This window comes from Synechococcus sp. 60AY4M2 (assembly GCF_002760375.1).
Lineage (GTDB): Bacteria > Cyanobacteriota > Cyanobacteriia > Thermostichales > Thermostichaceae > Thermostichus.
In genome coordinates this window covers 1568832-1626181 of sequence record NZ_AUMZ01000001.1, presented here as the reverse complement: position 1 = coordinate 1626181, position 57350 = coordinate 1568832, and the positions used below count along the sequence as shown (strand labels likewise).

General features: G+C 60.7%; 44 protein-coding genes, 1 tRNA gene, 1 pseudogene and 1 riboswitch (1 of these 47 only partly in view). Of the genes and pseudogenes, 16 read left to right on the top strand and 30 right to left on the bottom strand.

Annotated features, from left to right (window positions below; translation table 11 throughout):
• A protein-coding gene (locus tag SYN60AY4M2_RS07050; protein ID WP_099812602.1) for an alpha/beta fold hydrolase crosses the window boundary here: on the bottom strand, positions 1–398 show its 5' end (the start). The gene continues 529 nt to the left of window position 1, outside the view; only the first 398 of its 927 coding nucleotides appear in the window; its start codon is at positions 396–398; its stop codon lies off the left edge, out of view.
• Positions 399–487: 89 nt separating this feature from the next.
• Here SYN60AY4M2_RS07050 and SYN60AY4M2_RS07045 point away from each other — a divergent pair, with 89 nt between their 5' ends.
• Complete coding sequence (locus tag SYN60AY4M2_RS07045; RefSeq protein WP_011429066.1) at positions 488–1219, top strand: WecB/TagA/CpsF family glycosyltransferase; 732 nt, start codon at positions 488–490, stop codon at positions 1217–1219.
• A 38-nt stretch (positions 1220–1257) separates the two neighbouring features.
• On the opposite strand, the pseudogene SYN60AY4M2_RS14750 reads toward SYN60AY4M2_RS07045, so the two are convergent.
• Positions 1258–1465, bottom strand: a pseudogene (locus SYN60AY4M2_RS14750) (hypothetical protein); the annotation flags it as partial.
• 105 nt (positions 1466–1570) lie between these two features.
• Between SYN60AY4M2_RS14750 and SYN60AY4M2_RS07035 the strand changes: the two are divergent.
• From SYN60AY4M2_RS07035 to SYN60AY4M2_RS07025, 3 genes are all read left to right on the top strand, one after another.
• A complete protein-coding gene (locus SYN60AY4M2_RS07035) occupies positions 1571–2416 on the top strand; it encodes an ATP-binding cassette domain-containing protein (RefSeq protein WP_240527761.1) in 846 nt (281 codons plus the stop codon).
• Between the two features lie 92 nt (positions 2417–2508).
• On the top strand, positions 2509–3426 hold the full coding sequence (locus SYN60AY4M2_RS07030) for a permease-like cell division protein FtsX (protein WP_011429074.1): 918 nt from the start codon (positions 2509–2511) through the stop codon (positions 3424–3426).
• A 93-nt stretch (positions 3427–3519) separates the two neighbouring features.
• Entirely contained in the window at positions 3520–3759 is a 240-nt protein-coding gene (locus SYN60AY4M2_RS07025) for a DNA-directed RNA polymerase subunit omega (protein WP_011429075.1), read from the top strand.
• Positions 3760–3791: 32 nt separating this feature from the next.
• Here SYN60AY4M2_RS07025 and SYN60AY4M2_RS07020 read toward each other — a convergent pair whose 3' ends face one another.
• The 4 genes from SYN60AY4M2_RS07020 to coaBC form a co-directional block, all read right to left on the bottom strand.
• Positions 3792–4595, bottom strand: a complete 804-nt coding sequence (locus tag SYN60AY4M2_RS07020) for a mechanosensitive ion channel family protein (protein ID WP_099812601.1) — start codon at positions 4593–4595, stop codon at positions 3792–3794.
• A 39-nt stretch (positions 4596–4634) separates the two neighbouring features.
• Entirely contained in the window at positions 4635–5753 is a 1119-nt protein-coding gene (gene cax, locus SYN60AY4M2_RS07015) for a calcium/proton exchanger (RefSeq protein ID WP_011429079.1), read from the bottom strand.
• A gap of 187 nt (positions 5754–5940) precedes the next feature.
• On the bottom strand, positions 5941–6699 hold the full coding sequence (locus tag SYN60AY4M2_RS07010) for a hypothetical protein (RefSeq protein ID WP_099812600.1): 759 nt from the start codon (positions 6697–6699) through the stop codon (positions 5941–5943).
• A gap of 54 nt (positions 6700–6753) precedes the next feature.
• Positions 6754–7977 carry a bifunctional phosphopantothenoylcysteine decarboxylase/phosphopantothenate--cysteine ligase CoaBC gene (gene coaBC / locus SYN60AY4M2_RS07005; RefSeq protein WP_099812599.1) on the bottom strand — a complete coding sequence of 408 codons (1224 nt, stop codon included), beginning with the start codon at positions 7975–7977 and terminating at the stop codon, positions 6754–6756.
• Between the two features lie 412 nt (positions 7978–8389).
• Between coaBC and SYN60AY4M2_RS07000 the strand changes: the two genes are divergently transcribed.
• The 3 genes from SYN60AY4M2_RS07000 to SYN60AY4M2_RS06990 all read left to right on the top strand — a co-directional run bounded on the left by SYN60AY4M2_RS07000 (position 8390) and on the right by SYN60AY4M2_RS06990 (position 11469).
• A complete protein-coding gene (locus SYN60AY4M2_RS07000) occupies positions 8390–8695 on the top strand; it encodes an AbrB family transcriptional regulator (protein ID WP_346426048.1) in 306 nt (101 codons plus the stop codon).
• A gap of 259 nt (positions 8696–8954) precedes the next feature.
• The gene (locus SYN60AY4M2_RS06995; RefSeq protein WP_011429083.1) at positions 8955–9743 is read left to right on the top strand and encodes an Ig-like domain-containing protein; all 789 of its coding nucleotides are present in this window, start codon (positions 8955–8957) and stop codon (positions 9741–9743) included.
• 10 nt (positions 9744–9753) lie between these two features.
• On the top strand, positions 9754–11469 hold the full coding sequence (locus SYN60AY4M2_RS06990) for an ATP-binding protein (protein ID WP_099812598.1): 1716 nt from the start codon (positions 9754–9756) through the stop codon (positions 11467–11469).
• Here the strand turns inward: SYN60AY4M2_RS06990 and SYN60AY4M2_RS06985 are convergent.
• The 11 genes from SYN60AY4M2_RS06985 to SYN60AY4M2_RS06935 form a co-directional block, all read right to left on the bottom strand.
• Positions 11439–12683: an FAD-dependent hydroxylase gene (locus SYN60AY4M2_RS06985; RefSeq protein WP_099812597.1), complete on the bottom strand. Its 1245-nt coding sequence runs from the start codon at positions 12681–12683 to the stop codon at positions 11439–11441. The two genes, SYN60AY4M2_RS06990 and SYN60AY4M2_RS06985, sit on opposite strands and share 31 nt — an antisense overlap.
• Before the next feature lie 2 nt (positions 12684–12685).
• The gene (locus SYN60AY4M2_RS06980) at positions 12686–13678 is read right to left on the bottom strand and encodes a methyltransferase domain-containing protein (RefSeq protein ID WP_011429086.1); all 993 of its coding nucleotides are present in this window, start codon (positions 13676–13678) and stop codon (positions 12686–12688) included.
• Positions 13679–13892: 214 nt separating this feature from the next.
• Complete coding sequence (metE, locus tag SYN60AY4M2_RS06975; RefSeq protein ID WP_099812596.1) at positions 13893–16136, bottom strand: 5-methyltetrahydropteroyltriglutamate--homocysteine S-methyltransferase; 2244 nt, start codon at positions 16134–16136, stop codon at positions 13893–13895.
• A gap of 405 nt (positions 16137–16541) precedes the next feature.
• Positions 16542–16747: riboswitch (cobalamin riboswitch) on the bottom strand.
• Positions 16748–16761: 14 nt separating this feature from the next.
• Positions 16762–16836, bottom strand: a tRNA-Arg gene (locus SYN60AY4M2_RS06970).
• 33 nt (positions 16837–16869) lie between these two features.
• Entirely contained in the window at positions 16870–17355 is a 486-nt protein-coding gene (locus SYN60AY4M2_RS06965; protein ID WP_011429088.1) for a molybdenum cofactor biosynthesis protein MoaE, read from the bottom strand.
• Positions 17356–17619 (bottom strand): MoaD/ThiS family protein, encoded by a 264-nt coding sequence (locus tag SYN60AY4M2_RS06960; protein ID WP_011429089.1) that lies wholly within the window; start codon positions 17617–17619, stop codon positions 17356–17358.
• A complete protein-coding gene (gene moaC, locus SYN60AY4M2_RS06955) occupies positions 17594–18688 on the bottom strand; it encodes a cyclic pyranopterin monophosphate synthase MoaC (RefSeq protein WP_099812595.1) in 1095 nt (364 codons plus the stop codon). The genes SYN60AY4M2_RS06960 and moaC overlap by 26 nt, the downstream gene beginning before the upstream one ends.
• A 4-nt stretch (positions 18689–18692) precedes the next feature.
• The gene (gene moaA, locus SYN60AY4M2_RS06950) at positions 18693–19631 is read right to left on the bottom strand and encodes a GTP 3',8-cyclase MoaA (RefSeq protein ID WP_011429091.1); all 939 of its coding nucleotides are present in this window, start codon (positions 19629–19631) and stop codon (positions 18693–18695) included.
• A gap of 1 nt (position 19632) precedes the next feature.
• On the bottom strand, positions 19633–20796 hold the full coding sequence (locus tag SYN60AY4M2_RS06945) for a molybdopterin molybdotransferase MoeA (RefSeq protein ID WP_099812594.1): 1164 nt from the start codon (positions 20794–20796) through the stop codon (positions 19633–19635).
• Complete coding sequence (locus tag SYN60AY4M2_RS06940; protein WP_011429093.1) at positions 20774–21247, bottom strand: nitrate reductase associated protein; 474 nt, start codon at positions 21245–21247, stop codon at positions 20774–20776. The genes SYN60AY4M2_RS06945 and SYN60AY4M2_RS06940 overlap by 23 nt, the downstream gene beginning before the upstream one ends.
• Entirely contained in the window at positions 21244–23346 is a 2103-nt protein-coding gene (locus tag SYN60AY4M2_RS06935; protein ID WP_099812593.1) for a nitrate reductase, read from the bottom strand. The genes SYN60AY4M2_RS06940 and SYN60AY4M2_RS06935 overlap by 4 nt, the downstream gene beginning before the upstream one ends.
• A gap of 508 nt (positions 23347–23854) precedes the next feature.
• On the opposite strand from SYN60AY4M2_RS06935, the gene SYN60AY4M2_RS06930 reads away from it, so the two are divergent.
• The 3 genes from SYN60AY4M2_RS06930 (at position 23855) to SYN60AY4M2_RS06920 (ending at position 26403) form a co-directional block, all read left to right on the top strand.
• Positions 23855–24289 (top strand): hypothetical protein, encoded by a 435-nt coding sequence (locus tag SYN60AY4M2_RS06930; protein WP_099812592.1) that lies wholly within the window; start codon positions 23855–23857, stop codon positions 24287–24289.
• Between the two features lie 121 nt (positions 24290–24410).
• Entirely contained in the window at positions 24411–25733 is a 1323-nt protein-coding gene (locus tag SYN60AY4M2_RS06925) for a dihydroorotase (RefSeq protein ID WP_099812591.1), read from the top strand.
• A 268-nt stretch (positions 25734–26001) separates the two neighbouring features.
• A complete protein-coding gene (locus tag SYN60AY4M2_RS06920) occupies positions 26002–26403 on the top strand; it encodes a SaoD/DsrE family protein (protein WP_099812590.1) in 402 nt (133 codons plus the stop codon).
• Between the two features lie 9 nt (positions 26404–26412).
• Here SYN60AY4M2_RS06920 and clpB read toward each other — a convergent pair whose 3' ends face one another.
• From clpB to phoU, 3 genes are all read right to left on the bottom strand, one after another.
• On the bottom strand, positions 26413–29055 hold the full coding sequence (gene clpB / locus SYN60AY4M2_RS06915) for an ATP-dependent chaperone ClpB (protein ID WP_011429097.1): 2643 nt from the start codon (positions 29053–29055) through the stop codon (positions 26413–26415).
• A 192-nt stretch (positions 29056–29247) separates the two neighbouring features.
• Complete coding sequence (locus SYN60AY4M2_RS06910; RefSeq protein WP_099812589.1) at positions 29248–31533, bottom strand: ribonuclease R family protein; 2286 nt, start codon at positions 31531–31533, stop codon at positions 29248–29250.
• 57 nt (positions 31534–31590) lie between these two features.
• Positions 31591–32232: a phosphate signaling complex protein PhoU gene (gene phoU, locus SYN60AY4M2_RS06905; protein WP_099812588.1), complete on the bottom strand. Its 642-nt coding sequence runs from the start codon at positions 32230–32232 to the stop codon at positions 31591–31593.
• A gap of 207 nt (positions 32233–32439) precedes the next feature.
• Between phoU and SYN60AY4M2_RS06900 the strand changes: the two genes are divergently transcribed.
• Entirely contained in the window at positions 32440–33768 is a 1329-nt protein-coding gene (locus tag SYN60AY4M2_RS06900) for a four-carbon acid sugar kinase family protein (RefSeq protein ID WP_099812587.1), read from the top strand.
• A 16-nt stretch (positions 33769–33784) separates the two neighbouring features.
• The gene (locus SYN60AY4M2_RS06895; protein ID WP_099812586.1) at positions 33785–35299 is read left to right on the top strand and encodes an FAD-dependent oxidoreductase; all 1515 of its coding nucleotides are present in this window, start codon (positions 33785–33787) and stop codon (positions 35297–35299) included.
• Here the strand turns inward: SYN60AY4M2_RS06895 and treZ are convergent.
• Positions 35296–37134 (bottom strand): malto-oligosyltrehalose trehalohydrolase, encoded by a 1839-nt coding sequence (treZ, locus tag SYN60AY4M2_RS06890; RefSeq protein WP_240527760.1) that lies wholly within the window; start codon positions 37132–37134, stop codon positions 35296–35298. The genes SYN60AY4M2_RS06895 and treZ overlap by 4 nt on opposite strands.
• A gap of 453 nt (positions 37135–37587) precedes the next feature.
• On the opposite strand from treZ, the gene SYN60AY4M2_RS14640 reads away from it, so the two are divergent.
• Positions 37588–37722, top strand: coding sequence for a hypothetical protein (locus tag SYN60AY4M2_RS14640; RefSeq protein ID WP_276307362.1), 135 nt, complete (start codon positions 37588–37590; stop codon positions 37720–37722).
• Between the two features lie 62 nt (positions 37723–37784).
• Here SYN60AY4M2_RS14640 and rpsU read toward each other — a convergent pair whose 3' ends face one another.
• Together rpsU and SYN60AY4M2_RS06875 are read right to left on the bottom strand one after the other, a co-directional pair.
• On the bottom strand, positions 37785–37970 hold the full coding sequence (gene rpsU / locus SYN60AY4M2_RS06880) for a 30S ribosomal protein S21 (protein ID WP_011429105.1): 186 nt from the start codon (positions 37968–37970) through the stop codon (positions 37785–37787).
• 86 nt (positions 37971–38056) lie between these two features.
• The gene (locus tag SYN60AY4M2_RS06875; protein WP_099813281.1) at positions 38057–39337 is read right to left on the bottom strand and encodes a trypsin-like serine protease; all 1281 of its coding nucleotides are present in this window, start codon (positions 39335–39337) and stop codon (positions 38057–38059) included.
• Positions 39338–39519: 182 nt separating this feature from the next.
• Here SYN60AY4M2_RS06875 and SYN60AY4M2_RS06870 point away from each other — a divergent pair, with 182 nt between their 5' ends.
• The 3 genes from SYN60AY4M2_RS06870 (at position 39520) to SYN60AY4M2_RS06860 (ending at position 44204) form a co-directional block, all read left to right on the top strand.
• Positions 39520–40698: a 1-deoxy-D-xylulose-5-phosphate reductoisomerase gene (locus tag SYN60AY4M2_RS06870; RefSeq protein ID WP_099812584.1), complete on the top strand. Its 1179-nt coding sequence runs from the start codon at positions 39520–39522 to the stop codon at positions 40696–40698.
• A gap of 59 nt (positions 40699–40757) precedes the next feature.
• Positions 40758–42524 (top strand): ABC transporter ATP-binding protein, encoded by a 1767-nt coding sequence (locus tag SYN60AY4M2_RS06865; RefSeq protein ID WP_099812583.1) that lies wholly within the window; start codon positions 40758–40760, stop codon positions 42522–42524.
• Positions 42525–42614: 90 nt separating this feature from the next.
• Positions 42615–44204 carry a UDP-N-acetylmuramoyl-L-alanyl-D-glutamate--2,6-diaminopimelate ligase gene (locus SYN60AY4M2_RS06860; protein WP_011429110.1) on the top strand — a complete coding sequence of 530 codons (1590 nt, stop codon included), beginning with the start codon at positions 42615–42617 and terminating at the stop codon, positions 44202–44204.
• Here SYN60AY4M2_RS06860 and carA read toward each other — a convergent pair.
• The 7 genes from carA to SYN60AY4M2_RS06825 all read right to left on the bottom strand — a co-directional run bounded on the left by carA (position 44201) and on the right by SYN60AY4M2_RS06825 (position 57037).
• The gene (gene carA / locus SYN60AY4M2_RS06855) at positions 44201–45388 is read right to left on the bottom strand and encodes a glutamine-hydrolyzing carbamoyl-phosphate synthase small subunit (RefSeq protein WP_099812582.1); all 1188 of its coding nucleotides are present in this window, start codon (positions 45386–45388) and stop codon (positions 44201–44203) included. The two genes, SYN60AY4M2_RS06860 and carA, sit on opposite strands and share 4 nt — an antisense overlap.
• A 96-nt stretch (positions 45389–45484) precedes the next feature.
• Positions 45485–46045 (bottom strand): type II secretion system protein, encoded by a 561-nt coding sequence (locus tag SYN60AY4M2_RS06850; protein WP_099812581.1) that lies wholly within the window; start codon positions 46043–46045, stop codon positions 45485–45487.
• Positions 46046–46050: 5 nt separating this feature from the next.
• The gene (locus tag SYN60AY4M2_RS06845; protein ID WP_099812580.1) at positions 46051–47190 is read right to left on the bottom strand and encodes a prepilin-type N-terminal cleavage/methylation domain-containing protein; all 1140 of its coding nucleotides are present in this window, start codon (positions 47188–47190) and stop codon (positions 46051–46053) included.
• Positions 47191–47244: 54 nt separating this feature from the next.
• Positions 47245–48009, bottom strand: coding sequence for a prepilin-type N-terminal cleavage/methylation domain-containing protein (locus tag SYN60AY4M2_RS06840; RefSeq protein WP_099812579.1), 765 nt, complete (start codon positions 48007–48009; stop codon positions 47245–47247).
• A 57-nt stretch (positions 48010–48066) separates the two neighbouring features.
• The gene (gene hpsA, locus SYN60AY4M2_RS06835) at positions 48067–55632 is read right to left on the bottom strand and encodes a hormogonium polysaccharide biosynthesis protein HpsA (protein WP_099812578.1); all 7566 of its coding nucleotides are present in this window, start codon (positions 55630–55632) and stop codon (positions 48067–48069) included.
• Positions 55633–55752: 120 nt separating this feature from the next.
• Positions 55753–56349, bottom strand: coding sequence for a response regulator transcription factor (locus tag SYN60AY4M2_RS06830; protein WP_099812577.1), 597 nt, complete (start codon positions 56347–56349; stop codon positions 55753–55755).
• 97 nt (positions 56350–56446) lie between these two features.
• Positions 56447–57037, bottom strand: a complete 591-nt coding sequence (locus SYN60AY4M2_RS06825; RefSeq protein ID WP_099812576.1) for a pentapeptide repeat-containing protein — start codon at positions 57035–57037, stop codon at positions 56447–56449.
• Between the last annotated feature and the right edge of the window lie 313 nt (positions 57038–57350).

The window sequence follows — 57350 nt, the reverse complement described above, 5'->3', positions numbered from 1 at the left end:
GCCACCCCCAAGGCCTGGCCTGGCTCGAAAACAGCCGCCTGCAAGGCCACAATGCAACCAATGGAGTTGCCCACCAGATAAGCTGGCTCCCCCACCACCTCCCGCCCAAAATCGGCCACCTGGGCGCCCCAGGTTTCAAAGGTGTAGGGGAAAGGGGATCCCGGCAAGGGCTTGGCGGATCCCCCAAATCCCAGGAGGTCAAGGGCGTACACGCGGCAGTGCCGCCCCAGCTCCGGCAAATTTTTCCGCCAGTGGTCGCTGCTGGCCCCAAAACCGTGGATAAGCACCACCGCCGGGCCGGCGGATCCCGCCTGTTGGTAGCGGATGGACTGGCCCTGCCAGAGCCAGCGCCCCTCGCGGGGGGCCAAGACGCTTGTAGAAGGCTGTTCAGAGAGCATGGAATCCCTATCTCACCCCGAAGGATAGCGCTCTTTTTTGTTGGCACAATCTGGATTGGGAAGCAAGTTCTCTCCCTAGGCCCGTGGCAATGTCGTTGGTAACCTACTCCCTTTTGGGCGTCAACCTGCACCTTACCCTGCCGGAAACCCATCTGCAGAGCTATACCGCCTGGATTGAAGCCCGCATCAGCCAGGGCCTGGGTGCTCAGGTAGTCACCTGCAATCCGGAGATGATCATGCAGGCGCAGCGGGATCCGGCCTTTGCCCAAGTGCTGCAGGAGGCTGAGCTGGTGATCCCAGATGGGGCGGGGGTGGTGTGGGCTTTGCGGCGGCAGGGGATCCGTGTCCAGCGGGTGCCGGGGATCGAGCTGGCCGAAGCTTTGATCTCGCGGGCAGCAGAACGGGGGTGGCGCTTGGCCTTGGTGGGAGGAAGGCCGGCAGTCAACCGGGCAGCGGTTCAGCAGTGGCAAGCTCACTTTCCCTCTCTGTCCATTTGGGGCCATCACGGCTACTTCTCTGGCGCCGAAGAGGAAAAACTTCTGCAAGCTCTCCAGAAAATCCAACCCCAACTGGTGTGGGTGGGGCTGGGATCCCCGCGCCAGGAGCTGTGGATCCAGAGATGGCGCAGCCTCTTGCCCCAGGCCATCTGGATGGGGGTGGGGGGCAGCTTCGACATTTGGGCCGGCCAAAAACGGCGAGCCCCCCGCTGGTGGCGTGACCATCACCTGGAATGGTTGTATCGTCTCTATCAGGAACCTTGGCGCTGGCGACGCATGTTGGCTTTGCCCAGGTTTGCCTGGCGGGTGCTGTGGGATCGCTGATACATTTACGCTGAACACTGCTGAACATCACTGTTCAACTATGCAGCGATAGCATTCTGCTTGTTTCCATTCGCGTTAGCGGGACGGAGTCCAAACAGAATGGCGGTATCCCGCAAAGCTTTGAGTAGAATACCCTAAGCGCAGTTTCCGTGTCGTCTTACTACCAATTTTCTGCTTTGCTTTGGCTACCATGTTGGCAGACTCGAAAGTAAACAGAAAGATCAACTGGTAGTAATCCGTACTGAACATATTATACATTATTTTCAGTATAGTTGAGCTTATTATTGACTAGAGTCATGCTCCTAGCCTGGCAGCTCCACTCGTTCCCTTCTCTCTAGGCGCTTTACCACGATGCTTGGTCAGCACATCGGCTACGCTCCCCGCCTTCACCCTTGGGCTGGTACAGCCCCAAACCCCTCCCTCCTCGTCCCAACCGACCCAGAAACCACCTTGGGCCTCTACCGCAAGCCCCAGACCGGATCCCTGCCAGCCCTAGGTAGCGCTGAGAGCATGGTGTCGCTGCGGGGGGTGAGCAAGGTCTTTCCCAACGGCAACTGGGTTTTCCGAGATGTGAACTTGGAGGTGCGCCGCGGCGAGTTTGTGTTCGTAACCGGGGTGTCGGGGGCGGGCAAGTCCACCCTGCTACGGCTGCTCTACGGGGCCGAACAGGCCACCGAGGGCACGGTGATAGTGGATGGGGTGTGTCTGTTTTCTTCGGAAGGTCGGCGGCGGCCCTACCGCATCCCGCCCCGCCCCCTAGCCATGTTGCGGCGGCGCTTGGGGGTGGTTTTTCAAGACTATCGCCTCTTGGCCAATCGCACCCTGGCGGAAAATGTGGCCTTTGTGCTGCGCGCCCAGGGACTTTCCCCAGCAGAGATTCGCCGCCGCCTGGGGCCGACTTTGAAGATGGTGGGGCTGACCGAGAAGCGGGATTGCTTCCCGGACGAGCTTTCGGGAGGGGAGCAACAGCGCCTCAGCTTGGCCCGCGCCATTGTCAACATGCCCGTCTTGTTGCTGGCCGACGAGCCGACGGGAAATCTGGATCGGGAAAACTCCCTATTGGTGCTCCAAATCCTGGAGCGGCTCAATTCTTTTGGCGTGACGATCCTCATGACTAGCCACGACCCCTATCTGGTGGAGCGGGCGGGTCACCGGGTGGTGCGCCTGGAGGGAGGACATCTGTACGATATGCGCTGAGGGGCTCCCGCCAGAGCGGCGCAGCCCCATCTTCCTCTCCACAACTGCGACGCTAAAGCTTAGAGCGGGCAAACTCTTGGACGGTAGGCAGCATGCACTCTCTCTCCCGATTTCTCAACAAAATCCGCTACCTCCTGCAGGAAACTTTTTTGGGGTTGCGGCGAGGAGGCTGGCTGAACTGGGCTGCTATCAGCACCCTGTTGGTGTTGCTGTTTCTGGTGGGGATCGGCGTGGAGCTGTCTCGGGGGGTGGATGCAACGGTCCAGTCGCTGGGGGGGCAACTGGAGATCTCCGTCTATCTGGAGCCGGAACGCCGGGGGGTGGATTTGCAGCCCCAAGTGGCCCAACTGCCTCATGTGGCGGAGGTGAGGGTGATCACCAAAGAGCAAGCTTGGCGCGACCTTTTGCTGGAGATGGGGATCCAGGATGAGGCGGCCCTGGAGACCCAGTTGGGGGATAACCCTTTGGTGGATGCCCTGCGAGTCAAGGCCGATTCTGCCGAGATCCTAGGTCAAGTGGCCGAGCAGATCCGCCAACTGGAGGGGGTAGACGAGGTGTACTACGGCGACCGCATTGTGGAGCAACTGGCCCAAATCCAGGAGGTGCTACGTCTGGGATCCCTGAGCATCACCGGGGTGTTGGCCCTGACGGCAGTGGCGGTGATCACTACCACCATTCGCCTGGTTGTCATGGCGCGGCGGCGGGAGATTGAGGTGATGCAACTGGTGGGTGCGACGGCGACCTGGATTTACTTGCCCTTTATTTTGCAGGGCTGCCTGTTCGGGGTAGTCAGTGCGCTGGGGGCTTGGGGCTTGGTTCTGGGATCCCAACAGTTACTGCAGGAGGCGCTGGAGCAGTTGATTGCGCTGCCCTTCCTCAAGGTGATGCAGGCCGATCCCGGCCAGGCGGAGTTTTGGTTTCTGCCGCTGCTGTTGCTGGGGATGGGGGTTTTTCTGGGCACCAGCAGCAGCTTGATTGCAGTGCGCAAGTCGGCGGGGCGTTGGTTTTGATCGGGGATCCCTCGCCCTGGGCCGGGCTGACGCCCTTATGAGCTGCGAGAGGTTTGCTAAGATAAAAGGCTACCTGGTAACAAGACGCCGACCATGACCTTGCGTAACCCTCACTTGGGCATCGACAACGACGAGCTGATGCGTCGGGTAGAGGCGTTAATTAACGCTTCCAAAAACCGCTATCGCATCACAGTGCAGGTGGCCAATCGGGCCAAGCGTCGCCGCTACGATGACCCCAACGATGTGGAAGAGGGCTGGATGAAGCCCATTCGCCGCGCCATCATCGAAATGTCCGATGAGCTGACCGAGCCGGAAATCATCGGCGACGAGTAGCCGCCTGGCCCCCTTGGAGCTGCGATGGCCAGCTAGGGAGGAAGTTGGCCGGCTCGCTCCTCAGAAATGGGATCGGGGTTGCTCAGCCGTGACTCCATTGGGTGCAAAAGGCGGTGGGTTTCTTCCGGGCTGAGGCCCTGGATGCGCATCTCCAGTGGGCTGCGGAACCAGAGGGCTTGTTGCGGAAACGGGATCTGGATCCCGGCTTGGTCGAAGGCATGCTTGAGGCGACGGCGGTATTCCCGCGTCACCCGCCACTGCTGCAGCGGTTGCACCTTGATCCAGATGCGCAATGTAATCCCCCGCTCCCCCAGGTCATCGACGCCGTGCATCTCGGGGGGCTCGCGGATCTTGTCCCGCCAGGCCGGCTCCCGATACATCTGTAGAGCCACCTGCTCGGTAATGCGGATGGCCTGTTCCAGGTCGTTTTCGTAGGCGATCACGATCCCCAGATCCACCCGCGACCAGCCGTTGGAGAGGTTCTCCACCACCCGAATGGCGCTGTTGGGAATGGAGCGGGCCCGCTGCGACACCGGCGGCAGGCTGCCGGGATCCCCCTGTGGCGCGGCGACCAAGAACAGCCGCCGCCCATCCAGTGTCACGGCCTCCGTTTGGATGGAAGCGGTGGGCAGGCTGAGCGCTTGCCGCAGCTCTTCCAGAGCATCCAAGCGGCTGAGCAAAGGCACGTTGGAGGCGGTGCCGTGGTTTTGAGAAGTTTCCTGCCCCCAGGCAGGCTCGATGGCCGGAGATAGGGCGAGGGACGCGCCGAAAAGGAGCGGCCACAGCAGGGATCCCATTTTCCCCGACTTATCTACCGGTCGCAGCTGGCGCAACATGAATCGTTTGCGTCCGCGGTGTGGAGTACTTGAACAACCTCACTCCAAAAAGAAAAAAGCAATGCCGAGAATGGCATAGGTGGCCAAGAGCAACAGCCCCTCCAGCCAGTTGGAGCGACCGTCGCTGCTGACGGAGTTGACCAGCAACACCGAGACGGCAATGGCCACCAGCTCCACTGTGCCGAAGTTAAAGTTCATCGGCTGGCCCAGCACGTTCCCGGCCAGCACCAACAGAGGCGCCACGAACAGGGCAATTTGCATCGTCGAGCCCAGAGATACTGAGAAGGAGAGATCCATCTTGTCTTTCATGGCCACCGTGATTGCCGTCGCATGTTCGGCCGCATTGCCGATGATCGGCAGCAAAATCACCCCCATGAACAGCGAGGTAATGTGCAAGTGCTCCAGAGTATGCTCCAGGGTGCTCACCAACAGTTCCGACTCCAGCGCCACCAACACCGTCAACCCCAAGAGGGCCAACAGCCAAAACCCCAAACCGGCCCGCTCGGGCGGGGCCGTCAACACTTGGGGAATGGATCCCTCTGCCTGCAAAACCGGATTGGGGGCGAGACGGGCAGCGGCTTCATGTTCTGCCGCCTCTGCCTCGTGAATGGTGTAAAGGTAGCTGTGGGTTTTGAGGGAAAACAGCAAGGTAAGGCCATAAACCCCGATCAGCACCAAAGCCACCGCTGTAGAGAGCTCTTGGATGGAGAGCGCGCCCAAGTTGGCGTCGGCATAGGTGACCACGCTGGGCAAGATCAGGGCCACCACCGCCAGGTTCATTACCGAGGCGTTCATACGCGCCACTTCGGGCCGAAAGCTCTGCTCGCGAAACTTAATGCCGCCCAAAAACATGGCCAGCCCGGCCACCAGCAGCAGGTTGCTGATGATCGAGCCGGTGATGGAGGCTTTCACCACCTCCACCAGTCCCGCCTGCAGCGCCACCAGGCCAATGATTAGCTCGGTGGCGTTGCCAAAGGTGGCGTTGATCAGTCCCCCGATCGTCGGCCCGGTCAAGGCAGCGATCTCCTCGGTGGCTTGACCCATAAACTTCGCCAAGGCCACCACCGCCAAGGCCGCACAAAGGAAGACCAGATTGGGATCCCAGCCCTGCAAGTGGCCTGTCCACGAGAGGGGAACCCCCAGCAGCAGCAGGAACATCAAGCCGTTCAGCGCTCTCTGCCAGCCTGCTGCAGGGCGAACTGAGGAAACCAGAGAATTTGCATCGGCCAGAGTCATAGTTCCGGGGAATAGAGGCTGATAGATAGTTTCAGAAGTGTGGCGGCGGCAGCAGCGGCCTTCCAAAGCAGTCTAGCTGCTGCCAGGGAGGCTTGAGTAGGTACTGCCATTAGAGGGAGATGACTCGATGGCGCTGCAGCAGGCGGAGGAGCTCGGCTCCCAGTTGATCCACCAGGTGGTGCGGATCGCCGATTTTCAAAAAGCTGCTGCCTTCCACCTCAAAGGGAAAGGATCCCTCGATGCCGTGGCGGGGCAGTTGCACCAGCAGCAGTTGCTCGGGGCGCTTCGATTGCAGGGCATAGCCCAGCTCCAGACAGACCTGTGGGCTGGGCAGAGGCCGCCCCCGGCCATTGACCTGCACAGGGGTGACATCGGCCACCACCAGCAACGCCTGCTTGAGCTTGCGAATCAGCGCTGCGTCGATGAGGGGTGTCTCTGGGGATCCCTGCAGTTGTAGCGGAAGAACCGGCTGATGATGGCGGTTAATGGCCTCCACCACCGTCTGCAACGCCTGGTACAGCGTGGCGCTGGAGTCGGGGTAATCTGATTGGCCACAGAAGTAGATGGCCGGCTCCGTGATGCTTAGGGCAGCCCGCTTATTGAAGTAGATCTCGCGGCTGATTAAATCGAGGTTGGAGATGCTGTAGGCGCCGCTGCCCTCGATGTAAAACTCCACCAGCTCCCCTTCCAAGTAGCGCTGCCACCAGACAGAGGCCTTCACCTGCTCCACATCGTCGAGGAAATCGGCTCGCATCGCCGTTTTCAGGAGGCCGGTACGGCTTAGGCGCAAGTCAGGGGCTCGCTGTTGCACTTGGGAGGCAGACAACACCGAATCCAAATACCAGGCTCTCAAGACAATGATCGCCATCGGATCCCTCTGCGCTTAGCCTCAAAGGTACCTGATTTTGGCCGGCTATCCAAGTCAGCCTAGGCGCAGGGCCAGATCCAGCAGCCGGTGAGCCAGGGTCGATTTGGTGGCCAACGGGAGCAGTTCCGGGTTGCCCTGCCGCGGGATCCAGTAGCCTTGGTTGTGGCTGCTGCCAAAGCCGCTCTCCGGCTGGTCGATGGGGTTGGCCACAATGGCGTCCAGCCCTTTCTGCTGCAGCTTCTCCTTGGCCGGGGGGAGAGGATCCCCGCTCTGGGCAGCAAAGCCGATAAGAAGCTGGCCGGGACGTCGGTGACGGGCTAGGGCTGCCACCAAATCGGGGACAGGCTCCAAGGGCAGCAGCAGGGGCAGCTCGGCCTTGGCCAGCTTGCCCGCATAGGTCTGCGTGGGCCGCACATCCCCCACTGCCGCTGCCATCCAGAGCACGTCCACCTGGGGAAACTCCGCCCGCAAAACCTGCTCCAGTTGGGCTGCTGTCTCCACCGGGATGGCCCGAATGGCGAAGGGTGCTGGATCAAAGGGGATCCCCAGCGGCCCATGCACCAGCGTGACTTCGGCCCCCCGACAGGCGGCGGCCACCGCCAGCGCCACCCCCATCCGCCCACTGGCCGGGTTGCCGATAAAGCGCACCGCGTCGATGGGCTCGCGGGTGCCTCCTGCCGTCACCAACACCCGCTTCCCTTGCCAGTCTTTTTGCCCCCCTGTCCAGAGCAGAGCCCGCACATACTCCTGCAGCGCCTCTGGCTCCAGCAGGCGCCCTTCCCCCACCGCATCGCAGGCCAGGCGGCCCCTGGCCGTGGGCAAGGCCCAGAAGCGGGGATCCCGTTGCAGCCGCTGCCAATTCTCGGCCACTGCTTCAGCCTTCCACATGTGGGTATTCATGGCCGGCGCCAAGGCCACCGGACAGTGGGAGGCCAAAACCACGTTGGTGAGCAAATTGTCCGCCAGCCCCTGGGCCAGCTTGCCCAAGGTGTTGGCCGAAAGCGGCGCAATCAGGAGAGCCTCGGCCCATTCCCCCAGCTCGATGTGCAGCGGCCGTCCCCGCGCAGCTTGCCAGAACTCGGCATCTGTAAAAGCCGGCTGACGGGACACAGTGGCAAACGTCAGCGGGGAGATAAACTGTTGTGCAGCTTGCGTCAAAACCACCCTCACCTCTGCCCCCTGCTGGGCCAGAGCAGACACCAAAACCGCAGTTTTGTAGGCAGCAATTCCCCCGCTCACCCCAACCAGCAGACGCCGCCCCGACCAAAAGGGATCCATATCAGCGAATACTCAAACAGCCCTGTTTCCAGTTTCCCTGCCTTTGCCAGCAACACAACAGGAATCCCTCGCCCAAAGTGCTAGGGCTCAGGCCGCCGATCCCGCCGAGAACAGCACTTGCGAGCCTAGGGCTTGCCTGGGGAGAACCCCTCTTTCGCAAGTCCGACCTCGACTCTACAGGTTCTGTCCCGCAGGGGGAATTCGCTACTGCTGTTTTGCGCACTCGCCTCTTCAGATCCCATTCCGCTTGCCGAACTTGTCTCCTCTAATAAGAAAGAGTTGAAGGCAACTTATTGCAATCGCTATTTGTTTTTGGCTACACTAACTGTTGTCCTTGAGCCATCTTGATATGACTACGACCGGTAAACCAAAACCACTCACTGGCCAAGAGCTCCTCGACAAGGTAACTTCGATGGGAAATGCGGATCGCAAGGAAAAAGCTCGCGCCTGTGGCTACGTCACCTATACCAAGAATGGTCAGGAGCGAGTGAATCTGATGCAGTTCAACAATGCCTTGCTGAAGGCAGTCGGTGTGGATCTCGATGCTAGTGATGAGAACGGTTCCCGCGGTCGGGCTCCGACTTACCGGGTTTCGGTTCACAAGAATGGCAACCTCCTCATCGGAGCTGCCTACACCAAGAAGATGGGCCTCAAGCCGGGGGATCAGTTCGAGATCAAGTTGGGCCACCACAACATCAAGCTAGAGCGCATCGACTGATTTCCTGTCGCCTGCCTTGTCGAGGTTCTCTCTGCTGATAACAGCGTTTCAGCTTGGGTAAAGCCCTCGATGGTTAGGGAAGAGCGAGATGCTTCTTTCCCTCCATCGTCACCCTGTTTTTAGGCGGACAAGGGATCCTCGTATTCGTTGAGGATCCCTATCTGTCTGTATCATCTGTATCAATAGGTATCAATTGATGGCTGAAGCGCAGAGGGCTTCGTTATTCTGACAAAAGTTAAAGTTCATGAGGGCGGCGGCAATGTACACTCCAACTGCACAGAACCTGGCCCGTCGGTGGCGACGCTGGCGAATTTGGGTGGGGCTGGTGGTGTTGGCAGTGGTGTTCTGGGCCGTTCAGCCTCATCTGCAGGTTGAGTCGCAATCGAATGCGCCGCTGCAGTGGGTCTCCTCTCAGCCAGCCCCCGAGCAGCAGGATGTTTTTGTGGACGGGGTTCTACGGCTGCAATTCGATCGGCCGCTGGATCCCAATCTACAACGGCTGGCGGTTCAGTTGGAGCCGCCGGCAGCGGTCATTTTCGACGTGCAGGGAGACGAGTTGTTGCTTAAACCTCGGGATCCCTTGCGCTTTAGCACCGACTACACCCTCACGATCGCGCCGCAGGAGGGGCTGCCGCTGGAGCAGACCATCCAACTGCGCTTTCGCACCGAGCCGCAGTTTACCTACGAGCGGGACATCAAGCCGTTGCTGGAGGCCAGTTGTGTCGGCTGCCACCAGCCGGCAGGGCGACAGCGCACCCAGTTGCTGGACAGCTACGAGGCGGTTCTGGCCTACGTCAAGCCAGGGGATCCCAACAGCGAGTTGATCGATCCCCGCTGGACGCGCCGCCACGCCACCATCCTCAACGCCAACAACCCCAACCGCCCTCAGGCCCGCGGCGGATCCCCGGAGATCGCCTACCTCCAGGCCCGCGGGCTGCCCCTCTCTCGTCTGGGCTTTTGGACGCCGGAGGAGGTGGAGATCGTCCGCACTTGGATCGTCCAAGATGGGGCCCCCCGCAGCAGCGCCCGCGCTCAGGCGGGCAACTAGTCTCACCGCCATGACCGCTCCCCAACCGCTAGCCACCGTCATCCAGGGATCCCTGAGTCGGGGCTTGGAAGCTCGCCTCAACCCCGGTGTCTCGGTAGAAGACCTGCGGGTGGGCAAGTTTGTGGTGATCCAGGGGGAGCGCCACCGCTTCTTCGGCCTGCTCACCGACGTTACCTTAGCAACCAGCAACCCGCAGATCTTGGTCAATCCCCCCCGCCCGGAAGAGACCCTGCTGCAGGAGGTGCTGGCGGGTACCGGCACCTACGGGGTTATCGCCCTCACGCCCATGCTGATGCTGGTGCCGCGGCAGACGGAAGCAGAGAGGCTGTATCCCCTCATCGATCCCAAGCGGCCAGACGACTGCGGCTCAGCCCCTCCTGCTGCCGAGGCGATGGAGCTGTTGCCGGTGAAAACGGTGCCGGCCCACTTTTCCCAGGTGTACGAGGCGCGGGAGCTGGACTTTCGCACCGTCTTCGGCTGGGAAGACGACCCCACTCGGCGCAACTTCGCCATCGGCCAACCCTTGGACATGGCGGTGCCCATTTGTCTGGATCTGGATCGCTGGGTGGAGCGCAGCAACGGCATCTTCGGCAAGTCCGGTACCGGCAAATCCTTTTTGGCCCGCCTGATCCTGGCGGGCATCATCCGCAAACGGGCGGCGGTAAACCTGGTTTTTGATATGCACTCTGAGTATGGCTGGGAGGCGGCCAGCGAGGATAGGCAGGCCACCACCGTCAAGGGGCTGCGGCAGCTCTTCCCCGGCCAGGTGCAAATCTATACCTTGGATCCCGATTCCACGCGGCGGCGAGGGGTGCGGGATGCCCGCGAGCTGTTTATTGCCTACAACCAGATCGAGGTGGAGGATCTGGCGCTGTTGGCAGAGGAGCTCAACCTCTCCGAGGCCAGTCTGGAAAACGCCATTATCCTGCGCAACGAGTTTGGCCGCGACTGGATCAGCCGTCTTTTGAGCCTTTCCAACGCCGAGATTCAGGAGTTTTGCGAGCAAAAAATGGGCAACAAGGCCTCGATCCTGGCCCTGCAGCGCAAGCTCACCCGTCTCGACGACCTCAAGTACATCCGCAACAGCCTGCCCCACAACTACATCGGCGAGATCCTGGAGGCCCTCAGCCGCGGCATTCACGTGGTCATCGAGTTCGGATCCCAGTCCAACCTGCTCTCCTACATGTTGGCGGCCAACGTCATCACCCGCCGCATTCACCAGGCCTATGTGCAGCAGACGGAGCGGTACTTGCAGTCCAAAAATCCCCTCGACCGGCCCCGGCAACTGTGCATCACCATCGAGGAAGCGCACCGCTTTCTGGATCCGCGGGCGGCCAAGCAGACCATTTTCGGCACCATCGCCCGCGAGATGCGCAAGTACTTTGTGACGCTGCTGGTGGTGGATCAGCGCCCTTCCAGTCTCGACCGCGAGGTGATGTCGCAGTTGGGCACCCGCATCACGGCCCTTCTCAACGATGACCAAGATATCGAGGCTGTGTTCACGGGTGTAGCCGGCAGCCAGAACTTGAAAACGGTGCTGGCCAAGCTGGATTCCAAACAGCAGGCCCTGGTTCTCGGCCATGCCGTGCCCATGCCGGTGGTGGTGCAAACCCGCTCCTACGACCAGAGGTTCTACGCCGAGATCGCCGACCCCGACTGGTCGCAGGCCGAAGATGCGGAGGTGCTTTGGGCAGCTCAGAAGGCCAAGGAGGAACTGGGGCTGTAGGGAGGGCTGCCCCACAGCCCGGTCATCAGGCGCAGCAAAAAGCGCCGCAGCGGCGGAAAGCGTATCATCCCTATCAAAACCAAGCGCCGCAAGACCACCAGGGGCCAGTAGGAGTTGGAGAAAGTGCGGGTGAGGAGATCCGTAAAGAGCAACACCACCCAGTTTTCCCAGCGGCGACGGCGACCGTAGCGCCGCAGGACTTGGACCTCTCCCAAATCCTCCTGTCGTCTCCAGGCGTCCAGCAACACTTGGGCCAAGGCAGCGGCATCGCGGATGCCGAGGTTCAGCCCTTGGCCAGCTACGGGATGACAGTGGTGAGCGGCGTCCCCCACCAAAGCCAGGCGGTGCTGATAGTAGCGGCGGCTCTGGCGCAGGCGGGCCGGGAAGACTTGGGGCGGGTTCAGCAAGGTAAGGTAGCCGCCCTGGTCGCCGTAGTAGCGCTGCATCTCGGCCAAGAAGTCGGCCTGGGAAAGGGCCAGCGTGGCCTTGGCCTGCTCGTGGGGCAGGATCCAGACCACCTGGCAGCGGTTGCCGGGCAGGGGCAGGATGGCGAAGGGGCCGGCAGGCCAAAAGCGCTCGTAGGCGACGTTTTGGTGGTCTTGGGCAGGGGCCACCAGGGCGGTGATACACGACTGCCAGTAGTCCCAGCCGTCGCTCGGGATCCCTGCCCGCTGGCGCACTTGGGAGCGCAGGCCATCGGCGGCTACCACCAGGGAGGCGGCCAGCCGGCGGCGGCCTTGGGTCGTTTCCAGCTCTACCTCAGCCGCAGCCTCCCCGTAGGTTACGCTCTCCACCCTGGCTTCGTAGTAGCAGGTGATCTGGGGATCGGCAGCCACCCGCTCCTGGAGCACCTGCTGCAGCCGAGCATGTTCGCCGCAGTAGAAAACTGCCGTTTCCCCCACATCCTCCGGCCTAAACGTCACCCGCTGGGGAGCGTCGGCGTCGGTCAGAATCACCTGGGCAAAGGGTGTGATGTGGGGAGCCAGCGCCTCCCACACCCCGATGGCCCGAAAGATGCGGATCGACAACGGCGAAAGGGCATAGGCCAAGGGGCGCTGCCTGACTGCCTCAGCCGACTGGGCCTCAATGAGGGCCAAGCGCAGGCCGGATCCCTGCAGGGCACAAGCTAGGGTCAAGCCCGCAATGCCGCCGCCGACGATGATCACGTCGTAAACGGCTGCCAAGGTAGTCGGAGTGGGAGCAAGGGTTGTCATTTCTAGTGCTGAGTGCTGTGGGCAACTACTTCTGGGCGGGCGGAGTTTGCCGGCGTGGCGGCCCGCACCGCTCGGAACATGCCAAAGCGGCAGAGGCCAGTGCCGAAGGCCAGGCGCATGAGCAAGAAAGTGGGCACCTCCCGCAGCGACTTGATCAAGCCCACCAAGCCAAACTTCAGCAACCCTTCGGGACGGACAACCCCCTGCCAGATGGAATCCAGCCAAGAAGGAAGAGTTTCTTGCGTCCAGTCGGCAGTTTGCACCTGTCCTTCCACCAGGCCCGTGGCTTGCAACTGTTCGGCAAACCCCTCGATGCTGGAAAAGGCGGGGTGCGACCACTGATCCAACAACTGCCGCATCACCAGCCGCTCCCAGAAGTTGAGGGGCTTTTGACGGTCGTCGCGCTGGTTCCAGTCCGCCACCACCAGGATGCCGCCTGGCTTGAGCACCCGCAGCATCTCGCTGGCGTAGCGAGCCTTGTCCGGCATGTGGGGCCCCGCCTCGATGGACCAGACCACATCAAAGCTGGCGTCGGGGAAGGGCAGGTTGAGGGCGTCGGCCACCTGAAACCGGACGGGCAGATCGGGGGGGGTGAGCTCCTGGGCCCGCTGCACCTGCTGCGGGCTGATGGTGATGCCGGTCACCACAAAGCCATAGTCGCGGGCCAAGATGCGACAACTACCGCCAATGCCGCAGCCCACATCCAACACCGTCGTCCCCGGCGGCAGCCGATCCAGCCCGCCCCAGCGCACCATCTCGTGGACAAAGTCGTGCTTGGCCTGGATGAAGTTCTTCCGCCGCGGCGGGGATCCGTAGTGGCCCAGGTGAATATGCTCGCCCCAGTAGAACTCCAGGATCCCGTCTCGCGTCCATTCGTCGTAGGCGCGGGCTACCGATTCAGGAGAGCGGTACTTGCGGGCGGTCAACAGGTAGGCTCCCAATCCTATAGCTAGGAGCAGGACTAGGCCCCAAAAAACCCAGAGTGTTGGATTCATTAGAACTACCTTGAGATGGCTAGAGGTGGCAATTGATGATTGTTGCTGCGGTGGCAACAGACACAGCGGGGATCCCTTCTGGCCTCCGTTGATCCAGCGGAGCAAAGCCCCACTCTCATCTTGCCCTATTTGCCAGCCGCAAGGCGGCCTAGGAGTGTCGTAGCCGCACGGTTGCCCGCGGAGGAGACGCTGGCCTGAGCAACCTTGCCGGGGGCTAGGTGGCCTGGAGCTCCTCCCTTAGACGCTGAGTGGCTGCCACCATGTTTTTCAGGGCAGGGATCACTTCCTCCCAGCGGCGGGTTTTTAGGCCGCAGTCGGGGTTGACCCAGGTTTGCTCTAGCGGCAAGTGGGCCACTCCCAGGCGCAGTTGCCGGAGAATCTGCTCGGTGTCGGGCACCGCCGGGCTGTGAACGTCGTAAACGCCGTTGCCTACCTGGTGGCGATAGCCGGCTTGGGCAATCTGCAGCAAGGTTTTGTTGCTGCTGCGGCTGTTTTCGATGGAGAGGACGTCGGCATCCAGACGCTCGATGTGCTCGATGATGTCCCCGAACTCCGAGTAGCACATGTGGGTGTGGATCTGGGTTTCGGGCTTGGCGCCAGCGGTAGTCAGGCGGAAGGCCTCCACCGCCCAACTTAAGTATTCTGGCCAGCGCTCTTTTTTCAAGGGCAGCCCCTCTCGCAGCGCTGGCTCGTCCACCTGCACCATCGCGGCTCCGGCAGCTTCCAAGTCGGCCACCTCTGCCCGCAGGGCCAGGGCAATTTGCAGGGCCTGCTCGCGACGGGAAACGTCAACGCGGGGGAAGGACCAGTTGAGCATGGTTACCGGCCCTGTCAGCATCCCCTTGACCGGCTTTTGAGTCAGAGATTGGGCCACCTTGAACTCCCGCACCGTCATGGGGCGAGGGCGAGACACGTCGCCGTAGAGAATGGGGGGACGCACGCAGCGGCTGCCATAGCTCTGCACCCAGCCGTGCTCGGTAAAGGCAAAGCCCTGCAGTTGTTGGGCGAAGTATTCCACCATGTCGGTGCGCTCGAACTCACCATGCACCAGCACATCCAGGCCAATTTCTTCTTGGATGCGGATGCACTTGGCAATTTCGGCGTCGATGGCAGCTTCGTATTCGGCCTGGGAGATCTCGCCCTTTTTGTACTTGACCCGCCACTGCCGGACTTCGGGGGTTTGGGGAAAAGAGCCGATGGTGGTGGTCGGCAGCGGTGGCAGCTTGACCTGCCGGCCTATACGCTGCTCGTAGGGAAGGGAGCGCTGGAAGTCCTGCGCCGTCAGGTTGGCCAAGGCCTGGCGCACTGTAGAGTTGGGGGGATTGAAGTCCTGGAAGGCCTGCCACTGCTGCTCCAGCTCCTGCTGCTGGGCGGCGGTGTCTTCGCCGTTGAGGGTGCGGGCCAGCAGAACCACCTCGGCCAGCTTCTGCTCGGCAAAGCTGAGAACATTGCGCAAAGGCTCTGGCAGGTGGGTTTCCAGAGCAGCGTCGTGGGGCACAAATTGGAGCGAGCAAGAAGGCTGCACCCGCAGGTTGGGGGCTAGGGCTTGCAGCTCTTGCAGAGTGGCCAGAACGGCTTTGGGCTGGATCTGCCAGACGTTGCGCCCGTCCACTACCCCCGCCCCCAGGATCTTGTCGGCGGGGAAGCCGTGGGCTCTGACCAGTTCCAGGTTGTGGCCGCGGGTGAAGTCGAGGCTGAGGCCAGCTACCGGAAGCTCCACCGCCCAGGGGTAAGTCTCCCCCAAGTCGTCAAAGTAGGTAACCAGGTGGAGAGGGATCCCCACGCTTGCAAGCCAGCGGTAGGTCTGCTCCACCGCTTCCTGAAGACTTTTGCCTTCGCTGGTCACCAAGATGGGCTCATGGACTTGCACTTCCCGGATCCCCAGGCGCTGCAGCTCCTGCAAGAGTTCTCTGTAGAGAGGAAGCAGCTTCTCCAGATCCCCCCGCAACTCGCCAGAGCGCTGGCTTAGAGCAAGAAGGGTAACCGGACTGAGGAGGACGGGGCTGGTGCGGTTTCCTAGGATCCCTTGCGCCCGTCGCACCGTGGCCAGGAAGTCGTCGAAATGGGCCTGAGGGATCGCGTCGGCCTCAATTTCCGGCACCAGGTAGTGGTAGTTGGTGTCAAACCACTTGGTCATTTCCAAGGCCGGCAGCCCCTCCTGCCCCCGCGCCATGGCAAAGTAGCGCTCCAGGCCTGATAAGCTCTGAAACCGGGAGGGAATCAGCCCCAGCCAGGTGGCCCAGTCCAAAACGTGGTCGTAGAGGGTTTGATCTCCTACGGCAATGTGGTCGAGGTTGGCCTGTCGCTGGGTTCGCCAGGCCTGACTCTCCAGATCCTGCAGCGTCGCCAACAAGGCTTCCGCCTCCAGGGTGCCGCCCCAAAAGGCCTCCAGGGCTTTCTTCAGCTCGCGGCGCTTGCCCATGCGGGCATAGCCTAGGGTTTGAGTTTCAATGGCCATAAGGTACCTTGTCCTGAATCGAATTCGGTAATTGAGGTTGCCGCCAGTTGTCATCCAACCTAGGCAGCAAGAGATGGCCGCCGACATGCCTATCGGTGGCATCCCGGCAGAAGGTTTTCCCTAGGCCAGGAAACCTGCCGGAGCTGTCAAGGCGTTCCTTCACCCTGGCGGCTTGCCCACTCTGCACAGGGGGATGCCCAGAGGACTCTTTTGTGCAACCAAAGCGAGCAACCGTCCTCCTAGCTGCCCCTGAGCTAACTGCTCAGCTCTCTTGTCCGCGCTTTTGACTGAGTGCCTACGATCCGAGAGCGTCGAAAATCCGTAAGCAGGCCGATGAAAAAACTTCGAGACGGGAACGGGCTAACGTCAAAATGGGGAGCATATCTGTACCTCGCAGATATGGTGAACTGTGGAAAAACCGCCGGCGGGCATTCTGACTTGCTCAGTTTTGGAGGGGCTGGCTTGCGTCTCAAGGCCTCTTGCAACAACGAACTAGGGATCCCAAGTCCAAAACCGGCTCACAGCTGCGGGACAGCGGCAGATTCTCACTGCACTTTCCCCGTTGCCTCTGACGGCTGATCCCCGTCAGAACCGACAGTAGACTTTATCCTATCACTGGTTTTAGCGGGACTGGGCGGATTTGAACCGCCGACCTAGCGCTTAGGAGGCGCTTGCTCTATCCAGGCTGAGCTACAGCCCCAGGTCAGGTACCTCACTGATACTAGCAGAGAGGCTAGGGGGTATCGCCGCAAGGCTGCCGAGCAATAGCGTTCTTATGGAATTGCTGGAACAAAGGCTTTGCTTTCTGACACAAAACCCAACGCGGCGGCTCACCCCAGTAGTACTCTTTTTTCCAAATGGGCAAGCGCTCCTTGATTGCATCAATGATGTAACGTGCTCCAGCAAAAGCGGCGCCGCGATGTTCAGCTGTAGCACCAACCCAAACCGCAATATCACCAATTGCAAGATGACCCTGGCGGTGACAGGCAACAGCACCGCAGAGGCCAAACTTGGCGTGGGCTTCTCGGAGGATCTTCTCGCCCTCCTTCTGGGCAAGGATCTCGTAGACTTCGTACTCCAAGCTGAGAACAGGTTTGCCCTGGCTGTGGTTGCGTACCCAGCCCTCGAAGGTTACTAAGGCACCCGCTGTGTTATTGACGAGCAAACGACTGAGTTCAGCTGGCTGGATGGTGCTATCCACAATTAGAAAACGCAGCATTTAGCCCCCACAAACTGGTGGAATGAAAACTACCAAGGCACCTTCATCTATCGGCCTAGTCAAGTCACAGAACTCATGATTGACAGCAACCTTAACGTCCTCCGCTGCTAGCGAAAATCCATACTTTGCTTGCAGCTGCTGATAGAGCTCTAGGTAGTTTGCTGCACTGGTTTGCAGCACTTCGCTGCTCCGCTGAGCCTGTTCCCGCAGCACTGCTACATATTGAATTGTTACGGTCTTACTTAGGACAGATTGAGTTACCATGGCTGCAACTACCCCAAACTGATTGGAAAGTGGCATACTCCTCGGCGGTATTGACGTTCATGAGCTCGACCTCATGGTTGGGGGTAACTAGGGTGCAGGGCTGCCTGCTGAGGATTTCCACAGGGCAGTACACCCCTTCCGCGTAAGCCCTTTCTAGTACCGCTGCAGCTTGAGGAGTATAGATGGCGCAAAGAGCTTCCGGGAAGCCGCGCTCGGGGTTAACATAGCAAGTTGCGATTGTTTCGGCTTGGTAGTGATCCAGCAGCTTTTGGATTGTTTCTGACCGAAGGTTCAGTAGATCACAGGCAACAACCAACCAGTTAGCTTCAGGATGAGTATTCAAGGCAGTCAATAGGCCACTGATCGGGCCAACGCTTTCTACTAGATCTGGTAGTGTGGGCAAGAGCTCTAGAGCTGTGCCCGACCACTGACCGGCACGCGCTGACAAGTAAACCTGCTGGCAGTAGGGCTGCAGCAGTTCATAGAGATAGGCGGCGTGGGGTTTGCCAAAAGGGTTCAGCAGCGCTTTATCGCGACCCATGCGCTTGCTACGTCCCCCTGTGAGCACCAAGCCATAGAGGGGACGTTCCAGGAGGGCGTTTTTGCCGCCGGACTTAGTTACTAGGCGGATCTCCTGGATGCAGATATGGGGCGACACCGACTTGCACATGTCATAGATTGTCAGCGCTGCTGTTGCCGCACCACAGAGAGCTTCCATTTCAACCCCTGTCTTAGCGCTGGTCTTGACAGTGCAGTGGATGGTTACAAGCAAGTGATCATCAATTGTGATATCAAAGGTGCAGTCTTCAACAGGGATCTGATGACAAAAGGGGATCAGTTGGTCAGTTCTTTTAACAGCCATTGTACCGGCAATGGTTGCTGTCTGAAATACCGGTCCTTTTTTCAGGTGGATATCTTGGCCAACAACATAGGATCTGAGAGCAGGTGGCAGTTGAACTCTTGCCCGTGCTGTGGCCGTTCGCAAAGACACCGATTTGTGGCTAATATCTACCATATGCGGATGGCCTTGAGCATTAAGATGGGCCCATGTACGATCAGCTTTGTCCATAGAGCTAGCCCCCTAAGCCGTACATTGGGTGTGAGACCTGCTCAACCCGGCGCAGTGGTTTCATCCCCAAAAGCTGCTGGTAAATTTGCTGACGTTGGCCTGGTGTTTTGTCTCGAACCGAGAGACCCTCCTCACTAAATAGGCAGGCAAAGAGACGACCATCAGCTGTCAAGCGCCACCGGGAACAGCTGCTGCAGAAGGGCTGAGACTCAGAGGCAATAAATCCAACTTTAACATTCTCGTCGATTGTAAAGTAAAACGCTGTCGAATCAGGTGCCGCTGGAAGGGGGGTTAGAGTATAGCGTTCTTGCAGACGGGCAATGCACTCTTGTGCTGAAACGTAGTGTTCTTCATAGAGAGAGTTGGCATAGCCGACCCGCATCAGCTCCAGAAAGCGAACTGTCACGCCTGTCTTGCGGGCAAACTCAACGAAATCAAATAGCTCGCAATCGTTGATCCCCCGCATTACAACCGTATTGACTTTGAGGCTAAATCCCCGGGCAATACCCTCCTGGATATTACGGAGAATATCCGCCAGGCAGTCGCGACGGGCAATTGCAGCTTGGGTGGAGGGCTGTAGGCTATCGAGGCTAACATTAAGGTTGAGAACGTTGGCAGCCTTGAGAACGTCCCAGTAGCGGTGGAGCAGCAGGCCATTGGTTGTTAGGCTGAGGGACGGGATCTTCAGCTTGGCAAGTTCCTGAATGACTTCATCAAAGTCTTGCCGAACCAGAGGCTCACCACCTGTAATGCGAACTTCTTCAATGCCATAGTCCAGCAACTCGCCAATAATTTCTTTGTATTGCTGCGGAGTTAAGTAGCTACTTTTATCCAGAAATTCTGGATGCAAAGGCATGCAGTAGCGGCAGCGAAGGTTGCATTGATCGGTTAGAGAAACCCTTAGCTTGCGAATGCGACGATTCCATTGATCCACTAGCTGCATCTTAGTACCACGGATAGAATTGGATGCTTTGCTCGGGGCTGAGGATAGTTTGAGCCGGGGGTAACTCTACAAAGCCATCGCTGTCTGTTAGAGCGATGAAGTCTCCGGAGTTGTTAGGCATAATCGGTGTAAAGACTCGGTTGGCGCTCATCTTAACGGGCACAAAAAGAGTGAGATTGGGTTTGAAGGTAATGACTTCACTTAGGTGCCCAGAGTCAGTGTTACGGTTGAGGAGATAACGATGCAAACATACAAGAGCTGAGATGGGGTTGCCTGGGAGGCCCCAAACTATAGTATTGGCCTGATGGTCGATGCCAAACCACATTGGCTTGCCTGGCTTTTGCGCCACGCCGTGGATGTAGGCAGTAACACCACAGCTTTGCCAGATGGCCGGCAAGTAGTCACACTTTCCCCTTGAAACACCCCCAGAGTAAATCAAGAGGTCGTAGTTTGGGGTATTGGCTTGGTAGTGGGTGGCAATGGCAGCAGGATCGTCCGGAAGGTGATCGGTCTCAACCTCGGTATACCCGTAGGCAAGAAGAGCCGCTCGGAGGGCCTCAGCGTTGGAGCGCCGCAGTTGGTAGGGTGCAGGGGTTTGCTCAATGGGAATCAATTCGCTGCCAGTTGCCACAACTTTGATGCGAGGAGTCCTCTCAACTTGGATGCGGCTGTAGCCAAAGGAGGCCAAGATCCCGACGTGGATGCTCTTGAGGGTAATGCCGGGGCGGAGAACCAGCGCTCCTGCAGAACAATCGCTACCTTGGGGATGAACAAAATCACCCCTGTTGCGTTCGACTTCCTGGATGATGGTGGCAATTCCTCCCTCGATACGAATTTGCTCGTAGGGAATGACGAGATCACTACCCAGCGGCAGGGCACAGCCAGTCATCACTTCCAAGCACTGCTGCGGATCGGGCAGGGTGGCAGGGCTTGTCCCCGCAGGGGCTATGCCTGCAACAGCAAAGCTTCGCTGCCCAGCAGCATAAGCGGCATAGTTGATGGCGATACCGTCCATCAGGACCCGGTTAATTGGCGGGTAGTCCCGATCGGCGTAGATCGGCTCTGCCAAAACCCGGCCCACACAGCTTGCAATCGGGATCGACTCGGTTTTGGCTGGCAGCCAGTGGTCTTTAATAATGGCTTCAGCTTCCTGGACAGTGACCATAGGTGTGGGGTGCGGAAAATTCCTGAAAGGCGGGTAGGAAATTGCGGTTTTCGTGGCCAGGGCGACTGAGCTTAATGAGGGCAAAGCGCTGCAACGGGGTCAGCTTTTGCCATAGCTCAAGAGTCAGCACGACCCCCTTGGCTGCCGCCTGCTCAAGAACGCAGTCAGGGATGGTGGTAGCGTCTTCCCAGGCAGGGTTTGGATCAACAGTTACCTCAGCGGCCTGCTCTTGGCAGACACTTTCGATAAGGTGAATTAGGTAGGCGCGGTAGGCAGCTCGGTTGTCAGCAGTATCCGTTGGCAGGTCAACCAAACTTTGGCGCTGCTGGTAACTAAAACGCAGCCACTGATGTAACTTGAGCTTGATGCCGCACTGATCGAGCTTTAAGCGCACGATCATGGGAATGCAGCGAAGGCTGTCGGCAAAGTCTTGCTCAAACTTAAAGATCATTTTGGTGGCCGCTCGATGCGACTAAGCTTGACGGCACAGGCTTTGAGTTCAGGTTGCTTTGAGCTGGGGCAGGCAACCGGGTGGGTGAGAGCGTTACAGCTTGTATCATTGCCCCACAATGCCCCCCAGTGCATGGGCATGAACACTGTGCCAGGGCTGATGGCGCAGGTAATTTTAACCGGCAGGGTAGCCTTGCCGCGCCGTGATTCAATCCTCACCCAGTCACCCTCAGTTAGCCCTACCTTGCTGGCATCGCGGGGATGGATTTCGAGAAAGGGTTGGGGGTGCATTGCTCGGATTTTGGCGACATGTCCAGTGCGGGTTTGGGTGTGCCAATGGCCATAGAGACGTCCTGTGGTGAGGATGTAGGGATATTCAGGGTCGGGCGGCTCGGCAAGGCCGCGGGAATGGCTGGGGATAAAGCGGGCACGACCTGTGGGCGTTGGGAAACGGTGAAAGGACTCCGTCCCGCTGGCGCGATCGGTATAGAGGTTGCGGGTCTCCACTGAACCTGTGCGCGGATATGGCCATTGCTGAGGCCCCTGGCGCAGGAGCTCATGGCTGAGGCCAGACTGATCGCAGAGACGCCCGGCAGTTAGACCCACATATTCGGCAAAGACCTCAGCGCTATCGGCAAAGTCAAATGCCTTGGCAAAGCCCAGGCGGCGGCCTACTTCCGCCCAAATTTCCCAATCAGCCCGCGCTTCACCAGGAGGGTTACGCCAAGCTGGACAGAGGGTAACGCGGCGCTCCGAATTGGTCATGGTGCCTGTCTTTTCGCCCCACTGGGCAGCAGGGAGTACCAGATGGGCATAGGCAGTGCTTTCGGTGGGGAAGTAGGCGTCTTGGACAATCGTAAAGGGCGACCGCGCCAGAGCTGCTTCTACCCGACGTAGATCAGGCAGGCTCACCAGGGGATTGGTGGCGGCAATCCAGAAAATATCGAGGGCATCGGCTTCGAGGGCACGGATCATCCCCAGCGCATCAAGGCCAGGTTCAGGGTTAATTGGGCCAAGCTGCCAGTGCTGCTCCACTGCTGCCCGATCCTCTGGATTCGTAACCTTGCGGTAGCCGGGCAATAGATGTGCCAAGCCGCCCGCTTCTCGACCGCCCATAGCATTGGGCTGACCTGTTAGCGAAAAGGGCCCTGCCCCTGCAAACCCTATCTGGCCGGTGAGCAAATGGAGATTGATGAGGCTGGTCACCTTGGCCGTGCCTTCGCTGGACTGGTTAAGCCCCATCGACCACATGGAAAGCGTTTTCTGCGACTGCTGCCACAGTCGCGCAACAGCAAGTACCTCCTCAACTTCTAGGCCACAGCGGCTGGCTACTTGCTCAGGGGTGTAGTCGGCAACCAGGGCAGCATAGGCTTCAAAGCCTTCGGTGTGCTGGGCAATGAAGTCATGGTTGATGGCGCCCCACTGAATGAGTAGGTGAGCAATGCCATTGAGCAAGTCAATATCGCTACCTGGAGTAATCCTCAGATACAAATCGGCCTCCTCAGCCGTCTGCGTACGACGGGGATCCACCACAACAATCTTTAGGCTTGGGTCGCTTTTGTGGCGCTTGCGCAAGCGATTGAACAGAATTGGGTGGCATTCAGCGGTATTGGTGCCGATCAAAAAAGCCAGCTCGCAGCTATCGAGATCCGTGTAGCTACAGGGGGGGCCGTCCGAGCCGAGACTCTGGCTGTAGCCCTCTACGGCAGAAGACATGCAGAGGCGGGAATTGCTGTCGAAGTTATTGCTTCCTAGACACCCCTTAAGTAGCTTTTGGGCAATGTAGTAATCTTCGGTTAGCAACTGCCCTGAGCCGTAGATGGCAATCCTTTCGGGAGAGGTCTGGCGAATGCGCTCGACAATTAAATCCAGCGCTTGATCCCAGCTCACCGGCTGGAAATCCTCGCTGAGGCTAGGGCGATAGAGAGGCACCGTAGCCCGATTGCAATCGAGGGTTTCCAGGAGAGTCGCACCCTTAACGCAAACCATGCCCTGGCTGGACGGATGAGCTCGATCGCCGCGAATTTTTGTGCCGTCGGCCAGAATTTCTAGGCCACAACCAACCCCACAGTAGGGACAAAGGCTGCGTACGTTATCCATGTTCCCCCTCTGTTGTTACTTGGCTTGGTGTGGGCAAGGCGGCCGTAGGGAAAGAAGCTAGGGGTGTTGGGCCTAAGGCCTGCTTATCTAGCTGTCCTTGCCGCGGTTCTCACAAGTTCCAACGCCCCAGCCTAGAGACATTGACCTGGAACTTTTGTAGCTTGCGTTACTTTTTGCTCCTCACTATGCGGAAACATCATAGGAGGAATGCTTGAGCAGCATAGCCACCTCCTGCCAACTGCGGTTAGGTCTCTAGGCAAAGCAAGGGAGAAACAGGCAAGGAGTGCTCCTAAAGGCTCCGTCCCGCTAGACGAGGCGAGGAAAGTTTTAGGTCTGTAAAGGGCAACCTGAGATCTGAGATCAAGCTGCATAGGGGAGAAAGGCCCCCGAGTCGTTTGCACTTGGATACTGACGCTCCAAAGGGGAAGCAGACGCTGCTATGAGCTGACTTTCTCTTCATAAAGCCTATCTAATGCTCTGCCGTCGAGCAACTAAAGCTCCGCACGTCATGACCTTGATCAAGCTGCTGGCGGTAATCGTAATTGTCGGCATTCTCTCTGCTATTAGCATTCCCAATTTTCTTAACCACATTCGCCGTTCCAGAGTTGCAGAAGCCCAGACAGCTCTAGCAGCTATCGGCGGTGCTTCAGAAGTTTTCCGAATGGACTTCATGGTTTATCCTCCTGCCTACGCCGATATTGAATTTGGCGGGATCCACAGGGATCGCTATTTGCAAGATCCTTGGCAAGCCCCCAACTATCGTCTTCCTGAAGTTGTTCCTCCCACTGCCAGCTCAAGCGGCGTTCGTTGGATGACTGAGTCTCACACACATACAACTGTTAGTGGGGATCTCCTGCGCTGCGACCTTGGCTTAGGGGATCGCCAGCAAGAGGTTTTGGCCTCTGGCTACGACCTGCGCAGCTCTTGCAACCTCTATCGCTAGGAAGACAAGACTCGGGCAACTTGAGCTTGAGCTGCCGACTAGCTGTTCCATCGATTGGCCGGTTCTTAACCTGCTCGACAGGTGTTATCTTGAAAGCGCCTGTGAAAGGGGAAGCGGAGCTTTGGCCAGTAGCCTGCTGATCCGCAATGCCGAGCTGGTGGTACCGGAAGGGGATCCCTGGCTGGGAGATGTGCTGGTGAAAAACGGGCAGATTGCCGAGATCGGCCAGCATCTGGCTGCAGAAGGGGTGGCCAGGGTCATCGACGCCGAGGGCCATACCCTGATGCCGGGGGTGATCGACCCCCAGGTTCACTTTCGCGAGCCGGGCCGGGAGCACAAAGAAGACCTACAGACGGGATCCTGGGCCTGTGCCCGCGGCGGGGTAACCAGCTTTTTGGAGATGCCCAACACTGACCCGCTGACGATCGACCAGGCAACGCTGGATGACAAGTTGGCCCGGGCCGCCAGCAAGTGTGTGGTCAATTACGGCTTTTTCATCGGCGCTACCGCCGATAACTTGAAGGAGCTGCAGACGGTGCAGGGGGCTTGCGGCATCAAGATCTTCATGGGATCCATGCATGGGCCCCTGTTGGTGGATGATCAGGCGGCGCTGGAGCGGATTTTCGGGGAAACGGATCCCAACTTCTTAATTGCCGTCCATGCCGAAGATCTGTCTCGCATCAAAGCTCGTAAGGCCCTGTTTGCCGGACGCACAGATGTAGCCGTTCACTCGCAAATTCAGGACGAGGAATCGGCCCTGATCGCCTCACGGCGGGCTTTGGACTTGGCCACCCGCTACCGCCATCGCCTACACATTTTGCACCTTTCCACCGGCCTAGAGGTGGAACTGCTGCGCCAGCACAAGCCGGCCTGGGTGACGGCAGAGGTGACCCCCCAACACCTACTGCTCAGCACCGCCGATTACGCTCGTCTGGGATCCCTGGCCCAGATGAACCCCCCCCTGCGGGATCCCGCTAACCTGGCCCAACTGTGGCAGGGGCTGCACGACGGGATCCTGGATTGCATTGCCACTGACCATGCCCCCCATACTCTGGAAGAAAAGGCTCAGCCCTACCCCCACTCCCCCTCGGGTATGCCGGGAGTAGAGACGGCCTTGCCCCTGATGCTGACTGCAGCGCAGCAGGGCCGCTGCACGCTGGCGCAGGTGGTGCAGTGGATGTGTGAGGCGCCGGCCCGCCTCTACCGGATCCCCAACAAAGGGCGGCTGCAGGTGGGCTACGACGCCGACCTGGTGCTGGTGGATCGCCACACACCCAAACCGGTGCGGCGGGAAGAGCTGCTGACCAAATGCGGCTGGAGTCCCTTCGAGGGCTGGGAATTGGTGGGCTGGCCCCTAGTCACGATCGTGGGCGGACAGATTGCCTTTCAAAACGGCCAGGTGGATCCCTCGGTGCGGGGAAAGGCTCTTCAGTTTCAGCGCTAGCCAGGGATCCCTGCTATCCCGCAAGGGCTTCCGATAGCAGCAGGACAGAAGTGGCGCAGTAGCCTATCCTAGCTTCCCTCTCCCTTTGGGGGAGAGAAGCCAGGCCTGAGGGCGGGATGGCGCAAAAGCCTCAGGAACGGTCTCAGGCTGGTTTGCCGATCACCACACACCTCGGCCTGCTGGGTCCGGCAACTCTGGCCCAGAAACTCGTGTTACTCTGAAAATGATAATTACTGATAATCAAAATTGAAAACGGCAAGGGGGCCTCATGAAAGTTGCCTACGTGTTCACTCACCCTCGCTGCGGCACCTATAAGTTGGGCCAGATGATCCTGCCCCAGCTAGAAGCAGGGGTGCATGGAGCGCAGGTGGTGGGCATGTTCTTTTTCGACGACAACTGCTTTGTTTTGCGGCAGGGGGATCCCATCGGCGAGCGCCTGGCCAAGATTGCCGAAGCGCAGAACATTTTGCTGATGATGTGCGACATGTGCGCCCTGGAGCGCAACCTGGCGGAAGGGGAACCCAAGTGGTGCGACTCAAAAGGCCAGGGGCGCAAGGAGCCGGGCCATTGTGTTCCCAAAAACGTGGTCAAAGGGGTGCAGGTGGGCTGCTTCCCCGACCTCTACGCGGCCTTGCAAGACAACCCACCTGACCAGGTGATCAGCCTCTAGCCAACTGGCCTAGCTGACGGCTACAGCAGCAGGCGGCTCTTGGCGGGGCTGAGAGCCGATCTTGCGGAAGATCAGCCGCTCGTTGGCCACCTCCACCAGGATGCGGTCGCCGGGCAGGAACTCGTTTTCCAGCAGCTTGGTGGCGAGGGGGTTTTCGATCTCCCGCTGGATTACCCGCTTCAGCGGGCGGGCGCCAAACACGGGGTCGTAGCCCAGCTCGGCCAGGTAGTCCTTGGCCTCTTCGGTGAGGACAATTTCAATTTGCTGATCCGCCAGCAACTGCTCCACCCGCCGCATCTGCAGGCTGACGATCTGGCGGATTTGCTCTTTGGTTAGAGCGTGGAAGATGATCAGTTCATCCACCCGGTTGAGGAACTCCGGCCGGAAGTGGTGCCGCAGCATGGCCAGCACCTGGCTTTTCATCTCCTCGTAGCGGCTCTCGTCGCCGCCAATTTCCAGGATGAGCTCGCTGCCAATGTTGCTGGTCATGATGATGATGGTGTTTTTGAAGTCCACCGTCCTGCCTTGGGAGTCGGTGATGCGGCCGTCGTCCAGCACCTGCAGCAGGATGTTGAAGACATCAGGGTGGGCTTTTTCCACCTCGTCAAAGAGCACCACCGAGTAGGGGCGCCGCCGCACCGCTTCCGAGAGCTGCCCGCCTTCTTCGTAGCCCACATAGCCCGGCGGAGCCCCAATCAAGCGGGAGACGGAGTGCTTCTCCATGTACTCCGACATGTCGATGCGCACCATGGCCTCGGAGGTGTCGAAGAGGAACTCCGCCAGGGCGCGGGCCAGCTCGGTCTTCCCGACGCCGGTGGGCCCCATGAACAGGAACGAGCCGATGGGCCGATTGGGATCCTTGAGGCCGGCCCGGGCCCGCCGGATGGCGGCTGCCACCGCCGCTACCGCCTCGTCTTGGCCCACCACCCGCTGGTGCAAATGGGCTTCCAGGCGCAGCAGCTTCTGCTTTTCCGACTCCATCAGGCTGGTGACTGGGATCCCGGTCCAGCGGGAGACGATCTCGGCAATGTCTTCGGGCGTCACCTGCTCCCGCAACAAGGGCTCGCCGTTGGCCTGCAGCTTGGCCAGGTGGGCCTCCTGCTCTTGGATCTGGCGCTCCAGCTCCATGAGCTTGCCGTATTTGAGCTCGGCAGCGCGGTTGAGGTCATATTTTTGTTCTGCCTGTTCAATCTGCAGCTTGACGGCATCCCGCTCGGCCTTGAGGTTTTGCAGCCGCTCGATGGCCTCTTTTTCCATCTGCCAACGGGCGCTCAGCTCCCGCTGCCGCTCCATCAAGTTGGCCAGCTCCTGCTCAATTTTGCCCAGGCGCTCTTTGGAGGCGGGGTCGTCTTCTTTCTTGAGGGAGAGCTCCTCCATCTGCAGTTGCATGATGCGCCGGTCGATTTCATCCAATTCGACGGGCTTGGAGGTGATCTCCATCTTCAGCTTGGCCGCCGCTTCGTCCACCAGGTCGATGGCCTTGTCGGGCAGGAAGCGCTCGGAGATGTAGCGGTTGGAGAGGACTGCCGCTGCCACCAGGGCCGAGTCGCTGATTTTGACCCCGTGGTGCAGCTCGTAGCGCTCTTTGAGGCCGCGCAGGATGGAGATGGTGTCTTCCACGGAGGGCTGATCCACATACACCGGCTGGAAGCGGCGCTCCAGGGCGGCGTCTTTTTCGATGTGCTTGCGGTATTCATCCAGGGTGGTGGCGCCAATGCAGCGCAATTCGCCGCGGGCCAGCATGGGCTTGAGCAGGTTGCCGGCATCCATCGCCCCTTCGGCCGCCCCTGCCCCCACCACGGTGTGCAGCTCGTCGATGAAGAGGATGATCTGCCCTTCCGATTCGGTGACCTCCTTGAGCACGGCTTTGAGGCGGTCTTCAAACTCGCCGCGGTACTTGGCGCCGGCAATCAGGGATCCCATATCCAGGGCGATCACCCGCCGGTTTTTCAGCGACTCCGGCACGTCTCCCCGGTTGATGCGCTGGGCCAGGCCCTCGACGATGGCGGTTTTCCCCACACCCGGCTCGCCGATGAGGACGGGGTTGTTTTTGGTGCGGCGGGAGAGCACCTGAATGACGCGGCGGATCTCGTCGTCCCGCCCAATCACCGGATCCAGCTTCCCTTCGCGGGCGGCCTTGGTCAAGTCGCGGCCATAGCGCTCCAGGGCCTCGTAGCGGGACTCGGGATTTTTGTCGGTAACCCGCTGTTTGCCTCGCACCTGTTGGATAACGGGCTTGAGGCGCTCGACCGTCAAGCCCAGGGGTGCTAGAACGCGCTTGCCCACCCGCTCGTCGTCCAGGGATCCCAAAAGCAAGTGCTCTACCGAGATAAAATCATCGCCATACTCTTTGCGAAACTCCTCGGCTCGATCCAGCGTGGTCTCCAGGCCGCGGCCTAGGTAGAGCTGATCCACCCGCGCCAGCTTGGGCTGCTGGTTGATAAAGCTTTCCACTCTATCCCGCACCAGCCTCGGATCGAGGCCGGCCCGCTGCAAAATGGTCTGGGTGAGACCCCCCTCTTGATCCAGAAGGGAGATCAGCAAATGCTCGGTTTCCAACTGTTGCTGCTGGTGCCGCCGGGCTACATCTTGGGATTGGACAATGGCGCTCCAGGCTTTCTCGGTAAATTGGTTGGGATTGGTGGGCTGCATAGGGGTTTGGCAGGAGTTTTTTTACAGTGTATAGGAAGACAATGCAGGGGGCAGCCAAGGGGCTCTCAGCCCTTGCTGCCGACTTGGGGAAGCGCTGCTGGCATCCTACGATCCAGGTATCGCCTATTTTGCCAAAGCCGGAGTTCGCAACAACCGTCCCCTCCTACCGCGATTGATGGACGGATCCCCGCCTTATTCCTCTTCTTCGTAGGGCCGTCCCTCGCCGATCACCGCCAGGTCAATTTGTTGGCGGTAGTAGTCTACGTTTTTAATCTGCACCTCCACCCGATCCCCCAGGCGGAACTGGCGCCGGCTTTTGCGCCCTACCAGGGCCTGCTGGCGGCTGCGGTATTCGTACCAGTCGTTTTTCAGGGTGCTGACCCGCACCAAGCCTTCCGCCAAGATGGGATCCACCTGCACAAAAAAGCCGTAGTTCTGGACGCTGACGATCAGGCCGGGGAACGTCTCCCCCAGGTGTTTTTGCATGAACTCGCACCGCTTCAAGCCCATCAGCTCCCGCTCTGCCTGTTGATGGAGCTGATATCCCGCCTGGATTTTGGGCAGTTGCGCTTGGAGAAAGGCCTGCCACTCCTCATGCACTTTTGGCGGCAGCACCTGCCAATCAATTTGGTCGTAGCTGCCGGGGCCATGCAGATCCACCACGGTTTTGGAGCGCGGGCTGCGGCGATCCCGTCCTTTGCTCAAGGCTAGGTGCAGAGCCCGCAAATTCAGCAAATCGGCATAGCGGCGCAAAGGGGCAGTAAAAGAGGCGTAGGGCTCTTTGAGGCCAAGGCCAAAATGGCCGAGCGGCTCCTGCAGCGGCTGCAGGCAATACTCGACGGGGGGCAGAGTAGCCAACAACTGGGCCACCAAGGCTGGGCTAGTCCCTGCGGCCAAGACATCGGGGGCGGTGATGCGGGCACAGATCCGCTGCCAATCGGCTAACGTCACAGCTTCTGGATCCTGCAAGTTCAGATCCAGCTTCATGGCGTTGGCCAGACGCAAAAAGTTCTGCAGGGCCTCAGCGGTGGGGGGCTTCTGCACGCGGGCCAACGAAGGGATCCCCAATTGGCGCAAATGGTGGCCCAAGGTTTGGTTGGCCAGCAGCAGAATTTCGGTCATCAGGGCGTGGGCGCCGAGGCGATCGCTGACCAGCAGGGGCCCATAGCCGCTTTCATCGGCAGAGTAGGGGGTGAGCAAATCCAACAGGGGCAGATCGAACCCGCCTGCCTGGTGGCGCTTGACTCGCAGGACTTGGCTGAGACGGAGCAGGTTTTGCAGCAGGGCCATCAACTCCGGCACCTCCTCATCGGGGCCCAGATCCGCGGCGGTGGCCAAGAGAGCCTGCACCTGGCCGTAGGAGAGGTGGGCCCGCGACTGCACCAGGCTGGGGTGGATCTCGAAGTTGCGCACCACCCCTTCGGGGTCAATGGTCAGCAGCAGCGAGTAGGCCAGACGCTCCTGCTGCGGCAACAGAGCCAGGCGGCTGTGCACTTCCGGCGGGAAAAGGGGCAGCACCACGCTATCCAGGTAAACCGTGGCGGTGCGCCGCTGCGCCTCCCGCTCCAGGGGGTGATCCGGATCCAGCCAGTGGGCTACATCGGCAATGTGCACCCCCAGCAGCCAGTGGCCCTCTTCTTGCCGCTGCAGGGAGACGGCCACGTTGGGCTCGAGGCCGTGGGGGTGCTGCAAGTCCAGCGGCTCCAGCGTGACGCAAAACCAGTCCCGCAGATCGCGACGGTTCTTTTGGTCGGAGCGGCTCAGCTTTTTGGGCAGAGTTGCCGCAGCCTCCAGCACCGCCGGGGGAAACTCCTGGGGCAGGTCGTACTTGCAGCAGACCAGATCCGCATCGATGGACGCCTCCGGGCCATTGCCCAAGATCTTGCGAATCGTGCCCACGGGGGGCAAGTTGCCCAGCGGGTAGCGCTCCACTTCCACATAGGCCACCCGACCTTCCGCCAGCTCGGCAGGGGATCCCTCGGTCAAGGCCAGCTCGAACAGCAGCCGGTCATCCAGAGGCACCACCCGGAAACCCTCTTCCGTCTGTTTGAGGCGGCCCACGAGAGTGGGATTGGCCCGTTCCACAACAGCTACCACCTCTCCCTCTGGGCTGCGGCGGCGATTGCCTTCTTTGGTAATCCGGGCTATCACTTGGTCGCCGTTCCAAGCGCCGCTAAGGTTGCTGCCGTGGATATACACATCCTCTGCCCCCGGTTCATCCCGCACGGCAAAGCAAAAGCCCTTGCTGGAACAGCGCAAACGCCCCACCACCAAGGATTCATCCGGCTTACGCCGATAGCGGGGCGGATCCCCTGTCCGTTCGAGAAACCCCGCCCGTACCAGACCATCGAGGGCAATCTCGAGCATTTCCGGCGCTTCTGGGTCTGAGGCTGGCAGGAGGGCAAGCAGCGCGTCTTTATCGGTCCATTGCTCGGCAGGTTGAGAGAAAAAGTGATGAAAAATCCGAGAGAAATCCATTGCGGGTATCCAGGGGGAATGAGAGCCGCGATTAAGGGACAGGCGCAGCCACTTGGATTAGTCGCGGTGGCCGGTGACGATAAAGGCTACTCGCTGACCGATGTTGGTGCAGTGGTCGGCCAGACGCTCTAGGTAGCGGATCGCCAGCAACATCAACAGGATAGGCTCGATCGATCCCTTGATGTCAGACTGCTGCGCCAACGTATTGTAAAGGTTGGTGTAGTCTTCATCAACGGCGTCGTCTTCCCGCTTCAGTTGTCGGCCCAGCTCGGCATCCAACTCCGTCAGGGCGGCCAGGCTGTGGCTGAGCATTTTCTGGCAGCGCTGCATCATCAGGCGAATGCAGCTCAGCTCCGGGGGCGGCGGGTACATGACCAAGCGCAGGGCCACTTCGGCCAAATCTTTGGCGTAGTCGCCAATCCGCTCCAAATCGCGTACCAGTTGCATCAGGGTACTGATCCAGCGCAGATCCCGCGCCACCGGGGAGCGCAAGGCAATCAAATTAATACAGTCTTTCTCGATTTGACGATAAAAACGGTCAATTTGCTTGTCTTGGGCGATCACCTGTTCGGCGGCGGCCAAGTTCTGTTCAAACAGGGCCTGCTGGGCCAAGACCACCGACTTTTCCACCAGCGCCCCCATGCGCAGCACATCCTGCTGTACCCGTTTGATGTGAAGTTGTAGCTCGGCTTGCCCCATGGCTTTCTCCCATGAATGTGGGCAGGGGGGAAATGTCTGCAGTCGTTTTGGATCACCAGAGCCAGTTGATCTCAATCATGGCAAACTTCGCCTGGAATAGGGGCAGGGAAGATGGCCAACTTGGGGGAAGATGAAAATAGCGGTTGCCCTTTGAGGGGGATTCGTCTGTCTGGAGTTCTCGGGTTGCTTTGTCATTGAGACGGTCTCATGGCTCTCCCCCCTATCGTTGTGTTGGACGATGATCCCACCGGATCCCAAACCGTTCACAGTTGCCTGCTCCTCACCCGCTGGGATCCGGAGACCTTGAAGCTGGGGTTGCAGGATCGTTCGCCGATTCGCTTCATCCTCACCAATACTCGGGCTTTGCCCCCGGCGAAGGCAGCGGAGGTGACGCGGTCGGTATGTGGGGCGTTGAAGGAGGTGATGGGGGAGCTGGGGTGGGAGCGGGCCCTTTTCGTCAGCCGCTCCGACTCGACTTTGCGGGGGCACTACCCCTTGGAAACCGATGTGATGGCAGCGGAGCTGGGGCCCTTCGATGCTCATTTTCTGGTGCCGGCCTTTTTTGAGGGAGGGCGCATCACCCGCAACAGTGTCCACTACCTACGGGTGGGGGAGCGCTGGATCCCGGTGCATGAGACGGAGTTTGCCCGCGATGCGGTGTTTGGCTACCACCACAGCTATTTGCCTGAGTATGTGCAGGAGAAAACCCAAGGGCGGATCCGGGCCGAGCAGGTGGTGCGACTGACCCTGGAGCAGATCCGCGCCGGCTGTCTGGAGCGGCTTTTGAGGCTGGAGGGGAATGTCTGCTGTGTGGTGGATGGAGAAACCCAGGCGGATCTGGATCGTTTTGCCCAGGATGTCTGGGCGGCTCTGGAGCAGGGGAAGCGCTTTTTGTTTCGCAGCGCCGCCAGCCTCTTGACGGCCCTGGCCCAGTTGCCGCCGCAGCCGGTTCCGCCAGAGGAGATGGGGCAGTTTGTCCGCTCCGACCGGCCAGGGGTGGTGATCGTGGGATCCCATGTGCAAAAGTCCAGCCAGCAGTTGGCTCGGCTGTTGCAGGAGCCAGGGATCCAGGGCATCGAGGTGGAGGTAAAGCGCCTGTTGGAAGCGGGGAGGGAAGCGGAGCTGCTGCCGGCCCTCTTGAGCCAAGTCCACCGCGCCTACGGGCAGGGCCTGACACCGGTGGTCTACACCAGCCGGGAAGAAGTGGGGTTTGACGGCGCCAACCCGGAGGCACGCCTGGCCTTTGGGCAGAGAGTTTCCCGCCTGTTGATGGCCATTGTGCAGGGGCTGCCGGAAGGGATCGGCTATCTCATCAGCAAGGGCGGCATCACCTCCAACGACACCCTCAGCCTCGGCCTCAATCTGCCGGCCGTGCGGCTGCTGGGGCAGATCTACCCAGGGATCTCCATGGTGCTCACGCCGGCGGATCACCCCCGCTTTCCCAACCTGCCGGTGGTGCTGTTTCCGGGCAACGTGGGCGAGGCGGATACGTTGGTTTTAATCCACCGTCGCCTCCACAGCCGCGGGCTAGTCTAGCCTGGAGGAAATCACCATGGCTGAACTCATCTCCCCCCCTGAAGCTCTGCCTGCCTTGGAGGCCTGGTGGGGATCCCTGCGGCAGGGGCCAACGGTGTTGCCTCCGGCGGTGGTGCACCGCTGTTCTGAGCGCCTGGGCAGCCGGGATGCCGATGTGGTGATTGCCGGCGGCACCCTGGGGATTCTCTTGGGGGCGGCTTTGGCCCGGCGAGGCTGGCGGGTGATCCTGATCGAGCGCGGCATCTTGCGGGGGCGGGAGCAGGAGTGGAACACCTCGCGGCAGGAGCTGCAGGTGTTGTTAGAACTGGAGCTGCTCACCCCGACAGAGTGGGAGGCAATCCAGGTGACCCACTACCCCCGAGGGCGCATTGGCTTTGGGGAGGGCCCCACCTGGTGGGTGGAAGGGGTGCTCAATGTGGGCGTGGATCCGGTCAGCTTGCTGGAGTTCCTCAAGCAGCACTTCCTAGACTGGGGAGGGCAGTTGCAGGAGCAAACTGGCTTTCTTGGCGCCACAATCCACCCCGACGGGATCCGCATCCAGACCACCACCGGCCAGCTCAGCGCCCAGCTCCTGGTGGATGCCATGGGGCACCGCTCCCCCATCGTGGCCCAGGCCCGCCAAGGGCAGCCGCCGGACAGCGTCTGTCTGGTGGTGGGATCCTGTGCCCAGGGGCTGCCCGACCAACCCACTGGGGATCTGTTCTACAGCTTTACCCCCGCCCAGAACGGCTACCAGCCCTTTTGGGAAGCTTTCCCCGCCCGCGATGGGCGCACCACCTACTTGTTTACCTACTGCGACCGGGATCCCCGCCGACCCAGTCTGGAGAGGCTGTGGCAGGACTACTGCCGGCTGCTCCCTGCCTACCAGGGGGCCGAGCTGGCGCAGATCCGCTGGGTGCGCAAGCTGGGTGGCGTTTTCCCCGCCTACCGCCGCAGCCCGCTGCAACTGCCCTGGGATCGCCTCTTGGCAGTGGGAGACAGCAGCGGCAGCCAGTCGCCCTTGAGCTTTGGCGGCTTTGGGGCGATGTTGCGCCACCTGGATCGCCTGCAACAGGGGATCCACGAGGCCCTGGCGCAGCGGCAGCTCGACCGGGCGGCCCTGGCCCTGCTGCAGCCCTACCAGCCCAATTTGGCGGTGACCTGGCTGTTTCAGAAGGCGATGATCCCCCCTTTGGCGGAGAAAAACTGGGATCCCAACAGCATTAACCGCTTGTTGAGCAGAGTGTTTGAGGCCATGATGGCCGCCGGCCCCCAGGTGGTGCAGCCCTTTTTGCAGGATGTGGTGCAGTTGGGCGGCTTGGCCCAAGCGCTGTGGGGCGTGATGAGGCGGGATCCCTGGCTGGTAGTCGAGCTTTTGCCCCGGCTGGGCTTGCCGGAGCTGGTGGAATGGGCGGGCCACTTCGGCGCCCTCGGCCTCTACGAGCTTTTGCAAAGGCTAGCTGACCGCCCAGAAGCAACCCCGCAAGACTACTTTTGGAAGCGGCGGCGCGAGGCCTGGCGCTACGGCTGCGGCCGGGATCACCTCTCCTAGGTGTTCTGGCCGTACACCACCACCCCATAGGGCGGTATCTCAACGGGCTCCCCTTGGTTTTTTGCCGGCAGGGAGGATCCCTGGTCGCCGCTATCTAGAAGCTTCTGCCAACTGCCGCCGGGCCATTGGGCGTAGGTGACCACCTGGTCGGGGCTGAAGTTCAACAGGGCCAGGACAGCTTGGGATCCCTGGTGGCGGTGCAGGGCCAGGCCAGTTTGGGCAAACAGCTCCACCTCCACCGAGTTCCGCTCCAGGTTTTGCAGCGGCGCCAGGGTCTTGCGCAAGTGAATGAGGGTTTGGTACCACCGCCGCAAGACCTGGTGATGGCCGGCGTGGCCCAGTTCCCAGTTGAGCTTCGAGCGCAAGAAAGTCTCTTCCGCTTGGGGATCCGGCACCTCCCCTTGCCAGGCAAAGGCGCTGAACTCGCGGCGCCGTCCCTGCCGCACCGCTTCCACCAGGTCGGGATCCCCGTGGCTGACAAAATACAGAAACGGCGCCACCTCCCCGTATTCTTCCCCCATAAACAGCAGCGGCAGCATGGGGGCCAGCAGCAAAGCAGCGGCAGCCAACTTGAGACCTTCAAAAGAAGTGAGCTGGCTGAGGCGCTCTCCCAGCCTGCGGTTGCCCACCTGGTCGTGGTTTTGGATGCAGATGACAAACTGGGATCCCGGCCTGCCGATGGCGGAATTGCCGTGGCGCCTGCCGCGGTAGGGGGAGTACTGGCCGGAATAGACGTAGCTTTCGCGGTAGGCCTTGGCTAGGTGCTCCAATTGGCCAAAGTCTTGGTAGTAGCCTGTCTTTTCCCCGGTCAGCAGGGTGTGAACCGAGTGATGGAAGTCGTCGCACCACTGGGCATCTAGCCCGTAGCCCCCCTGCTCGCGGGGGGTGATGAGGCGGACATCGTTGAGGTCGCTTTCCGCTACCAGAACCCTAGGCCAGCCGCTGCGCGCTTCTAGGGCATCTACCCGCTCCGCCAATTCTTGCAAAAAAGGGTGGGCGCTGAAGTCGTAGATGGCGTGCACCGCGTCCAGCCGCAGGCCGTCCAGGTGAAACTCCTCTAGCCAGTACTCGGCATTTTGCAGGAAAAACTCCCGCACGCCGTCGGAGGAGCGGTCGTCGAAGTTGAGGGCCTCTCCCCAAGGAGTGCGGTACTTGTCGGTGAAGTAGGGGCCAAAGTCCCGCAGGTAGTTCCCCTCCGGCCCCAGGTGGTTGTAGACCACATCCAAAACAACCGCCAGGCCCTGCTGATGGCAGGCGTTGACCAGTGCTTTCAGGCCCGCTGCTCCCCCATAGCTGGCCTGCACGGCATAGGGATAGACGCCGTCATAGCCCCAGTTGCGCTCCCCCGGAAACTGGGCCACCGGCATCAGCTCCAGCACGTTGACCCCCAGCTCCACCAGGTGCGGCAGGCGAGGGATCAGGGCGGCAAAGGTGCCCTCTGGGGTAAAGGTGCCTACATGGAGCTCGTAGAGGATCCACTGGGAGAGCGGGATCCCCCGCCAGCCCTGATCCTGCCAGTCGAAGTGGGGATCCACCACCCGCGATGGGCCGTGGACGCCGTAGGGCTGGCAGCGGGAAGCGGGATCTGGCCGCTCCACCACCCCCGCTGCGGTGTGCAGACGGTAGAGGTAGTCCACCGGCCCCGGCGGGATCCCCTCCACCTCCGCCTGCCAATAGCCCTGCTCCTCCTGCTTGAGAGGGATAACCTGTTGGACAGGGCTGATTATCTTCAGCTCCACTTGTTCGACTAAGGGCGCCCATACCGAGAAGCGATAGCGGCCCTGCCCCAAGGGATAGGCGCCCATCCGTCCGAGCGGAGGAGAAGTCTGAAGCACGAAACCTGTCTGCACAACTTGGCTTCTACTATAGCGCCTTGCTCCCCTACACAAAAGGATAGCTTGGTAGCCCCGTACTTTAGTACGGGGCGGAAAAGCCCTTGAGCAACTTTAGTTGCTTCTTTTAGCTAGTACAGAGCTTCTCCAGGAAAACGACCTACTGCGGTGCAAAACCCGCGCGGCAATAACTAACCTGGAGGAACTTAAGTCCGAAGTAAGCAGAACTTTGAGGTTATGCCTCAAAGAACTGTCTAGGGGCGTGTTGAAAGCGCCTTCGCGAGTCCATTTTGAGCTGCGTAAGAATCCCCTGGGTGGGAGTGTCAAAGAACCTAAACTCTCCTGCTTCCCCTGCTGAGAAGGAGCCAGCCAGGCAAGAGGGCACCTGGCTCAAAAGAACCCTAGGGGAAGTTGCACCTGCAAACCCCCTCGGCGGATTCCCTTCTGGATGCAGGCGTGCTCAGCGCTATTCGGCGCTCCGCCCCCTTTCCTCCCTTGCCGAAGAGGTTTGCCGGCGAGAAACTGGTGCTGGAAGTTAAGGTGTTGAGCGGATCCCTGAAGGCTAGCCTCGTTGGGGATCCGAAAAACTAAGCCGAACCCTGGTTTGGCTACCTTGTATAGCCACAAGCCAAGTTCAGACTACTGAGAATTGCCTAGGCCATGGACTTACGGCGGTTGCGCCGCATGGCTACCGCTTTGCGCTTGCGCTTTTCCAGGTTGGTTTCAAAGTGGCGATGGTTGCGCAGATCCCGCAGAATGCCCGCCTTGGAGACCTGGCGCTTGAAGCGGCGCAGCGCCGATTCGATCCCTTCGTTTTCGCCAATCGTCACTTGAGTCATAAAGAAGCTATCTCCTCCGTCGATGAGTAGAACGAAAGCACAATCGGGATCCCTATCCTAAACCATCTCCGCCCTGCTGCTGACGGTTACAGGGCGCGGCTGCCAAAGTTGAGGCCCGAAACCGCCTCACCCTCTCTCAAATTCACGACAAACGAGGCCGTTGTTCCGGTGGAAGGCGGCGGAGAAGGCGTTGGCGCTGGGCTGGGGGCGCTGCCGATTACGGATTGTACAAAACCCACAAAGCTGGACACTCGCGTGTACACCCCGTAGAAATTGGGCTGGGCGCAGCCTCTGCCAAAACTGGTGATCCCGGCCAGGGCAAAACCCGTGCCACTGGACACAATCAAAGGCCCACCACTATCGCCCTTACACGTATCGACTCCTCCCTGGGGAAAGCCGGCGCAGAGCATGGTATCTAAAATGGTGCCATTGTAGGATTGGGGCGCGTTGCACACCTCGTTGGCGACAATGGGAACTTCAGCCTGCTGTAGAGCCCCGGGAAAGCCGCTGGGCTCCTCCTCGAGACGGGGGAAGGTGGCTCCCCAGCCAAGGATGGTGGCGAGAGTACCAGGGGCAGTCAGGTTGGTTTGGTTGGGCTGCACCAGCGGCAGGGTAGGCAGGTCCACTTGCCGAGAGAGGCGCACCAGGGCAATGTCATTCCCCCCCTCTGTCCCTCGTAGGGGGTCGTAGTTGGGGTTGAGGACAATTTGCGCGGCGCGAATGCGTTGGCCGGCACCGATTTGCAAGCGGTTGGTACCCAACAGCAGATCCAGATTTTGGGCACTCACTACCTGCTTGCCTTGATCGTCGAAAAAGCAGTGGGCAGCGGTAACTACCCACTCCGGCGCGATCAGGGATCCGCCGCAAGACAGCGCTTGAAAAGGATCTGGCTCAGCCGCGTCCAGCAAAGCCACCATCCAGGGAAAGGCCCCTTCGGGAGCAGGTCTGCCGCCCACAATCCGCTCCAGCCCCAAGCCTGAGCGCGGCGTGGTGAAGATTCGCCCCGGGGGCAAAAGGGCGGTGACGCGGTAGGTGCCGGGGGACAAGTTGGAGAAACGAAAGTTGCCGTTGGCATCGCTGACAGTGCTGGGTTCCCCTGGATCGAGGCGTCCATTGCTGTTCAAGTCCAGAAAGGTGGTGATGCCCGGCAGCCCCGGCTCCCCCGGATCCCGCAGCCCATTGCCGTTGAGATCGTCGAAATGGGATCCCTCGATGCGCCCTGCAGGAGGGGCTGGAAGCGGCGGCAGGGGACGGTTGGAACCCCCACCACCACAGGCACTTATGCTCAGGGCCAAACCCAACCCCACCAGAACAGACCAAAAGTGGGCCAGGCCAAAGGGAAAATGGGAGCGCAAAGGATAAAGCATGGTCATTCTCCAAGGCCAGACGGTTATGCTAGCCAAGCATATCCTGCCAACCGAGGAAGCCTAAAGATTGGGACTCCTGCGCCCAGCCTCCAAGACTCCTTGTTTGGGCAGGCTGCGGGAGGGTGAGTCTGCGCTGAAAGAGTGTTACGCTCTTTAGCTAGGTGCAAAGGGATCCTTAAAGTATGCAAGCCATCACCCTGCTCGGCTCCACCGGCTCCATCGGCACCCAAACTCTGGACTTGGTGGCTCAGTATCCGGAGCGCTTTCGGGTTGTCGGCTTGACCAGCTACAGCAACGTCACTCTCTTGGCCGAGCAAGTGCGGCGGTTTCGGCCTCAAATTGTAGCCATCGGGCGGGAGGAGCTGCTGCCGGAGCTGCGATCCCTGCTGACCGGGATGCGGCCGCTGCCAGAGCTAGTGGCGGGAACGGAGGGGCTGTGTCAGGTGGCGGCCCACCCGGCGGCCCAGCGGGTGGTGACCGGGATCGTTGGCTGTGCCGGCCTCTTGCCCACCTTGGCCGCTATCCGCGCCGGCAAAGACATTGCCCTGGCCAACAAAGAAACCCTGGTGGCAGGCGGCCCGGTGGTGCTGCCCCTGGTACGAGAGTACGGCGTCAAGCTCATCCCGGTGGACTCGGAGCATTCGGCCATCTTTCAATGCCTACAGGGGGTGCCGCCGGGATCCCTGCGCCGCATCTGGCTGACCGCCTCAGGGGGAGCCTTTCGCGATTGGCCGGTGGAGAAACTGAACCAGGCGACGCTGGCCGACGCCCTCAAACACCCCAACTGGGTGATGGGGCGCAAGATCACCATCGACTCGGCCACTCTGATGAACAAGGGCCTGGAGGTGATCGAGGCCCACTGGCTGTTTGGTTTGGATTATGACCGGATCGAGGTCCTCATCCACCCCCAGAGCATTGTCCACTCCTTGATCGAGCTGGCAGATACTTCTGTCCTGGCCCAGTTGGGCTGGCCGGATATGCACCTGCCCATCCTCTATGGCCTCAGTTGGCCGGAGCGCTTAGCCACCCCTTGGGATCCCCTCGATTTGGTCAAGCTGGGATCCCTCACTTTTAAGGCTCCGGATCACCGCAAGTACCCTTGCCTACAACTGGCTTATGCTGCTGGACAGGCAGGAGGAACCCTGCCGGCAGTGTTGAATGCCGCCAACGAAGCGGCGGTGGCCCTCTTCCTACAGGAGCGCATCCGCTTTTTGGACATCCCTCGCCTTTTGGAGCAGGTGTGCGAGCGGCACCAGGTCATCCCTGCCCCCAGCCTGGAGGACATTCTGGAAGTGGATGCCTGGGCGCGGCAACAGGTGGAGCTGCTGGCGCAGCAGGCCCCGGCCCAAGTTCTGGCCTGATCCCTACCAGGGGGATCCGGCACAGCGCTAGAGTGGGAAAAGGCTTGAGGAGCACCTGAGTGGCGGGATCCCATCTCCGACAACTGGCCTATTATCTGCGCCCCTATCGCCGGCAGGTGGCGCTGGGCATTGGATCCCTGCTGGTGGTAAACGGCCTGGGGGTGTTCCTGCCCTGGTACGTCAAGCTGGCCATCGACGATCTCAGCCAGAACTTGGCCGCCCTGTCGCCGCAGCGCATTGCACTTTACGCCCTGACGGTGTTGATCGTCTCCAGCCTGATGATGGGCATTCGCATTGCCTCGCGGGTGTGGATGTTTGGCGTGGGGCGGCAGGTGGAGTTCCGCCTCAAGCAGGCCATCTTCGAGCATTTGCTGACGCTGCAGCCTTCCTACTTTGCCCAGCAGACGGTTGGGGATATCCTCACCCGCATCACCAGCGATGTGGAAAATGTCCGCCGCCTGTTGGGCTTTGCCCTGCTCAACTCGACCAACACAATCTTTGCCTACGGCACCACCTTGCCGGCCATGTTTGGCATTGAGCCGCGTCTGAGCGCCCTGGCCCTATCGGTGTTTCCGGTGATGCTGGTGCTGGTGAAGTTGAGCAGCTCCCGTCTGCAGCAGGAGCAGCTCCAGGTGCAGCAGGAGCTGGCGGATCTAAGCGATCTCATCCAGGAGGACATGAACGGCATTGCCCTGATCAAGGTGTATGCCCAGGAAGAGCACGAGCAGAGGGAGTTTCGCCGCCGCAACGAGCGGCTGCTGCAGGCCAATTTGCGCCTGGCCCTCACCCGCAACCTGCTTTTTCCTTCCCTGGTGGCCTTGGTCAGCCTGAGCCTGCTGCTGCTGCTGGCGGTGGGCGGACCCCAGATTGCCGCCGGGACGCTGACGATTGGGGATTTTTCTGCCCTCACCCTCTACGTGGAACGGCTGGTGTTTCCCACCACTCTGCTGGGCTTTACCATCACTGCCTACCAGCGGGGCCAGGTCAGCCTGGAGCGGATCGACGCCCTGCTGCGGGTAGAGCCCACCATCCGCGATGCTCCCCAGGCTCTACCCCTACCTCTGGAACAGGTGCAGGGGCGTATCGAGGCCAGGGGCCTGACTTTTGCCTATGCCGACACAGGATCCGCAACGCCGGCGCTGCAGGATCTGCACTTTTGCGTCGAGCCGGGCCAATTGGTGGCGGTGGTGGGGCCGATTGGGGCGGGCAAATCCACCCTGGCCAATGCCCTGCCCCGCCTGCTGGAGATCCAGCCGGGGCAACTGTTTTTGGATGGGCAGGACATCACCCAGCTCCAACTGGGATCCCTGCGGCGGGCCATTGCCTACGTGCCCCAGGAGAGCTTTCTGTTCAGCGCCAGTGTTCGGGATAACATCCGCTACGGCAAGCCGGATGCCGAAGACTGGGAGGTGGAATGGGCCGCCAAGGCTGCCCACATCCACGCCGAGATCCTCACCTTTCCCAAGGGCTACGACACGCTGGTGGGGGAGCGGGGCATCACCCTTTCTGGCGGCCAGCGGCAGCGCGTGGCCCTGGCGCGGGCTCTGCTGGTGGATGCGCCGATTTTGATCCTGGATGACTGTCTCTCCAGCGTGGACAACCAGACGGCCCAGGCCATTCTCCGCCACCTGCGCCAGGCCAGGGCCCAGAAAACGGCGATCTTCATTACCCATCGCCTCACGGCGGCGGTGGAGGCGGATCAGATCTGGGTCATGGACAAGGGCCGCATCGTGCAGCAGGGATCCCATGCCCAGTTGCTGGCAGATCCCCAGGGGCTCTACGCCCGTCTCTGGGCCAAGCAGAAGCTGGAAGAGGCCCTGGCCTAGGTTTTCTCGGGGAGAGATCTGGCGGATCTATGGCCAGGAAGCCGGCTGAGCGGATACCGTAGGCGGCAAAGCATTGGGGTGAGAGGTGACATGGAGACTGCCGGGATCGTTGGCGTTAGCGGTGCGGAGCCTTCTCTAGGCCAATTGCTCAACCAAGCCGGGATCCAACCCCAGGTGGTTCAGGGATCCCTAGAGGGCGTGCAGGTCAGGGGTCTGTGTGCCGATTCGCGCCAGGTGCAGGCTGGGGATCTCTTCTTGGGCATGCCGGGATCCCGCGTTGACGGCGGCGAGTTTGTCCGCGAGGCGCTCACCCGAGGAGCCGTGGCGGCCCTTATTGCCCAGGAGGCTTGGGAGAAAGTTAGCGGAGAGGCTGGAGGAGGCAGTCAGCCCATTCTGGTTTTGCCCCGCAGCGGCATCAACAGGGCCCTGGCCCAGGTGGCGGCGGCCTTCTACGGCTTTCCCGCCCGCCAGCTTACCCTGGTGGGAGTTACCGGCACCAACGGCAAGACCACCACCACCCATCTCATCGAGCATCTGCTGCAGGCCGCCGGTCGCCCCACTGCTTTGCTGGGCACCCTCTACAACCGCTGGCCTGGGCACTGTGAAGTAGCCCCCCACACCACCCTGTTTCCGCTGGAGCTGCAGCGCAGCCTGAGACAAGCCAAAGAAGCCGGGGCGGAGGTGGCGGTGATGGAGGTCAGCTCCCATGCCTTGGCCCAGGATCGGGCCTGGGGGTGTAGCTTTGCCGCTGCCGTCTGGACCAACCTCACCCAGGATCACCTGGATTTCCACGGCAGCATGGAAAACTACTGGCAGGCCAAGGCCACCCTCTTCCAGCCGGAGTACTTGCAGGGGCGGGCGGTGGTCAACGCCGACGACGAGGGGGGACGGCGGCTGCTTGAGACCATTCCAGCCTCTCTGGAGCCCTGGGCCTATTCCCTGCAGCCCCTGGAAGGGATCCCTGCCCTCTGGCCCGGCGACGTTCAAGTTCACCCCAACGGCCTGCAGGCCACCCTGCACACCCCTCTGGGCACCTTGGCCGTGGCAGCGCCCCTGGTGGGATCCTTCAACCTGGCCAACCTGCTGGCGGCGGTGGGGGTGGCGCTGCACCTGGGGATCCCCCTTGAGCTCATCCAGGCGGCCCTGCCCCATTTTCCCGGGGTGCCGGGGCGGATGGAGCGGGTAACCTTGCCGGGGCAGGACATCACGGTAATCGTGGACTATGCCCACACCCCCGATGGGCTGGAGAACTTGCTCAAGGCCCTGCGCCCGCAAGTGCAAGGCCGGCTGATCTGCGTCTTTGGCTGTGGCGGGGATCGGGATCGGGGCAAACGCCCACAGATGGGCCGCATTGCCGCCACCTGGGCCGACCGGGTGGTGGTGACCTCGGATAACCCCCGCACCGAGGATCCACAGCAGATCTTGCAGGATATCCTGGCCGGGATCCCTGGATCCCCCTGGGCGGTGGAGGTGGATCGGCGCCAAGCCATCCGCCTGGCCATCCTAGAGGCCCAGCCGGGCGATACGGTGGTGATTGCCGGCAAAGGCCACGAGGACTACCAGATCCTGGGCAGGGAGAAAATCCACTTCGACGACCGAGAAGAAGCCCGTGCCGCCCTCGCCCTACGCCTCTGCTCCCCTCTCCCTTTGGGAGAGGGGCTGGGGGTGAGGGGCGGCTAACGCGAGCGGTTTTGCAGCATCAGCTCGACAAACTCCCGAAAGAGGTGGTCGGCATCGTGGGGGCCGGGGCTGGCTTCCGGGTGGTACTGCACCGAAAAGAGGGGCAACTGGCGGTGGCGGATCCCGGCCACGGTGCGGTCATTGAGGTTGAGGTAGCTGATCGCCACCCCATCCCCAGGGAGCGAAGCGGCCTCCACCGCAAAGCCGTGGTTTTGGCTGGTGATCTCCACTTCCTTCTCCAGCCCACAGGGGTGGTTGAGGCCGCGGTGGCCGAACTTGAGCTTGTAGGTGGATCCGCCCAGGGCCAGGCTGAGGATCTGGTGGCCTAGGCAGATGCCGAACATCGGCTTCCCGCTCTGCAGCAGCGCCTGGGTGGTGCGGATGGCCGTCGTCTCTGCCGCCGGATCCCCCGGCCCGTTGGAGAGGAGGATCCCGTCGGGGTTGTAACTCAAAATCTCCTCGGGGCTGGCGTGGGCCGGCAACACCATCACCCGGCAGCCGTAGCGGGCCAGGCGGCGCAAGATGTTGCGCTTGATGCCAAAATCCAGCGCCACCACCCGCAAGGGGGGATCCGGAATCGGGATCCCTTGGCTGCGCCCATAGTCCCAGTCGGCGGGGGTAGGTTCCAGCCACTCGTAGGGTTGGGGAGTAGTAACTTCCGCCACCAAGCTCAACCCCTGCATGGAAGGAGCCTGGCGCACCCGCTCCAGCAACGCCTGCGGATCCAGGATCTCCGTCGAGATGGCCCCATTCATCACCCCCTGGGAGCGCAGCCGCCGTGCCAAAGCCCGCGTATCTACCCCAGCAATGGCCGGGATCCCATATCGTTGCAGGTATTCGGGGAGGGTGGATGTAGCCCGCCAGGAGCTGGCCAGGCGCGACACGTTGCGGGCGATGATCCCCGCAACCTGAGGCCGAGCCGATTCTTCGTCCAGCTCATTGACTCCGGTATTTCCCAGCTCCGGACAGGTGAAGGTAACCATCTGCCCCCGGTAGCTAGGGTCGGTGATCACCTCCTGGTAGCCGGTCATGCCCGTGTTGAACACCACCTCGCCCACCGCCGTGCCTGGCGCCCCAAACGACCAGCCGGGGAAGGCGGTGCCATCGGCCAGCACCAACAGAGCCGGCTGCCGAGCGTGCCAGGGGAAGACTTTTTCCGGAGCTTCAAGAGTTGAGGAGACCATAACCTGTGAACCTAGACAACCCCCCTCTCCCAAAGGGAGAGGGGCTGGGGGTGAGGGCAATGGACCGGGATCGGCAGCCTGCCTATCCTACCCCAACTAGACCTCCTCCGGCTCGTTGGCCACGTTGCCACACTCGGGGTTGTTGTCCTTGCGCAGGGTGCCGATCAACGTGCTCACCACCACGCAGCGGTTCTCGCCTTGGGAGTAGGTGCTGCTGACTACAAAGCGCCCCAACTGACGCGCCCGCCCCTCCGAGTCGAAAACGGCCCTTCCGCCGTTGAAGGTATTGCTGACAGTAACAAAATTATTCAGGCGCACCCACTGGCAAGGGGTGGGCTCATCGCAAAGGCGCTCCTCGTCCTGGATCACCAGCGTGGGGACATTGGGATCTGAGTTATCGATCCCGACCACCCAAGCGCGGCCCTGGAGAGAGGCTCTGGCGTTGGTGCGGGCGGTGCGCAGGGCTCGCTCCACCTTGTTTTGCGCGTCCTCCAGTTGGATGCGCGCCCAGATGTTGATCCCGGAGGGGACGGCCAGCACGGCCAGAATGCCGATAATAACCACCACCGCCAGGACTTCTACCAGCGTAAAGCCCAGGGATCGAAGCGGCTGAGCTCGGCCAATTGTTTTTTTCTCCAAGGCCAACATACTGGACATTCCCCCTAGGAGAGCGGACGGTTGATAACACCGCGGGCAAGAACCAGTGTTTGCATTGGCAGCAAGTAGCGCGACACCTCTGAGATATCGACGCTGGTGGCATTTCGGATGTAGCGACGGAAAAGGCCAGGGTTGGCCCGCTCCATGGCCGTGGCGGTGATGTTGATGATCACATCCTGCGGTCGGTCAGCGCCGACGCTTTGCCGCACGCAGACATAGAAGCCCACGTCGTTTTGGTTATCTCCCAGCCCTGGGAAGGTGACGCCGTTGGGCTTGCCGCCACCAAAGGCATAGCCCTGCGGGCAAGCGGGTGCAACCTGCGGACTTCCCTCCCGGCTGCTGAAGATGTTGGAGACCAAAGTTGTCAGGCGGGGGCCATCTGCCCTGCCGGCAATGGGGATTTGGCGCGCTCGAGCTTGCTCGGAAGGCCAAGCAAGGAAACCATCTCGGAACGGATCGGGATCCTCAACAAAGAACGGGCTGCGACCGGCGCAGTTGTTTTGACCCTGAATGTTGAAGGGTCGCAACTCAAAACGGTCGATCCGCGCGTTGCCTTCCCAGGGAGTGCGCCCCGTTGGGTTGCCGGCGTTGTTGTAGTTGCGGCGTAGGTAGTACACCACCAGGGTGTAGATGCCGCGGCGGCTGACAAGAGTGTCCCAATCCGCATTTCTATCGTTCTGATCGAGCGGAAACTCGGGAGGTGGCTGGTTTGGTAGGGTAGCATTGCCTCTTCGAATATCTTGCAAGGTGGGGTTGCCCTCGTAGCATCCCTGCGGGATCGGCTCCAGCTTCCAAAAGGCGACAACCGGGATAGCGCCCGCGGGTTGGCGGATCCAGCCGGGGGTGTAAAGCCGCTGGATAACATCCGGGATCCCGTCCCCAAGTCGATCAGATTGCTGTGGGTTCTGCTCAGTGTCGTTGTAAATGTAGAGAGCCTCCGCCAGATCCTGCTGGATATATTCCATGGCTTGGGTCAGCTCCGCCTGCACCTGGGTGCGCCCTGTCTCCTCCCGATCCAGCCGCATCGTCTCGACGACGATCATCCCTGTGGCCAGGAGAAAGATGAAGGCAATCAGCAGCGAGACCAACAACTCAATGAGGGTAAACCCTCTGCTGGCTCGGCGGCGAAAACTCTTGAAAACCATAGGGCAACACCCCCATCTTTCAACAGGTTTGCGGGAAGGAACTCAGGCTCTACCTCAGGTTTGAGGAGGATTGGTAGGCAGGGGGAAAGCCCGGCACCTCTCGACGGGATCCTCACCTCTGGCGATGGCTATCTGCCGGCAAACATCTCCCAAGTTGGCGGCGGGGTTGACTTCTACAAACGAGGCGGCCATGGGAAAGAGCCAGACATCGGCATTGGCCAAGTTCTGGTTGGCCGAAACCACCTCTGTTCCCAATCCAGGCAGCGCTTGGCGAGTCTGCGGGTCGAAAGAAAAGCGGTGGTAAACCCTCACCCCCATGCGAAAGCTGCAGGGCACTCCCGCGATGATCTCATTTTGGCGCCGGTCGATGCAGGGTGCCCCCTCGTCGCGGAAGGTTTGGATGACGTACTCTTCCGGATTCCGCCCCGGCACTTGAACTTGGGCCAGGCGAAGAGAATACTCGTCTCTGTGCATGTAGTTGCCGGCATTTGCATCGGCGGGCATTTCGTCAGGGGGTGGGGTGTCTGCCAGCGGGTCGGCTCCTACCATAGGCAGTTGGGCCAACCGAACTGGATCCTGAAAAGCCCTTGGAGCAGCAGCCAGCTCGATATCCACCAGGGTGCGGATGCGATCCACCTCCTCCTGGGCCAGGCGATTGGCCAGCTCCACCCGCTCGCTCATGGCCCGCCGGTAGGCAACTAAGGTAAGGGCAGGGGCAAGAGCAGCCATGGCCAGCGCCACGATGATCACCGAAGCCAACACCTCGATGAGGGTAAAGCCCTCTGCTGCTGGTTGCCGCCAAATCCGTCCCTTGTCCATAGATCCCTCCCTGCTTTGCCCCTACCTTGAATCTACCCCTGGCCGAACGGGTTGATATCAGTTGAACTCATTGCAGCCGCCAATCTGGGCAGACGGATCCAACGGCACATCCGGCTGGTTCTGAAGCTCGCAGCGCAGCCGCCGCACATACGGATCCTGTGGATCCAGCTCGCGCAAGAACTCGGTGCGCGTGTTGGAGGGGAATTGGAAGCGAGCCGACACCGCGCTGGGACGACGGGCAATTTGCAGACCCACGTCGTAGCCGAAGCGGCGGTTGGGTGGGTAGTAGTAGTCGTAGCCCCGCACAAAGGTTGGATCGGCTACCAGATCGGGTGGCTCAAAGCTGTGCTGCAGGAAGGGGCCGGTGGCGTAGGTGCTGTAGTTGAGCTGGATCATCGAGCCGCTGAAGAAGAGGTTGACATCTCTCCACAGCTCGTTGAGACGCAGGAAGTTGTGCATGCCCCCGCCTGTCTGATTCAGCCGAGACGGGATCACACCGCTGATGGCAATGGCATTTACCCGCGTTTCCCTGGCCGGCTGGAGCTGCCGGTTTTGGGTGCCGTTGTCGTTGCGGCGGCGCTGGTTCACATCGGTTGAAGCCAGCTCTTGGAAGCGGGGAATGGGAATGGGCCGACGGGTCACCTCGTCCAGGATCACCCCCAGCACGGGGTTGCTGCCGGCAAAGCCAGTGGGAGTCTTGTTCAGGTCCAGGGTGAACGGCTCCACATCCACCCAGACCAGGCCATCGCCATCGCCGCCGTTACGGTCGATCTGAACCTGGATGGTGTTGCCGTTGGGCTTGACGTAGAAGCAGAGGCCATTGCGAATATCTTCACTGCCCTTGTGGTCAATGTAGTATCCGTCCGCATACTTGGACGCGGGAGTGTAGGCTTGGGTCGCGGCGCTTTTGTTGACGCGGGCGTAAGGGTTGAGCGCCATCTGGGGTTGGATCTCTAGCTCTGGCCGATCTGGCAAGTCTAACCCAAACAGTGGATCCCGCTCCAAAACATTTGAAGGCTCCTCCGGATCCCAAATGCCATTCTTGTTGAGATCCTCGAAGGTAGGATCGGCACCTTTAGGAGAGGTACGCAGAGTGCTGGGTCGGCTGTCACCGGTGTAGGCGGTGTACTTGAAGCGGTCGTTGAAGTTGGGGCGAAACACTCCGGGCACCCAGAAGCCACCGTCTGAGGGAGTGACCTGTTCATCGCCACAGCGAATTTCTCCGTTCTTGTTGAGCAGTTGCCGCCGCAATTGCCGTGCCCAGTCAGGGCTACCCACACCAGGTTTTCCAGAAATCTTGGAGCTGGTCCTCTCAGCAGGGCGGATGCCAGGCTCCTTGCTAGGATTTGCAATCTGAGAGGGCAAGTTGCCCTTCAGGCCATTGCGGGCGGCATAAGCTGGCTCGCCAAACATCCAGTTAAAGGCCGCTTGCAAAGCTTCGGCAGGGCTGGGCCACTTGGGCGGCTTGGGCACCCCTGCTTTCACTTCCAGCACCGGGGAAAGCTCCGGCTGCAGAGCAATGGTTACGCCCTCGGCAGGAGCCGCAGCCACCGTATTCACGCTGATGGTCTCCGGCTCCGGATCGGCCTCGACTGCCTGAATGGGGCGCAGCTCCACCGTGTTGGGCTTGGCTGCCATCCACTCGCCCAAGGGGCTCTTGGAAGGAGTTTCTGGGGCAAAGACGCTCGGCCCGCAGGGAGGCCCCTGGCAGGTGAGATTTTGCGTCTGCGTCTCGGTTTCTGGACAGGTGGGGCTGCTGGTGCTGGCAATCAGGTTGCGCGTTCGAGTTTGGGTAACCGTTGTAGTTTGGCCGCAGGCAACCCGAACCTGGCTGCAATCTGGGGGTGACCAGGGGCTCCACTCGCTGTAGTTGCAAGTCTTCGGGCAGGTAACCGTTTGGGTTTGCGTCCGGGTGGTGGTCCCGCAAATCGAGGTGCAGGTCTCAGTGCGGCTCTGAGTTATCTGCAGGCCGCCGTTGGCCACCGTACACTGAGGAGTCCAGCCTGTGTAGGTGCAGGTAGGCTCCGGAGGCCGGCAGGGGAAGGTTCGGCGGTCAGTTTCGACAAAGGGGCTTTGGCTGCGACAGAGCGGGGTTACTGTGCGGCTGCGGGTTTGGGTGATGCTGGTGCCGCTACACTGCTGCTGCGGGGTACACTGAGGCGTCCAATCTGACCAAGTCCCGTAGTTGTACTGAGGGTAGCAGGTGATCGTCTGAGTTTTCGGCGTTGGCGGAGTGCCAGGGCAACCGGCAGGCAAGGTGGCCGTTCTGGTTTGGGTGATGGTGGTGGCCACACAGATGTCGGTTCTACATGCAGGACTCCAGTCTGTCCAGATGGGATTGCAATTGAGAGGGGCTTCGCAGTACTTCTGGTTGGGTAACAGAGGTTTATTCCGATCCGGCTGGCAAGGCTTGTTGACCGGCGGCAGCGGCTTCAGGTACCGCAGGTCGTAGTCTTCTGGATCGCTGTCATCGCGAGTGGCAAAGCGCAGGAAGGCACCGCTGGTATTTTCGTAGGTCTGGATCTCCACCAAGTAGGGAGAAGGCCCAGATGGAGGTGCACACTCCAGCTCCACCCGCAAGGTGGTCCGGTTACTGCCGCCATCCTGCCAAGTTTCGGCGCCTGCAGCATTTGGCCCTAGGTTGAGGAAAGTGCCATTCGAGGCGGACGCATTGGCAAAGGTGGCTGTAGAGCCGTCGCGGCGCCGAATAATAATCCGCGCGCCATCGTCGCTGAAGAGACGGTAGCTCTGTAGGCCAGGCCAACGGGGATACAGCTCCCCTACCCAGCGCACCACGAAAAAGTCGTTGCCGTTGTTGTTGCCGCTGTTTGTCCCACCACTTCTGCGCCGCCAGCAGGAGCGCTGGAAGTTGAAGTGACTTGGAAAGTTGAGGTCATCCGCGTCGATGGGCCGGTTCGGCAGGCTGTTGTTGCCATCGGGCTCCCCACAACTGGGCATCCAGAACCAATCGCCGCGATCCCGCCGATCGGGGTTGCCAGGCGGAGGCGGTAGTGACAAACTGCAGAGGGGCTGCAGGATGTCAGACAAAGAGCCGTTGCAGCTGGGGGGATTGTTGTACAGCCGCCGTTTGAAGGGGGAGCGCGAGTCTATGCTGTTATCGCTGCCAAAAAAGTACTGGAAGCCTCCCCACCCAGGGAAACCGCTACCGCTGCGGGCAAAGGGGGCTAGGTTGCTCGGATTATTGATGGCATCTCGCACACAGGCCCAGCGTTGGTCGTTGTTGGCGCTGCCCAAGTTGGTCGTGGGGCAAGTGTGAGCACCGCTGGTAAACCCGTTATTGGTGGTAACGCTGCTGTTAAACTGACCAATGGCGTCAGGTACTCCTTGCGCCGGGAACACCGGATCCGGCCAGCGCACCGCCCGCAGGTAGGGCAGGTTGGCATCTTGAGCGCTCGAAGACAGGGGGCCTACGGCTCCGCTGGTGGCAAACCCTGTGTTGCGGTTGTACTGGTTCTGCGGGCTGGTCAGCCAGCCGTTGTAGTACTCGGCCAGCAACCCAGAGCCACCAGGGCTCGGGCAAGGCCCAGGTGGAGCTACCATCACCCAGCGGGAGGTATCCAGCACCGGGTTGCCCAAAGCCGAGATGCGCACCCCAAAGTTGGCATAGCCCGTATCGGGTGCCCGCAAGAGCCGCACTTCGGGCACGCCCAGCCCTGCGGTTCGGTCAGCTTGACCGGAGCTGGCATCGGTACTGTTGCGGCGGGCAAAGATGGTGTCGCGGGCAAACACATCCGGCCAACCCGGTTGGTTGGTATTGTCACCCAGGTTCTGGGCCCCGTTCGTGTTGTCAAAGCGCAGAACCCCAGCACCATCTCTGTTGGGATCCGGAGCCGGCCAGTTGTTGCCTCGGATCACCAGCGCTTGGTTGAGGAAAGAAGTGTTGGCTCCTAGGTTTGGCCCGCTGCAGCCGTAGTGTTCGTTGCGGCGAGGAGCCGAGGCTCGTTCTGGGCTGCCCTGGTAGTTCCGGTTAGCCACAAAGCTGCTGCCGCCGCCGTTGAGCGTAGCATCCTGCACAAAGCCGTCGTCGATGCTGCCATCGCAGAAATCGGCAGAGAGGATGTTCACCGAGTCGCCCAACACGTCGCTGGGCCGCCAAAGATCCTCCGCCGCCCGGGCAAAGCGCCGGTCTTCCCGGTCTTCATTGGATCCGGATCGCCGCCGCCCGTAGAAGTTGCGGTAGAGGCCAGTTTGCGGGTCGAACTCAAGGAGGGTGGTGAACTCCTCTAGCCGTCTCCCGTCCCCTGTCTGATGCAGGTTAAAGTCCCCCTGGATATAGACGGGGTTATCGGAAATAAAAGACAAGCCAAAAATCGCGTCATTAGGGTTGAACCCGCCGCGGGCCAGCACCGCCCCGTTGCGCAGCCGGAAGCCGTAGGGCCGCCGATCCGGATCGGCATAGTAGTCCACCGGTTTGGGGCTGAGACCTTGCTCGGAAACAGGGGGATCCCAGACCGTTTGACCATTCGCCGTGCCGCGACCCGGCTGGCCGGCGTTCATAATACCGGCGCTGCCCAAGTCACCGCTGGCATAGTCACCGCTGGCATTTCTGTTGCGCCAGTTGGTCAGGTAAGTGCTAAAGGTGCCCAAGGGTGGGCGGGCAATGGCATCCTCCCGTACGGCATCTTCCCGGAAGGCGTAGAAAATCCCCCCTTCTCGGTTCTCGCCAATGCCGGCAGGCAGCCAAGTGTCCCCGTTAATCAACCCCCTGGCCTGTCCGTTGACGTTGTTGGTCAGCAGGGCCAGGTCGATGTTGAGGGCCCGCACCGCCATCGCCTCGCGGCCATCGTAGAAGACGGAATCCTTGAAGGGCACGCGGTAGCACTGGTCGCCAATCCGAATTAACTCAAATCGGTTGCTGTTGGGGTGGTTGCCAAGTACTGGGCTGCTGGGGCATTCCTCTAAACGAGCATTGGGCAAGGTCCAGTTGTCGATCTTGGGCTGGGGCCTCAGCCTTATCAGTTCCAGATCTCCTAGGTTGTCCAGGTTGCACGTTGAGGGATCGCAAAGGGTTCGGTAGGTTACTGATCCTCTTTGCTGTGATCCTAAGAACGGTAACTCCCGTAAGAAGGGGTAGGCCCGCCTCCGCTCATCTTCAAGGGGATCGTTGGGGTTGGGGGGCACGCTGTGGTAAAAGGTCTCGCGGGGGAAGATGTAGCGTAGCGGCAGATAAAACCGGTTGGCCGCTTCTCGGTCCCCAGCTCGGCTGGCTTGGATGTCGTTCAAAAGGATTTGAGCTGTGGGATCAGGCTTGCTGGCATTGGCGGCATCCCGAATGCGCAGGATGTTGTCGGCCAGCATGCCCAACATGCAGCCTGCCGTTTGCAGCGTGGTTTGGTCGGCTAGGCTCAGTTGGTCAGTCACTTGGTCAGCGGGAGTGCCTCGGTTGACCAGATCAATCGCCTGCCCAATCGCCCGCCGCAGCTCTGAGAAGTTGCCAAAGGCAGTGATAAACGGATCCGGGTGAATGCGGCCCGCTTCTTGCCTGGGTGGATAGGCCCCGTCAGGATCGCCGGCAAAATTGGCCAGGTTCGTCAAAGCTGTCCACAGGGGCGTCCCAGGACGCAGCCGCTCACGCATGGGCGCAGGGTCATATTCCCAGACATTGGTGCCCTCGCCGGTGAAGAAGTTGATGCCCAGTTGGCTGGCTTGGTCGCCGGTGGGGAAAGTGGAAGCCCGCTGCAAGCTCCAGGGAGTGCCGGGGTGGGCTACCGTGGCCAGGCAAGCAATGGGGAAGCGCCCATCTCGGTGGCTGTAGTGGTAAACGGCTGTGGCCTGCACTGCCGCCGGGTTATCCCGTAGCGTTAGGCGTTGCCGCGCCTCGTTGCTGATGAAAATGGCCTGCAGCTTGGTGGGATCGTTGGGATCCCCAGGCGGCACCAGAGGCAGAGGCAAAGAATCGGTGCGGGTTAGTTCCAGGCGCTGGCCCACGATCACCCGCAAGCCCTCCACGCGTGCCCGCCGCTCCCAGTAGCCATCCAAGCCCACCTCGGAAAGGGCGCCTAGGGGTGGGTTGTCCTCGGTCAAAGACTCATTCTGGTTGTTCCTGGCATTAGGAGGAATCGGGCTACCGGCACCGACACCAAACCTCTGAGCAAAGGTGTCCACATCGCAGCCCCTTTCCTGGTTAGGTTCGACCGGTGGACGGTCATAGCTGGCCTTGGGGCCAAAGCGGTTGTCGGCCCGGTAAACATCGTCCACGTAGGGGGGGCAGGTCTGGTCGGACCGAAAGCCGCCTGCTTTAATCCGGCCAGGGTTCTCCCTCTCTTGCTCTTGGCGGTCAGAGTTCTCCCTCTTTTTGGCGTTGAGAGGAGAATCTGCCCATCCTGCTACATCTTGGGCGTAGGCTCCGCGGGTGCGAATGCGGCCAAAAAGCTGTAGCTCCAGCGGATCCAGCGCCACATTTTCTGGCTCTACCTGGTTCTGCACCGAGTCAAAATTTTGGTTGTTCAACCGAGCCAGCACCTGTGGCGCTTTGCCTCGCTCGCCAGAGTGAACATCGAAAATCAGAGTATCGCTCACCTGCTGGCCGGCGTAGCCAATGGCCCCTGCCACCAACTCTCCAAAGGCAGTGATCTCAGAGTTGTCAGCGGGCATGTAGAAGCAGGAGTGCTCCGAGCTGATGGTGAAAGCCCGGAACAAGTTGTTGGAGCCATACCGGAAAAAGAGGCTGCCCCCAGCGTAGATGGCGCCGTTCCAGTTGTAGCCGGGGGTGAAGAAGAACTCTACATCGCCGCGGCTAAAGATCCCCCACTTGTTGAGCAGATCCCGCCGCCGATCTTGCTGAAATTGCAAAGCCGAAACGGCGCGGGTGGTGGAGTCGGCGCCTTGAATCGGCAGGGTGACGGCAAAGACCTGGAAGGGCTTGTACAGCGCCGTGCCGACCTGGAACCAATCCCCCACGTTGGGGTTGACCGTCTGTTCAGCCGGAGAATCGGTACACCCCGCCAAGGCCGAACCCTGCAGTGGCCCACTGCGGATCATCAGGCGCCGCGCCCGCTCCGTATCCGTTAGCCGGCTGTCCTCAAAGTCCCTGCCGCCGGCCCGACGGGTGTTGAGAATGGTGTAGGCAGTTACGGAGTCGTTGACGCCGTTGTTGTCGGTGTCCACCAAAAACCACCAGGCCGGCGCCCGCACCGGCACGGGCAGGGTTTGCCCGGGGTTGTTGGGATCCTCTACCTCGATGTTGGTTGTAATTACGAACTGGGTTTCATCGGGGAGGATGTAGGGATCGTTCTCATCCCGCGGGATCAGCTCTCCCGCCCCATCGTTAATCAAAGCCTCAACCAATTGGGCATCGGTGGGGTTGCTTGCGGGCAGGCGGGGATCGCGTATCAGGTAGTCGATCTTGGCCCGTGCCCGGTCGATGGCGGCGTTCAGTTGCCGGCTAACCGTCTGCCCCGCCCGTTCCACCTGGGTTTGGATGTTGCGCTGGGTGGAGCGGGTCAGCAGGCCCACCGTGACCAAGCTCAACACCAGCACAATTAAGATGGCGACCGGCAGCACAAAGCCGCGCTCGCGGATCCTGCGCCGATCCACTGGGATCTTCAGAGAGCTGAGCAAGCGCAGGACAAGTTTGAGCAACAGCGGGGAAGGAGCAGACATGGCTGTATCCCGGAGTAGGCGAGTGCCAAGATAGCAACAGTATGCAAGGGATCCCGAGTCTCAGACATCCCCACGGGTGGGGGGAAGGGACAGCCTGCTCTTTTCAGGATTCCCAAGCTTTTACAAAATCCCCAGTTGCTGCGCCTTGAGCAGGGCGGTGACGCGGTCATTGGCGTCCAGCTTGCGGTAGGCGGCGCTGGCGTATTCTTTCACGGTTTCGATGCTGAGGCCGAGGCGGCGGGCAATCTGCTTGTTGGCCAGGCCCTCCTTCATCAGTTGCAGCACACACAGCTCGCGGGGGGTGAGCTTGGGCAGTTCTTTGGGGGCGGGCAGCCAGTCTCGGTCGGGGTTGGCCAAGATCTGGCGAATGACGCGGGCCAGCTCCGCTGGGTCAGTCTCTTTGGAAAGGTAGCCTTTGGCCCCAGCCCGCCGCGCTGACTCGATCAAAGCCGGCTCTTGAAAAGTAGTTATCATCACCACCACCACCGGCAGGCCCAGCTCGACAATCTGCTGGCAGGCGGCGATCCCATCCCCATCCGGCATGCGCACATCCAAAAGGGCCACCTCGACGGGGCAACGGCGGCAGTACTCAACGGCCTGGGATCCCGTCTCGGCTTCGGCCACCACCTCAAATCCTTGCGCTTGCAGGGCAAACTTTAGCCCCAGCCGAAACAGGGGATGGTCGTCGGCAATCAGAACCCGGACAGGGGAACTCATGGCAGGGGATCCCGGCCTATGAGAGGGCTAAGCTTAATCTGCCCAAAAGAGGGAGCTAGCCCTCACCCCCAGCCCCTCTCCCTCAGGGACAGGGGAGCTAGTTTTTCACAAAGACCATGCCGCGGGCGCCGGGGTTCAGGGTGGGATCCAGTTGGGTTTGGGCATTGTACAGGGCGCCTGTCAGATCGGCTGCTTCCAAAAAAGCGCCGCGCAGGTCGGCCCCGCGCAGATCGGCCTGGCGCAGGTTGGCTCCTGTGAGGTCGGCACCGACGAGGACGGCCCCGCGCAAGTCGGCGCCGCTGAGGTTGGCCACCTGCAGGTTGGCGCCGGTGAGATTGGTCTGCTGCAGGTTGGTCTGGCTGAGATCGGCTTCCCACAGAAAGGCCCCGCCCTGATCCGAGCCGCGCAAGTTGGCGCCGCGCAAATCGGCCAAGTTGAGGATCGCCTGAGAGAGGTCGGCAGCTTGCAGGTTGGCCTGCCTGAGGATGGCTTCTTTCAGGTTGGCGCCGCTCAAATCCACTCCCGGCAGCTCGGCTCCCGTCAGATCGCAGGCGGGGCAATCTTTGCTGGGGGCAACAACCTGGGATCGGCCCAGTTGGGCATCCAGCTCCAGTTGGGCAAAAACAGGAAGTGCCGCGATCCCGACCACCCCGCCGAGGAGACCGACCCAGCACCGGGACCATGCCATTTTTTTCACGGGGATCCCTCCTGGCTGACCCTCACCCCCGGCCCCTCTCCCAGAGGGAGAGGGGAGCTGGAGATCAACCTAGAACTATAGCCGTTGGCGGGAGCATGACTCTAGTCAATAATAAGCTCAACTATACTGAAAATAATGTATAATATGTTCAGTACGGATTACTACCAGTTGATCTTTCTGTTTACTTTCGAGTCTGCCAACATGGTAGCCAAAGCAAAGCAGAAAATTGGTAGTAAGACGACACGGAAACTGCGCTTTGGGTATTCTACTCAAAGCTTTGCGGGATACCGCCATTCTGTTTGGA

Bases quoted from the DNA above. Each gene is read 5' to 3' on its own strand.
- SYN60AY4M2_RS07035 (WP_240527761.1), top strand. From the start codon at position 1,571: ATGCTTGGTCAGCACATCGGCTACGCTCCCCGCCTTCACCCTTGGGCT.
- hpsA (WP_099812578.1), bottom strand. From the start codon at position 55,632: ATGTCTGCTCCTTCCCCGCTGTTGCTCAAACTTGTCCTGCGCTTGCTC.
- SYN60AY4M2_RS07020 (WP_099812601.1), bottom strand. From the start codon at position 4,595: ATGTTGCGCCAGCTGCGACCGGTAGATAAGTCGGGGAAAATGGGATCC.
- SYN60AY4M2_RS06850 (WP_099812581.1), bottom strand. From the start codon at position 46,045: ATGTCCAGTATGTTGGCCTTGGAGAAAAAAACAATTGGCCGAGCTCAG.
- SYN60AY4M2_RS06960 (WP_011429089.1), bottom strand. From the start codon at position 17,619: ATGGTAACTCAATCTGTCCTAAGTAAGACCGTAACAATTCAATATGTA.
- SYN60AY4M2_RS06930 (WP_099812592.1), top strand. From the start codon at position 23,855: ATGACCTTGATCAAGCTGCTGGCGGTAATCGTAATTGTCGGCATTCTC.
- SYN60AY4M2_RS06845 (WP_099812580.1), bottom strand. From the start codon at position 47,190: ATGGTTTTCAAGAGTTTTCGCCGCCGAGCCAGCAGAGGGTTTACCCTC.
- SYN60AY4M2_RS06990 (WP_099812598.1), top strand. From the start codon at position 9,754: ATGACCGCTCCCCAACCGCTAGCCACCGTCATCCAGGGATCCCTGAGT.
- SYN60AY4M2_RS06830 (WP_099812577.1), bottom strand. From the start codon at position 56,349: ATGAGTTCCCCTGTCCGGGTTCTGATTGCCGACGACCATCCCCTGTTT.
- SYN60AY4M2_RS07030 (WP_011429074.1), top strand. From the start codon at position 2,509: ATGCACTCTCTCTCCCGATTTCTCAACAAAATCCGCTACCTCCTGCAG.
- cax (WP_011429079.1), bottom strand. From the start codon at position 5,753: ATGTTCCTGCTGCTGCTGGGGGTTCCCCTCTCGTGGACAGGCCACTTG.
- carA (WP_099812582.1), bottom strand. From the start codon at position 45,388: ATGGTCTCCTCAACTCTTGAAGCTCCGGAAAAAGTCTTCCCCTGGCAC.
- SYN60AY4M2_RS06840 (WP_099812579.1), bottom strand. From the start codon at position 48,009: ATGGACAAGGGACGGATTTGGCGGCAACCAGCAGCAGAGGGCTTTACC.
- SYN60AY4M2_RS06945 (WP_099812594.1), bottom strand. From the start codon at position 20,796: ATGGTCACTGTCCAGGAAGCTGAAGCCATTATTAAAGACCACTGGCTG.
- SYN60AY4M2_RS06825 (WP_099812576.1), bottom strand. From the start codon at position 57,037: ATGGCATGGTCCCGGTGCTGGGTCGGTCTCCTCGGCGGGGTGGTCGGG.
- SYN60AY4M2_RS06980 (WP_011429086.1), bottom strand. From the start codon at position 13,678: ATGAATCCAACACTCTGGGTTTTTTGGGGCCTAGTCCTGCTCCTAGCT.
- SYN60AY4M2_RS06935 (WP_099812593.1), bottom strand. From the start codon at position 23,346: ATGGATAACGTACGCAGCCTTTGTCCCTACTGTGGGGTTGGTTGTGGC.
- SYN60AY4M2_RS06985 (WP_099812597.1), bottom strand. From the start codon at position 12,683: ATGACAACCCTTGCTCCCACTCCGACTACCTTGGCAGCCGTTTACGAC.
- SYN60AY4M2_RS06860 (WP_011429110.1), top strand. From the start codon at position 42,615: ATGGAGACTGCCGGGATCGTTGGCGTTAGCGGTGCGGAGCCTTCTCTA.
- coaBC (WP_099812599.1), bottom strand. From the start codon at position 7,977: ATGGATCCCTTTTGGTCGGGGCGGCGTCTGCTGGTTGGGGTGAGCGGG.
- SYN60AY4M2_RS06940 (WP_011429093.1), bottom strand. From the start codon at position 21,247: ATGATCTTTAAGTTTGAGCAAGACTTTGCCGACAGCCTTCGCTGCATT.
- SYN60AY4M2_RS06920 (WP_099812590.1), top strand. From the start codon at position 26,002: ATGAAAGTTGCCTACGTGTTCACTCACCCTCGCTGCGGCACCTATAAG.
- SYN60AY4M2_RS06995 (WP_011429083.1), top strand. From the start codon at position 8,955: ATGTACACTCCAACTGCACAGAACCTGGCCCGTCGGTGGCGACGCTGG.
- metE (WP_099812596.1), bottom strand. From the start codon at position 16,136: ATGGCCATTGAAACTCAAACCCTAGGCTATGCCCGCATGGGCAAGCGC.
- SYN60AY4M2_RS06910 (WP_099812589.1), bottom strand. From the start codon at position 31,533: ATGGATTTCTCTCGGATTTTTCATCACTTTTTCTCTCAACCTGCCGAG.
- SYN60AY4M2_RS06895 (WP_099812586.1), top strand. From the start codon at position 33,785: ATGGCTGAACTCATCTCCCCCCCTGAAGCTCTGCCTGCCTTGGAGGCC.
- clpB (WP_011429097.1), bottom strand. From the start codon at position 29,055: ATGCAGCCCACCAATCCCAACCAATTTACCGAGAAAGCCTGGAGCGCC.
- rpsU (WP_011429105.1), bottom strand. From the start codon at position 37,970: ATGACTCAAGTGACGATTGGCGAAAACGAAGGGATCGAATCGGCGCTG.
- SYN60AY4M2_RS07025 (WP_011429075.1), top strand. From the start codon at position 3,520: ATGACCTTGCGTAACCCTCACTTGGGCATCGACAACGACGAGCTGATG.
- phoU (WP_099812588.1), bottom strand. From the start codon at position 32,232: ATGGGGCAAGCCGAGCTACAACTTCACATCAAACGGGTACAGCAGGAT.
- SYN60AY4M2_RS07045 (WP_011429066.1), top strand. From the start codon at position 488: ATGTCGTTGGTAACCTACTCCCTTTTGGGCGTCAACCTGCACCTTACC.
- moaC (WP_099812595.1), bottom strand. From the start codon at position 18,688: ATGGACAAAGCTGATCGTACATGGGCCCATCTTAATGCTCAAGGCCAT.
- SYN60AY4M2_RS07000 (WP_346426048.1), top strand. From the start codon at position 8,390: ATGGGAAATGCGGATCGCAAGGAAAAAGCTCGCGCCTGTGGCTACGTC.
- SYN60AY4M2_RS07010 (WP_099812600.1), bottom strand. From the start codon at position 6,699: ATGGCGATCATTGTCTTGAGAGCCTGGTATTTGGATTCGGTGTTGTCT.
- SYN60AY4M2_RS06875 (WP_099813281.1), bottom strand. From the start codon at position 39,337: ATGCTTTATCCTTTGCGCTCCCATTTTCCCTTTGGCCTGGCCCACTTT.
- SYN60AY4M2_RS06870 (WP_099812584.1), top strand. From the start codon at position 39,520: ATGCAAGCCATCACCCTGCTCGGCTCCACCGGCTCCATCGGCACCCAA.
- SYN60AY4M2_RS06965 (WP_011429088.1), bottom strand. From the start codon at position 17,355: ATGCTGCGTTTTCTAATTGTGGATAGCACCATCCAGCCAGCTGAACTC.
- moaA (WP_011429091.1), bottom strand. From the start codon at position 19,631: ATGCAGCTAGTGGATCAATGGAATCGTCGCATTCGCAAGCTAAGGGTT.
- SYN60AY4M2_RS06900 (WP_099812587.1), top strand. From the start codon at position 32,440: ATGGCTCTCCCCCCTATCGTTGTGTTGGACGATGATCCCACCGGATCC.